The sequence below is a fragment of the uncultured Amnibacterium sp. genome, assembly GCF_964250715.1.
Lineage (GTDB): Bacteria > Actinomycetota > Actinomycetes > Actinomycetales > Microbacteriaceae > Amnibacterium.
On sequence record NZ_CAXUGX010000006.1, the window covers coordinates 113,795 to 169,557 of the forward strand.

Consider the following 55,763-nt stretch of genomic DNA (forward strand, 5'->3'; position numbering starts at 1 on the left):
GCGTTCGTCATGGCGAACAACACGAGGCAGCCGGTGTACGTGCAGCAGCGGGAGGTGCTTACCGCGCTGGCGGAGGGGTTGCTGGCCCACCCCCAGCACTTCGACACCCCCTTCGCCGCCGACTGGCGGGACGCCGCCGACGACGGGCAGCGCCGCCGCGTCGTCGCCGACCAGGTGGCGAGCCTGACGGACCAGTCCGCCCTCGCCTGGCACGCCCGCCTGATCGGCTGAATCCCTCCTCCTCCTCCTCCTCCTCCTCCTCCTCGGCCGACTCCCTGCTCGGCTGATCGCCCGCTCAGCGTGTGAGCACTTCAGCAGGACAGGGTCCCGTCAGCAGGCTGCTGGTCGACCCAGAACCTGCAGTCGAGACGTTGTCCTGCTGAAGTGCTCAGGGTTGAGGACGGAGGACGGAGGACGGAGGGCGGAGGGGCGGCGGGGGGCGGAGGCGGAAGGCCGGGCGGAGGCGGTGGGTTCGCCCAGCCGGCCTCCGTACGCTCGACCCATGGCGTCAGCCCGCCGCATCCCCTCGGCCGAGCAGCTGCTGCAGGAGGGCGTCCTCGTGCTCGGCGGTCTGCGTGCCCTGCTGCTCGAACTGGCAGACCCCGCCGTCGGTCACGGCGTCGCGGAGCACAGCGGCTTCGCCGCGAACCCGCTCGGGCGCCTGCACGGCACGCTCACCTACGTCTATCTCCTGCAGGCGGACGAGCCGCGCGTCCTGGCCGCGGTCGCGGACCGGATCGTCCGCCTGCACGCCGGCGTGCGCAGCGCACCCGGTGACACGCCCGCCTACGATGCGCGGCACGCAGACCTGCAGCTGTGGGTCGCGGCGACCATCCACGACACCGCCATCCGCATGGCCGAGCTGGTCTGGGGCCCGCTGCCCACCGCGCTGAAGGATGAGCTACTCGCCCTCGACATCCGCCTCGGCACCTCGCTCGGCATGCCCGCGGAGGCGTGGCCGGCGGACACCGCCGCGTTCGACGCCTACTTCGCGCAGCACGCGGCGACCCTGCGGTTCGACGACACGACCTGGGCGGTCGTTCGCCAGCTGTTCTCGCCCACCGCCGCGCCGCTGTGGGTCCGTGCCGCGATGCCGGTGCTGATCCGCATCACGGCGCCCCTGCTGCCCGCGGGCCTCGGCGCCCAGCTCGGCCTGGCCGGCCGAGGCCGCATCCTGCTGGGCGCCGTCCGGGCCCTCGCTCCGGTCTACCGCGCAGTGCCCCGCCGGGTGCGCACCCTGCCGCGGCGGCGGTACCTCGCCGCGGCCCGGCGGCAGGCGGACCGTCACCCGGCGCGGGTCGGCGCGGTCGGTACCGAAAACTAGACTCCGCGTGTGGCCGGCCGCATCCGCAACGAGGACATCGAGGCGGTGCGCAGCCGCATCAACATCGCCGATGTGATCGGCGAGCAGGTGACCCTGAAGCGTGCCGGGGTCGACTCGCTGAAGGGCCTCTGCCCCTTTCATGAGGAGCGCAGCCCCAGCTTCCACGTGCGCCCCCAGGGCGGGTACTTCCACTGCTTCGGCTGCGGCGAGGGCGGCGACGCCATCGCGTTCCTCATGAAGTTCGAGCACGTCACCTTCGCCGAGGCGGTCGAACGGCTCGCGCAGCGCATCGGCTTCCAGCTCACCTACGAGGACGGCGGACCGGCGCGCGACACCGCCAACCGTGTCCGGCTGATCGAGGCAAATCGCGTCGCCGCCGAGTTCTTCGCTGCGAACCTCGACTCTGCCGGCGCTGCCCCCGGCCGGGAGTTCCTGACCGGTCGCGGCTTCGACGCGCAGGCGGCCAGCCGGTTCGGCCTGGGCTGGGCGCCCAAGAGCTGGGACGAGTTGACCCGGCACCTGCGCGGCAAGGGCTTCGACGACGCGGAGTTGCAGGCCGCAGGACTCGTGTCCGCCGGCGACCGCGGCGTGTACGACCGCTTTCGTGGCCGTCTCGTCTGGCCGGTCCGCGACCTGTCCGGCGCCGTCCTGGGCTTCGGCGCCCGGCGGCTGCTCGAGGACGACCAGGGTCCCAAGTACCTGAACACGCCCGAGACGGCGATCTACCACAAGGCGCAGCTGCTCTACGGGCTCGACCTGGCCAAACGCGACGTGGCCCGCGGGCACCGCGTCGTCGTCGTCGAGGGCTACACCGACGTGATGGCCTGCCACCTGGCCGGCGTCACCACGGCGGTCGCGACCTGTGGCACCGCCTTCGGGGTGGAGCACATCCGGGTGCTGCGCCGCGTGCTCGGCGACGACAACGCCGTCCCCGGCGAGGTCATCTTCACCTTCGATCCGGATGCGGCCGGGCAGCAGGCGGCGGTCCGCGCGTTCGCGGAGGAGCGTCGATTCAGCGCCCAGACGTACATCGCCGTCGGCGCGGACGGCCTGGACCCGAGCGACCTGCGCTCGCAGCACGGCGACGCCGCCGTGCGGGCCATGGTCCAGTCGCGCAAGCCGATGTTCGAGTTCATGCTGCGGCGGGTGCTCGAGCAGCACGACCTCGACGCGGTGGAGGGCCGGGTCGCGGCGCTCCGCGCGGGTGCCCCGATCATCGCCGACATCCGGGATCCGCAGATGAAGACCGCTTACACGCGCGAACTCGCCAAGTGGCTCGCCGCCGACGTCCGCGAGGTGGAACTCGCGGTCACCGCCGCCCGACGCGACGGTGCGCGACGCGACAGCGCTGGTGCTGATGGTGCCCGTAGCGATGGTGCCCGTAGCGTCGGTGCCCGTGGCGATGGTGCCCGTCACTCCGGTACGCCCGACGACCGTGCCCGAGACCGGGTCCGCGACGACCGTCCCGGTGACGCCGGTGACCGCTTCGCCGCGGGTTCGGAGACCGGCCGCGGCGACGCCCAGCAGCGCGACGGCGCTCCCGACCGGCCGCCCGAGACCCGCCGGGGGCCGCGGCCGACTCTGCGATCGCTGCCCCAGGATCCGGCCGCCCGCCTGGAGACCGAGGCGCTGATGGTGATCCTGCAGTTCCCCAACCTGGTCGGCGACGAGCTGATCGCGCGCGCGACCGACAGCGGATTCTCCAACGCCTCCCTGGCCGCGATCCGCGACGCCGTCGCCGTGCAGGCCGGCCGTACCGGCGGCCCCGGATGGCTGGAGCGGGTGGCCGGCGAACTGCCGGGGCAGATCGCTCCGCTCGTCGAGGAGCTCGCCGTCGCCCCCCTGCCCGCGCGGGCGGCGGACGACACGGAACTGACCGCCTACGTGCAATCGGTGGTCCGGTCGCTCGTCGTCCGCGACGTGCTCCGCCTCAAGGTCGAGGTCCTGCAACAGCTGCGTCGTTCCGAATCGGTGGCCGACCCGGAGCGACGCCGGGCACTGAATGTCCGCCTCGTCCAATTGGAGAGCGACCGCAGAATGCTGCTCGGGGTATGAGCGCCGGTCGGGCCGGCAGCCTGGCCCTCGCGCCGCGGTCTGCCCGACCGTAGGATCGACCTCCGGGCGAGGGGGCTGACGATGGCGCTGCACGACGACGCGATCCTCGCCGACGACGTCTCCGTCGACTACCCCGGCAGCGGCGGCCGATACCGCGCGGTGCACGGCATCTCGCTGCGGGTGCGCACCGGCGAGCTGATCGGCGTGGTCGGCGAGACCGGCTCCGGCAAGTCGACCTTCGCGCGGGCGATCGCCGGCCGTACCGCTCGCGGCTCGGGCGAGGGACCGTCGATCTGCGGTGGGTCGCTGTCGGTCTTCGGCGTGCCGGTGCGCCGCATGCGGGAGCACGCCCGACGCCGCCTGACCGCGGAGGTCGGCTACCTGCCGCAGAACGCGCGCCGCACGCTGAACCCCGATATGACCGTCGCCGAGAACGCCTCGGCGCCGCTGTTCGAACGTGATCGGCGCTACGACCGGCGCCTCGCCGGCCAGCACGTAGCCGAGCTGATCGACGCCGTGCAGCTGCCGCTCGGCGTGATGGCGAAATACCCGCACGAGCTGTCCAGCGGGCAGCGACAGCGGGTGGCGATCGCCCGATCGCTGATCCTGGGCCCGCGGCTGTGGGTCGCGGATGAGCCGATCGCGAGCGTCGACGTGATGGTCCGCGGCCCGGTGCTCGACACGCTGCTGGAGTTGCAGAGCGACCGGGAGTTCACCGCGGTCATCGTCAGCCACGACGCCGCGGTCATGTCGCGCGTCACCGATCGGGTCGTGGTGCTGCACCGCGGCGTACTCGTCGGCCTGGGGCCGGTGCAGCAGGTGCTCGACTCCCCGTCCCACCCCTACGTCCGGGGTCTGGCCGCCGACTACAGCCTGCGGACCAACCCGATCCCGGTGCAGCGCCAGGCCGCCGCCGGCTGAGCGGATTCTCGGCAGCCGGACCAAGCGCACGCGACGATCAGCGCGCCTGCCCGGCCCGCAGACCCGGTCCGCTTACCGTTCGGATCATGCGATCCACCCGCCGCAGCACCCTCCGGTCCGCCCTCCTGCCTGCTCTCCTCCCCGTCGTGCTGCTCTCCAGCACCCTGCTGCTGACCGGCTGCGGAGGATCCTCGACGACGCACACGGCGGCGCAGGAGCAGAAGGTCATGGCAGAGCTCACCAAGATCGACGCGGGCTTCGGCGGCAAGGACTCGCTGAAGGACGTCAAGGCGATCTGCACCGAGATGCAGAAGAACACCGCCGACGCGACCGTGCAGGCCGACGTGAAGTCGCGCTTCTCCAAGCACTCGATCGCCACCCTGACGAGCGCCCAGACGAAGCAGATCACGTCGACGATCAAGACCGCCTACTGCAGCTGAGGCGCCCGGCGGCGCTATCGATTGGACCTCCGAGCGGACCATGAGCTCGACGCATACCTTGCGCTGCTATGCATGACAGCGCGAGGATGCATCCGTGGATAAGGACCTCGTGGCGGCGATGGCGTCGCCGCTTGTGCTCGCGATCCTCGCGGAGGGCGACAGTTACGGCTACGCGATTCTGAAGCGGGTGCGCGAGCTCTCGGACGACGAGATCGAGTGGAGCGACGGCATGCTCTACCCGCTGCTGCACCGTCTCGAGCGGCTCGACCAGGTGCACGCGGCCTGGGTCGCGTCACCGGAGGGCCGACGGCGGCGCTACTACGGCATCACGGACCGCGGCCGTTCCGAGCTCGTCCATCAGCGGCGGCAGTGGGCCACTGCCACTCGCACGCTCGGTAGCCTGTGGAGCCTTCCGGCGACGGGCGCCGCAGGCGCATGAACACGGTCCCGATGCTCGAGGCCGACATCGCCCGATGGCGCGCCGCCCTCGCGCGCAGCCGTGCGATCGTGCCTTCCGACGCGGACGAGCTGGAGAGCCACCTGCGCGAGCAGGTCACTGATCTGCGCGCCGTTGGACTCGATGATCAGGAGGCGTTCCTCGTCGCGGTTGGACGTCTCGGCCGAATGCACGCGATCACCGCCGAGTTCGCGCGTGAGCACGGCGACCGCATCTGGAAGCAGCTCGCCCCGATCGTCGACGACGCCGCGGGTCGTCGACGGCCGCTGCTGCTCATGCTGGGATTCGCCGTGCTCTCCGCACTGTTGATTCAGGCCGTGCGGCTGCTCGCGGGTGGGACCGAGCCGGCACCCTGGTACTACCGCAATCTCGGGCTGGTGCTGCTCCTACCGCTCGCGGTCTGGTTCGTCCTCATTCGCGCCGTGCCGCCGCGGCGGACCGTCGCGCTCGCGGCGGTCGTCGCGATGCTCGCGGTCGCGGTTTCGACGTTCCCGTTTCGTGCCGATTCTGCGACCGGTGCGCTTGCCGCTGCGGGCCTCGCCGTCGTGATCTGGTTCGTCGTCGGGGTCACGTACCTCGGAGGCGATGCCCGTCCGCTCGCGCGGCGCATGGAGTTCGTCCGCTTCTCGGGGGAGTGGGCGATCTACTTCATCCTGCTCGCGCTCGGCGGCGGGGTGCTGCTGGCGCTCGGCGGCCTGGTGCTCGCGCCGATCGTGCCGGAGGCGCCGGAGGCGCTGTCGATCTGGGTGATCCCATCCGGCGCGGCAGGCGGAGTAGTGGTCGCCGCATGGCTCGTCGAGGCGAAGAAGAGCGTCGTTGAGAACCTCGCCCCCGTGCTCACCGCAATCTTCACGCCCCTGTTCGCCCTGCTGCTGCTCGCGGCGGTGGTGCTCTACGCCGTCGCCGGCATCGGCCGGGACTTCGACCGGGACCTGCTCACGGTGTTCGACACCCTGCTGCTCGTCGTGCTCGGTCTCGTGCTTTACGGCTTGTCGGCTCGCGATCCGATGCGCCGTGCCGGGCTCTCGGATGCGCTGCGCGCGGGAGCGGTCGTGGCGGCGCTCCTACTCGACGTGCTCGTGCTCGCGTCGATGCTCGCGCGCGTCGCGCAGTTCGGGTTCACCGCGAACCGCACCGCGGCGCTCGGGCTGAACCTTCTGCTCGTAGTCGACCTCGCCGGCACGGCGGTGCTCTCCGCACGGCTGCTCGCCGGGCGCACCGACGCGGCGCGGCTCGAGCGGTGGCAGACGGCCTACCTCCCGGCGTTCGGCGTATGGGCGGTGCTCGTCGTGCTCGTGCTGCCGCCCGTGTTCGGCTTCGCCTGATCCGGCGAAGCGCGCCTCCGCCCGAGCAGCCGCGAGCGCCCGCGCGTCAGAACGACGGAAGCGGCGGTTACCGTTGACCCAGGCAGCCTTCGAAGAAGATCCGCGGCGAGCCGGCTGAGTGTTGCGGACCCGCTGCTTGCTGCGCACGTTCTCCGGGTCGAGGGTGAACTCGCTGCAGCAGGAGGTGTGGCTCCCCGACTTGGACTCGAACCAAGAACCTGCCGGTTAACAGCCGGCTGCTCTGCCAATTGAGCTATCGAGGATTACTCGCCGCGGTTCGGCTTCCGCGGCGAGTGGAAAGTGTAGCGCGGGCCCCCCACGTCGTCCGAGCCTGTATCGATCGGGTGTCGGTGGTGTGGTGTTGGGTGGTGTCGTGTTCGAGAGTTGGCTCGCTGCGATGGAGTCGGGGGGACCCGATGAGTGGTTCGATCCGGATGTCGATGACGAGTTCCTGCAGTCCCTCCCGCTGGAGGCGTGGGATCCGCCGGACCCGGACGACGATCTGCTGGATCCGCCGATCGAGCTCGGGACCGCGGCGGCGACGGATGAGGCCCTGATCCGGCTGCGGAAGACGACGCGGTGGAGTCATGTGTCGGAGGCTCGCCGGTTCGAGGCGCTGCTGCTGTCGATGGATGCCATCCACGCGGAACACGACGCGGTCGGTGACCCCGTCCTGACCGCGTCGGTCCTCACGCGTGGGTTCACGGTCGAGGCCGGTGCTTGTCTGCTGGTGGATCCGCGGACGGTGGAGAACCTGCTGCAGAACGCCCGTCATGCTCGAGGAACGCTGCCACTCACCTGGGCCGCCTTCCGCGGAGGGGACTGCGGGTGGCGGTCGGTGGAGACCGTGTTCCGGGAGTCAGTCGGCCTCGACCCGACGCACCTGGCCGAGTTCGATCAGCACGCCGCCGGACTGGTCGGGTCGTCGACGACGGGCCGCCTGGCCCGGGAACTGCCCCGGTTGCGGGAGCGCCTGCAGGCCGACACTGCGGTGGAGCGGGCGCGCTGTTCGGCGCGGGCCCGGCACGTGGCGGTGACACCACTGCGGGATGGGCAGGCGATGCTCTCCATCGTCGGACCCTCCCCGGCGATCGCATCCATCTACGACGGCCTCACCCAGACCGCGGTCGCCGCGCACGGGGACCCGGACGAGGACCGGCACCTGGGGGCGCTGCGTCATGACGTCGCCGTGGACCTGCTCCTGGGTGGCTTGCAGACCGACCCGCGACCGGGTGAGGACCTGCGGGTTCCGCAACGGAAGGCGGTGACGGCGACCTGTCTGATCGTCCTCCCCGCCCTGTCGGTGCTCGGGAAGTCGGCTGAGCCGGCCGAGGTCGCCGGGTACGGGCCGATCGATATCGAGACCGCGATGCGGCACGCGGGCGACGCCGGGTACTGGACACGCGTGTTCACCGACCCCGCCACCGGTGGGCTCACCGGAATGGATGCGCACGCCGAACGGATCCCGACCGCGTGGCGGCGCTGGTTGACCCTCCGGGACGGGACCTGCCGGGCGCCCGGCTGCAGCCACTCCGCCGGGACTTGCGACGTGGACTACACCATCCGACGTGAGCACGGCGGACCCACCATGCTGGACAACCTCTCCTGCCTCTGCCGAACCCACCATCAGATCAAGGACGACGGCTGCTGGGACCTCACACTCCACCCCGACGGCACCCAAGAATGGCGATCCATCTGGGGCACCGTCCGCACCACGAAACCGCAGGTCCTCGTCGGCAGGCGGCCACCGAACGCTACCGAGCCGAGTGGTGACCCGCCGATACCACCGATACCGGCAGTTCGAGGGCCTCGCGCGGCGGCGTTCTAGACTTCGGCGCATGGGTGCACAGGGCGGCCCGGGCGCCACGACCGTCCTCACCGCCGCCGTGATCGGCCTGGCCGTGCTCACCGCGCTCTTCCTCGTGCTGTGGCTGGTCGCGCAGCGGCACTATCGGCGGCTGCGGCGCGATCGGGCGGCGTCCGACTCCACGGTCGCACAGTTGGAACTGTCGGTCGCCGAGCAGAGCGGGCGGCTGCGGATCATCCGCGAGCTGCACGACGTCGCGGTGCACCAGGTCTCCACGATGATCGCCCAGGCCGACGGGGCGCGCTACGCCGCCGTGAACGATCCCGGTGCCGCCGCCCGCGCGGCCGGCGCGATCGCCGACTCCGGCCGCAGCACCCTGGCCGACATGCGGCGCGTGATGACCCTGGTGCGTGAGAGCGAGGCGGACGTCGCTCCGCAGCCGCGTCTCAAGTCCACCCGCGACCTGTTCCGAGTGATGCGCGACGCGGGCCTGCGCATCGCGTTCCAGGAGACCGGCGAGCCCTACGCGTTGAACGCGGCGGCCGAGCTCGGCGTCTACCGCATCCTGCAGGAGGCGCTCAGCAACTCACTCAAGTACGGCGGAGACGGTACGGAGGTGCGCGTCACCTTCACCTGGACGGCCCAGGGTCTGGCGCTGCGGGTGGACGACAACGGGTTCCGGAACGCGGTGCAGCGCCGTGGGCTGTCCGAGCAGCAGACCGCCGCCGAACTCGCCTACGGCGTCGACGACGATCTGCACGCGCTCACCCAAGAGATCACCGGACCGGGCATCGCCGAGATGCGGGCCCGGACCGAGGTGTTCGGAGGCACACTGACCGCCACCGAGGTGCCGGGCGTCGGCTTCACCATCGCGGCGACCTTCCCCACGCTGCGGTTCCACAACGGGGTGCACGGCGTCGACCTCGGCGTTCGGGCGTAGCGGCTGACTGCCGGCGGCCTGACGCCCAGCACTCGAGCACCCTGTCACGCCTCCACGTCGTCGACGCCCGGCGTCCAGCTGAGCCCGGCCTTGCCCCACTTGCGGGCGACGATCGCCTTGCGGGCGCGGCGCTCCTGCACCAGGTCGAGCCGGTCGACGTAGAGGCGGCCGTCCAGGTGGTCGTACTCGTGCTGCAGGATGCGGGCGAACCATCCCTGCGCATCCACCTGCACGGGCCGCTGATCCAGATCGACCGCGCGGAGCATCGCCCGCTCCGCCCGGCGCAGCGGGAAGCGTTCCCCGGGCACGGATAAGCACCCCTCCGACTCCGCGTCCTCGTCCAGCTCGTCGGTCGTCGACGGGCTGAGCCACAGCTCGGGATTGATCGCCACGCCGCGCTGCGGTCCGCCCGGGTCGTGTGCGTACCCGTAGACGAAGAGGCGCAGCGGTACCCCGACCTGCGGCGCCGCAAGACCCACGCCGGGCGCCGCGTCCATCGTCTCGAACAGGTCGGTGACGAGGGTGCGCAGGGCGTCGTCGAACTCCGTCACCGGCCGCGCTGCGGAGTGCAGCACGGGGTCGCCCGTGATGCGGATGGGCAGCACCGTCATGCGCGCAGGCGGCCTTTCGTCGGGGTCGCTCGCCGGATCGACACGGTCGGGGCGGCGCGTACCAGCGTACCGACGGGGCAGGGCGCAGCGCTGAGATAGAGTGCGCCGGTGCTGACCGCGATCACGCTGTTCGCGCTGCACACGCCGAAGCTGAATCCGGCGCAGGCGATCGGCATCCCCATCGCACTGGTCGGCGCCGTCTTCCTGAGTCTCGGTGCGCAGTACCAGCACCGCGGCGTCACCAAGGTCGAGGAGCGCTCCGAGTACAGCAGCGGGCTGACCATCAGTCAGCTGCTCGCCCTGCTGAGGCGGCCGTCCTGGCTGATCGGAACGGCGCTCATCGGAGCCGCGATCGTGCTGCAACTGATCAGCGTCAGCATCGCTCCGTTGATCGTCGTGCAGCCCCTGGGTGCGATCGGGCTCGTCATCACCGCCGTGAACAACGCGCGGATCACCAAGAGCCGCCTGAACCCCAAGTCGATCCGCGCCATCCTCCTGTGCGTCTTCGGTGTCGGCCTGTTCGTCACGATCGCCGCGCTGACGGCGACCGACCCCGAGATCACCGACCAGAACCTGATCGTGATCCTGATCCTGCTCGCGGTCGTCGTGCTCGTCTTCGCGGCGCTGTTCGTGCGGTTCCGCAAGCGGATGCTGCCGGTCGCCTTCATCATCGGCGCCGGAGTGCAGTACGGCTTCGTCGCGACGTTGGCGCTCGTGATCATCCGCCGCATCGAGCAGGCCCAGTACGACTGGCTGACCGTCTTCTGCACCGCCGGCCTGCTGATCGCCGGCGCGGGCGGCGCGTACTTCGTGCAGACCGCCTACTCGGTCGGGCCACCCGACCTGGTGATGGCCGGATTGACCGTGGTCGACCCGATCGTCGCCGTCGGCATCGGCATCATCGTGCTGGGGGAGGCGGCGCAAGCACCGATCTGGGCGCCGTTCGCCTTCGTGGGATGCGGCGTGATCGCCGTGTTCGGCGTGTTCCAGATGGCGCGACACCATCCGCAGGCACAGCAACATGCAGGCGCGCCGCACCCCGGTGCGCTCCAGGGGCCGTAGGAGCGATGCGCTACCGTCGAGATCGATCGCGGTCGGGCATCCTTCCCGCCGCGGGTCCGACACCCGCGAAGGGGTAGCTGCGATCAGCGACACGTTGTCCACTGGGCCTGCTGCTGACCGGGTCCCTGCGCGCCTCACGGTGCTGATGGGTGGAGACACCTTCCCGCCCGACGTGAACGGCGCCGCCTCCTTCTCCGTCCGGCTGGCTGCGGGCCTGGCCGGTCGCGGCCACGACGTGCACATCGTCGCCCAGACCCACGACGGGCCGCCGGGTGCGTTCCGCGAGCAGCACCTGGGCCAGACCCTCACGGTGCATCGCCTCGCGAGCTTCAAGTGGCCGTTGCACGACTGGCTGCGGGCCGTCTACCCGTGGGCGATCACCCCGAACTCCGACCGCATCGCGCGGCAGGTGCGGCCGGATGTCGTGCACATGCAGTCGCACATGGTCATCGGCCGCGGCCTGTCGACCGTCGCGAAGCGACGGGGCATCCGGCTCATCGCGACGAACCACTTCATGCCCGAGAACCTGATCGAGCACACGCCGCTGCCCAAGTTCATCTGGCCGCTGGCCACCCGATTGGCCTGGCTGGACGCGGCCAGGCTCTACCGGCGGGCCGCCGCGCTGACCACGCCGACGCGTCGCGCCGCGGACTACCTGAAGTCGCGCACGGGCCTGACCGACGTGCGCGCCATCTCGTGCGGCATCCGGATGAGCGACTACCGGCCCGACTTCGAGGTCAAGTCCGACCGGCGCATCGTGTTCTGCGGTCGCGTGACCGGCGAGAAGATGCTGCCCGATCTGCTCGAGGCGGTGGCGCTGCTGCCGACGGAGTTGGACGCGCAGCTCGACATCGTGGGCGACGGCGACCAGCGAGCTACCCTGGAGCGGCTGGCTCGCACGCTCGGCATCCAGGACCGGGTGCACTTTCCGGGCCGGATCAGCGACGAGCAGTTGCGCGATCTGTTGACCCGCGCGACCGTGTTCGCGATGCCCTCCACCGCCGAACTGCAGTCGATCGCGACGATGGAGGGGATGGCCTCCGGGCTCCCGGTTGTCGCCGCTGACGCGATGGCGTTGCCGCACCTGGTGAAGGACGGCGAGAACGGCTACCTGTTCCCGCCCCGCGATGTCGCCGCGCTCGCGGACCGGCTGGAGCGGGTGCTGCGCCTGCCCCACGACGACCTCGTGGTGATGCAGCGGGCGTCGCTGCGCCTGCTGGAGCCCCACGACATCGACACGACCATCACCGTCTTCGAGCAGCTGTACCGGGGCGAGCCGGTCGAAGATCCCGACACGGACGTGCCGCCCCTCAGCAGCAAGCTGCGGGAGCAGTTCCGGTCCCTGGCCAGGCGCGCCAAGAGCGCGATCAGCGACTGACCGGGCGGCCTCGCGGCGGCGCGGTCGCGATCGTGCTGGCTGCTGCGGTGATGCTCGGAGGGTGTGCCGCGGTTCCTTCCCAGTCGTCGGACCCGGCGCGTCCCGCGGCGTCGGCACGGCCCTCCGCCTCTGCCTCTACGTCCGTGCCCGCCTCCGCCTCCGCCTCCGCCTCCGCTCCGGCGCCGACCCCGGTCGATCGGGCGCAGGTCGCGGCGACGGCGCTGGTCGATGCGATGTCGACTCGCCAGGTCGCCGGGCAGCTGGTGATGACTGCGGCGACGGTCGCGCAGTTCCGCAGCCTGCGTCCTCTTGTTGTCCGTTACCACCTGGGTGGCGTGATGGTGCGGGGGCGCAGCGATGCCGGCACGAAGGCGGTCGGGTCCGCGGTCGCGGCGGTGCAGGCCGCGGCACCCGCGCACCTGCCACTGCTGGTCGCGACCGACCAGGAGGGCGGGGAGGTGCAGGTGCTGCGCGGGCCCGGGTTTCCGGCGATCCCGAGCGCCGTGGCCCAGTCGACTCGCTCGCCGGCCCGGTTACGGCACGACGCCCATCGGTGGGGTGCCGCATTGCGGAAGGCAGGGGTCACGGTCGATCTCGCTCCGGTCGCCGATGTGCCGTGCGCCGCCCATGCCGCGCACAATCCGCCCGTCGGCGACCTCCATCGCAACTACGGCCGATCCATCGACGGGGCGGCCCGCTCCGTCGCCGCGGTGGTGCGCGGGCTCGGCGATGCCGGAGTAGCGACGAGCGTCAAGCACTTCCCGGGCCTCGGCTGCGTCGGCGCGAACACCGACACGACAACCCGGGTCGTCGACACCACGACGACCGCCCGCTCCACGTCGCTCCGCCCGTTCCGATCGGGCATGGCCGCCGGGTCCCGCATGGTGATGGTGTCGAGCGCCGTCTACGAACGGCTCGATCCCGGCCGACCGGCGCTGTTCTCGCACCGGATCGTCACGGGGTTGCTCCGGCAGCGGCTCGGCTTCACCGGGGTCGTGATCTCCGACGATGTGGGGGGCGCCGCCGCGGTGCGGACGGTGCCGGTGGGGCAGCGGGCCACCCGGTTCGTCGCAGCGGGTGGTGATCTGCTGCTCGACATCGTACCCGCCGACGTGCCGACGATCGTGGCTGCACTGACGAAGAAAGCGAACTCCGATCAGGGATTCGCCCGGCTGGAGCGTGCCGCGGCGATCCGGGTGGTCGCCGAGCGCCTCCGACTGGCGAATCACCTGCGCTGATTCCTGGCTGTCGCCGGGACGGATCGGGGGAGCGGGCCGACCGTGCTCTGGACGACACGCCCCGCAAACCTCCCCGTTTGATGCGCTTGTCGGGTTACCCCTACTGTTCCCAGGTCCGCGGGGCGGTCCGGGACAGGAAGCCGGCGCCGCATCACCCTCCCGCGGGCTCATGCCCGGTGCTGCTCCACCCTCCGCTGCCCACCTGCAGACACCGTCGACTTTGACCCCAAACAGTCATGGGCGGGCAGCGGTGCACTGATTTCCGGGGACGGAACGAGCGCCGGGGTGGGCCCCGGAGCATGCGCGATGAGAACAATCCTGAGATCCCGTGTCACGGGCGCAATCACGATCATCGGCTTGGCGGCTGCGGGAGTCGGCCTCACGGCTACCCCGGCGAACGCCGCGTCGGTGTCGACGTGGGAGCGCGTCGCCAAGTGCGAGAGCGGCGGCCGCTGGCACATCAACACCCACAACGGCTACTACGGCGGCCTGCAGTTCAGTGCGAGGACCTGGCACGCGTACGGCGGATCGGGCCTCGCCTCCAACGCGAGCAAGTCCAAGCAGATCCGCATCGCGGAGAAGGTGCTGAAGCATCAGGGCTGGGGCGCGTGGCCGGTCTGCTCGGTCCGGGCGCACGCCCGCGGCTAGTCGAGCTCGGCGTCGAGCACGTTCCATCCGCGTCGGTGTCGGTGCTGCACCTGTCCGACTGAGTCCGGGTGCGCGGCCGTCCGGAGTTCCTGTCTCCGGCCGGCCCGCGCCCGTCTCTCCCGGGCATCCCCGTACCTCGCGCGGTACTCCTGGCGAGTTCGGCTCCGCCCCTCAGTGTTCGAGGAAGGCCGCGATCCGCGCGCCCCATCTACGGATGTCGTCGGGCGTCGTCGCCACCTCCAGCCGCGCGTTCGGCAGCAGTTCGGCCAGGCGCTCCGCGGTGCTGACCGGGTGACCCGGATCCTCCGCCCACGGCAGCAGCAGTACTTCGTGCTTCAGCGCCGCGACCTCGTCCTCGCCCGGCACATCGGTGCCGGCCGCACCCCGGAACACCGTGGGCAGCAGATCCTCGGCCGCGTCGGCGTCCGGCCCGCGCGGCCAACCGCCGGCTTCCAGGATCGGGTGCTGCGGCAGGGCCACCATGGCGCGGATCCACGCCTCCATACCCCGTTCCTCGATGAACGCGGCGCTCTGCTCGTAGAGGGCGGCCTGGGCAGCGCGCGTGCCCCACGCCGTCGGCGGGATGACCAGCACCAGCCGGCGGAACCGCTCGGGATGCAGCACAGCGGCCCATAGCAGCGTGCCGGCCCCCATCGAGACGCCGAGCCCATCGACGGGCTGATCCGGACTGACGGCGTCGACGACCGCGAGCAGGTCCGCCGCAAGCTCGGGCCAATGCCAGTCCTCGGGCTGCGCTCGCCCGGTGGAGGCGCCGTGCCCGCGCGCATCGAAGCGCGCCACGGTGCGCCCAGAGGCGATCACGGGTGACCAGTCGAAGATGCCGGATGCGTCTTCGTTCGCGCGGCTGGAGGTCAGGCCGTGCGCGGCAACGAGTATCGGCCGCAGCACGCCGGGCCCGGTGACGTCGTAGGAGAGGATCGCGCCGGGACGGTGGAGGGTGAGATCGGTCACGCCGAAATGCTACGGACCGCGGCCGTGCCCCGCTCCGGAGCCTCGTGGTCCCGCGGATAGGGTGACTGCGGGGCGGTAGCTCAGCCGGTTAGAGCAGCGGACTCATAATCCGTCGGTCACGGGTTCAAGTCCCGTCCGCCCTACAGATCGCGGACTTCGCTTCCGTCTATTTCTTTCTTCGAATTGTACGAATTCGTCATGCTCGAGGTGCGGTGAGCGGCCTACTCAAGACCGCGTACCTCGATCGGGGGGCTCGTGGAGGGTGCGCGGACCTGTCACGGTGACGAATCCCGAATCGCGTCGAGGTTCGACGAGCGCACCCACGCCCGTCCTCGACGCCGCTCCTTACTTAAGGACAGCTGAAAATGATCTCAAGGAAGTTCACGTCCGTGGTCGCCGCCCTTGGACTCGTCGGCGCGCTCGGCGGCGGCATCGGTGCGCCTGCTGACGCCGCGGTCAAGCAGGTCGTTGCTGTCCGCGCGGTATCCGTCCCCGCCACCGCGGATTCGGCATATGTGTCCGCGAAGACCCTGCTCTCGAAGCTTGCGGTCCGAGCCGAGAACCACTATCACGACTACACAGACGCTAGCCGTGCCCACTTCTCCTACGACAACGATTACGACGCAGACGGCGACGGCTGCTACACGCGTCGCGAGGTCCTGAAGCGCGATGCGATCCACATCGCCCGGATCTCTTCGTCCTGCGCGATCTACGGCGGCAGGTGGAGATCGCTCTACGACAACAGGTACACCGACGACCGCGGCACGCTCGAGATCGACCACCTCGTCCCTCTGGCCGAGGCGTGGTACTCCGGCGCCGACGCCTGGTCGCACAGAAGGCAGATCGCATTCGGCAACGACATCGACTACAAGTGGGACCTTCAGGCAGTGACGTCGAGCCTGAACCGGCTGAAGCTTGCTGGTGACCCCGCCGAGTGGCTACCGCCGACGAACAAGTGCATCTATGTCAAGGCGTGGATCGGGGTGAAATACCGCTGGAACCTTCCGGTCGACCCTGCTGAGAAGGCGGCACTCGTCCGCCAGCTCGCGAAGTGCAGCTCCCTGCAAGTGCTGAAGCCCGGCAAGCCGAACATAACGAAGCTCGTCGGCCATGGCGAGGTTGAGCCGATCAAGTAGCCGAGCGCGACTGCTCATAGGCCCGCGGGAACTGATACCACCTGGCAAGTGGATCAGGGCGACGTTGTCGGCAGGTCGTTGTCGCTGCCCGCAGCTACGGTCGCGGTCGATCGGTGGCGATGACCGCTCATGGGTGACGGAGTTGGCGGCCGAGTACATAGCCGAAGAGCAGATGCGCGGTCACCATGGTGCCGACTCGTCCCGGACGGTCGCGGTGTGCGGGCGGCAGCACGCCGACGGCGGGCACCCAGCCCTCGTGCCCGATGGCCCAGACGAGCAGGCCGTATGCCAGGCCGAGCACAGGCGCATGCGACCGCCGCCAGACCAGTTGCGCGAACACCGCTCCGGTCACTGCTCCGTAGGCGGCGTGCGTCACTGCCGCCACTGCGTTCGCCGTGTCGTCCGGCAACCCCGGCGCCAAGCGATCGATGATCATGCGCGGAGGCTGCCCCCTCATGACGCCGATTCGTTCAAGACAGATGAGGTACGCCGTCATGACGGATGTCGCCGTCACTCCCGCCATTCCTCCGCGCAGCGCTCGACGCAGCGATATCACGGTGTGTTCCTCGTGCTGGGTGCGTTCCTCCCTGTTCGATGCATCGACCTCGACGCGGAGTGTGGAAGAGGAGGCTCCGGTGCGCATCGCACCGGAGCCTCCTCGTGTCGGGCGCTCGTCAGGCTTCGACCGCGTGCTGCGGTGCGCCGGCGCTCACCTGCACCTTGCGCGGCTTCGCCCGCTCGCTGACGGGGATCGTGACCGTGAGGACACCGTTCTCGTACGTCGCGGCGATCCGTTCGGTGTCGATGCCCTGCCCGAGGCTGAGCTGACGGAGGAAGCTGCCTCCGCGCCGCTCCTGCGCGAGCCACTTCACGCCCTCCGCTCCGCGCATCGTGCGCTCGGCTCGGAGGGTGAGCAGCTGGCCGTCGACGTCGATGTCGACCGAGCCCGGATCGATGCCGGGCAGGTCGGCGCTGAGCACGTAGGTGTCGCCGTCGCGGTACAGGTCCATCGGCATCAACTGCGGACCCTGCCGGCTGTCGAGAAGCGCGGACGCGACGCGGTCCAGCTCACGGAACGGGTCGAAGTTCATAGCCATGGTGTCGTCCTTCCTCGAGTGTTGGAGTTGAGTCGATATCGCTCAACGCGCAGAAAGTTAGCACTCCAGACGGTCGAGTGCCAGCTGTCGATCTCAAGATTTGCTGAGAGATCGGGCGGCCCGAGAGCGACCTCACGAGGCGCGTCCGTGCGCGCCGGCGGTCGGCTCGGCGGCGCGCACGAACTCGCCCTGCGTGTCCGCACGGAGCGTCGAGCAGGGTCTAGGGCAAGGGCTGCGTGGTTCCCACGGCGATGACCCGCACGACCGCCTCGCCCGCCTCGTCGGATTCGGCGAGGTCGACGGTGGCGCTGATACCCCAGTCGTGGTCGCCCGCCGGGTCGTCGAAGATCTGGCGGACCCGCCACTCCGTCGGCGACTCGGTGACCAGCAGCATCGCCGGGCCGCGGGCGTCCGGGCCGGTGCCGAGACGATCGTGCTCGGCCCAGTACGGGTCCATCGCCTCGGCCCACGCGTCGGCGTCGAAGCCGGCCGACCCGTCCAGCTCGCCGAGTGCCGCCCAGTTCTCCAGCGCGGCGAACTGCACCCGCCGGAACAGCTCGTTGCGCACCATTATTCGGAAGGCTCGGACGTTCGCCGTCAGCCGGCGCGGGGCGGGAGGCGCGATCGCTCCGCCCGGATCAAGCACGGTCGCGTCGTGCAGTGCCGGGTTCTGCAGCTCCTCCCACTCGTCGACGAGGGAGGAGTCGACCTGGCGCACCAGCTCGCCGAGCCACTCGATGAGATCCTGCAGTTCCTCGTTCTTGATCTCGTCCGGGATGGTCTGCCGGGCGGCGCGGAAGGCGTCGGACAGGTAGCGCAGCACCAGCCCCTCCGACCGCGAGAGCTTGTAGAGCGCGCAGTACTCGCCGAAGGTCATCGCGCGCTCGACCATGTCGCGCACGACCGACTTGGGGGAGAGCGCGAAGTCACGGACCCACGGCTGGGAGGCGGCGTAGGTCTCGAACGCGGCGTCGAGCAGCTCCTTCAGAGGCTGCGGATGGGTGACCTGCTCGAGCAGTTCCATCCGCTCCTCGTACTCGATCCCCTCCGCCTTCATCGCTGCGATGGCCTCGCCGCGGGCTCGGAACTGCTGCTGGGACAGGATCGGCCGGGGGTCGTCCAGCGTCGACTCCAGGACCGAGATCACGTCGAGTGCGAAGGTGGGGGAGTCGGGATCGAGGAGCTCGAACGCCGCCAGCGCGAAGGGGGAGAGCGGCTGGTTGAGCGCGAAGTTCGGCTGCAGGTCGATGGTGAGCCGGATCACGACGCTCCCGTCCGGGTGTAACTCGGACTGCTCGACGACGCCGGCGGCGCGCAGGGTGCGGTAGATGCCGAGCGCGCGGCGGGCGAGCTGCAGCTGCCGCCGCCACGGCTCGTGGTTGTCGAACACCAGGGCGTGGACGTGTCCGTAGACGTCGCCGCCGCGGGCGATCACGTTCAGCAGCATCGCGCTCGTGACCTGCATGTGCGAGGTCAGCGTCTCGGGTTCGGCGGCGACGAGCTTCCTGAAGCTCGCCTCGCCCCACGATACGAACCCGGCGGGCGCCTTCTTGGACACCCACTTGCGCCGCTTCTTCGGATCGTCGCCCATCTTCGCGAGCGCCTTGCGGTTCTCGGACTCGTGCTCCGGCGCCTGCACGACCACGGTCCCAGCGGTGTCGTAGCCGGCGCGGCCTGCGCGCCCCGCGACCTGGTGGAACTCCCGCGCCGTCAGGTGCCGCATCCGGGTGCCGTCGTACTTTGTCAGCGCGCTCAGCAGCACGGTGCGGATCGGCACGTTGATGCCGACGCCCAGGGTGTCGGTGCCGCAGATCACCCGAAGCAGGCCCTGCTGGGCGAGCTGCTCGACCAGGCGCCGGTACTTCGGCAGCATGCCGGCGTGGTGCACGCCGATGCCGAGTCGCAGCAGCCGGCTGAGCGTGCGGCCGAACGCCGTTGTGAAGCGGAAGCCGCCGATCGACTCCGCGATCCGGTCCCGCTGCTCCCGCGTGGCGACCTGCGCGCTCGCCAGCGCCTGCGCCCGCTCCAGGGCGGCGAGCTGCGAGAAGTGGACGATGTAGATCGGCGCCTGGTCCGAGTGCAGCAGCACGTCGATGGAGTCGTGGATCGGCTCCAGCTCGTACGCGTAGTGCAGTGGCACCGGGCGTTCGACCCCGGTGACGCGTGCGGTCTCGCGGCCCGTCCGTCGGGTGAGGTCCGTGGCGAGCGCCGTGACGTCGCCGAGCGTCGCCGACATCAGCACGAACTGCGTGTGCGGCAGGGTCAGGAGGGGGACCTGCCAGGCCCAGCCCCGATCGGGATCCGCGTAGAAGTGGAACTCGTCCATCACGACCTGGTCCACCGGGGTCTCCGGTCCGTGGCGCAGTGCCAGGTTCGCCAGGATCTCCGCGGTGCAGCAGATGATCGGCGCGTCGGCGTTCACGGAGGAGTCGCCGGTCACCATCCCGACGTTGGCTGCACCGAAGACGTCCACCAGCGCGAAGAACTTCTCGCTGACCAGCGCTTTGATCGGGGCCGTGTACCAGCTGCGCCGGCCCTGCGACAGCGCGGCGGCGTGCGCGCCGACCGCGACCAGCGACTTCCCGGTGCCCGTGGGGGTGGACAGGATCAGGTTCGCGCCCGAGACGATTTCGATCATCGCCTCCTCCTGCGCCGGATACAGCGGAAGGCCGCGACCCTCGGCCCATCCGGCGAAGGCGGCGTAGGCCGCGTCCTCGTCGATGATTCCGTCGCCGAGCGGCGGCGGCATGAGGTCGAGCAGCGAAGGATCTACCCCGGCATCCTCGCAGCCCGGACCCGCTCACCCGCCGGGGATACGGCTGAGGAGCGCCGGGATCTGTGTGTCCAGGTGCGGGAGATCTGATCAGGTGCGTGCCTCGACCGATGTCCCGTGAATGGACACGCAGGAACAGCGGCGCGGAGGGTCGGCCTAGGCTCCGGGCATGGCTCGCAGTCGTAATCCGCTGGGCGACCTGCGGGACACCGTCGATCGCCTGCGCGATCAGGTCCGGCTGCCGGCGGGAATGGAGGGTGTGGGGGACCTGGTGGGCGACCTCTTCGGCGGTCGCCCGGGCCCGGCTCGGCCGCTCCCGACGATCCAGGCGGAGCTCGACGGGCTGGTCGGACTACAGTCGGTGAAGGAGCAGGTGCAGGCGCTCGTCGCCTTCCTGCAGGTGCAGGCGCGCCGCAAGGCGCACGGCCTGCCCGAGGTGGCGACGAGCCAGCACCTGGTGTTCCTCGGCAACCCGGGCACGGGCAAGACCACCGTCGCGCGTCTGCTGGCCGAGATGTATCGGGCGGTCGGGCTGCTGCAGAAGGGCCACCTGGTGGAGGTCGATCGAGCCGGCCTGGTCGGCCAGTACGTCGGCGCGACCGCGATCAAGACCGACCGGGTGATCCGGCGGGCGCTCGACGGCGTCCTGTTCATCGACGAGGCGTACTCGTTGGCGCCGGAGGGGGAGGGCCGGCTCGACTTCGGGCCCGAGGCGATCGAGGTGCTGCTGAAGCGCATGGAGGATCACCGGCACCGATTGGTCGTCATCGTGGCCGGCTATCCACGGCTGATGGAGTCGTTCCTGCTCTCCAACCCCGGCCTGCGCTCCCGGTTCGCGCGCGAGATCACCTTTCCCGACTACTCCACCGGCGAGCTCGAAGCGATCTTCGCGAACGTCGTCGCTCAGCACGAGTACACGCTCGGCCCCGGCGCCGATGAGGTGCTTCGTCGCATCCTGGCCGGCGTCCGGCGGAACGAGGCGTCCGGCAATGCGCGCTTCGTGCGCACACTGTTCGAGCAGGCGCTCGGGCGTCAGGCGCTGCGGCTGACCGGCGACGAGCACCCGGATGTGGATGCGCTCGATCGTGCCGACGTGATGGCGCTCACCGCGGACGACATCGCCGAGGCCGCGCGTGCGCTCGGCGAGGAGGCGGCGCCGGAGCAGTCGCGGTGGCGCCGCTGGCTCGGCTGACGCTCGGGTCCGCGGCTCGTTCGGCTCTGGGCTCGTTAGGGTTTGGGCCGTGTATTACTACGCGTTCCTGGCCGAGTTGCACCGGCGGCTGGCGCCGCGGGCGTATCTGGAGATCGGCATCCGGGACGGCGGCAGCTTGGCGCAGGCCCACTGCCGATCGGTGGCGATCGACCCGGCGTACGTCATCACCGCCGAACTCGATGCCGATGTGGCCCTGTTCCGCACCACGAGCGACGAGTACTTCTCGCGGCCCGACCCGCTGGCTCCGACCGGCGGCACGCCGTTCGACCTGACCTTCATCGACGGGCTGCACCTGTTCGAGTTCGCGTTCCGCGACTTCATCTACGCCGAGCGGTACAGCTCGACTCGCGGCGTCATCGTCTTCGACGACGTCCTGCCGCGCAGCGTCGACGAGGCGGCGCGGCAGCGGCACACCGACGCGTGGACCGGCGACGTCTACGGGATGCTGGAGGTGTTGGCGCGCTACCGGCCCGACCTGGCCGTGCTGCAGGTCGGTACCCGGCCGACCGGGCTGCTGCTCGTCACGGCCCTCGATCCGGCGAACACGACGCTGTCCGACCACTTCGATGAGATCCTGGCCGAGTTCCGCAGGCCCGATCCGCAGCCCGTGCCGCCGCTGCTGCTCGACCGGCTGACCGTGCTGCCGCCCCATCGACTGCTGGAGAGCGACCTGCTGGAGGTGCTCGCGCGGGCCGCGGACTCCCCGGATGCGGGAGTGGATCTGCGCGGGCTGATCACGGAGAGCGTCACGCGGACCCTGGGCGCGGACTTCGCACCCGCCACAGTGAGCGGCTGATCAGCGGCGGATGAGCCGCCGGTAGGCCTGGCGCAGGACCGGCACGTCCGCGAGGCGATGCACCAGAGGGTCGACCGCGCCGGGCAGGCGGTGTCGCAGCCGCTGCACCAGGGGGGTAGCGCCGGTGGCCGGGGTCGCCGGCGACGTCGGCTTCGGCGCGGGTTGCGGCGCCGGTACGGTCTCGAAGGCCATCCCGCCGGTGCCGTCGACCCGCAGGCGCAGCCCGGTCGCGACCGGCTTGCCGCCCCCGGCGACGACCCTGACCGTGCTGGTTCCGGCGAGCGAACTGGCGTGCGCCTCCAGCCGGGCGCGGCCGTCCCGACAGACCAGTCGTCCGGGCAGCGCGAACCGGTCGAGCAGCAGTCGAGCGTCGAGTACCGCGTCGCCGTGCACGTGCAGACCGGGGTAGTCGAGCGTGACCAGGGTGCCGTGTACCGACTCGGCGATCGACGTCCGCGATGTCGGTACCGGACCGATCACGCTGCTCAGCGTCGCGCCGGCGTCCAGGTGCAGGACCCGGTTCACGGTACGGACCACGTACGGCCGGCCGGCGACCACAGCCGAGCGGGCCGGGCCGGACGTCAGCGGCAGGGTCACCTCGCGGCCCGGCCAGGCGAGCCGGAGCGCGAGGTCCCAGGGACCGTCCTCGAGCGGATGGCCGCCCTCGGCGGTCTGCGGATCGAGGACCGCGGAAGCGATGAGCGTCGTCCCACTGCGCTCGTCCGGCCCGATCGTCGCGGGCAGCGCGATCTCGGCCAGGCCCTGAGCGGCGACCAGCCACGCGCGAAGCGCGGGTTCGGGTTCGGGTTCGGGCTGGGGCAGTCGCACTGCGACGGTCAGCTGCAGCATCCCCTCGTCCCACCGGTACGCGGGCGACTCCAGCGACACGTCGTCGCCTGGCGCGCTCGGGTCCTCGTCCTGCATCGCGCAGGCGTAGCGGCCGACGGCGCTGACGGTCTGGGCGTCGCCGGTCAGAGCGGGCAGGGCGGCGCCTACCTCAGCGTCCGAGCGGCCGACGAGCAGCGACCGCCGAACCAGCGCGAGGCAGCCCGTCAGGTCGACTCCGACGCCTCCTCCGGCGACGTCGAGTCCGGACAGGTCGAACAGGTCGAACAGGTCGGCGTCGTCGGGCAGCACCGCGCTGCCGGAGTCGGTACCCGTGACGACCCGCCCGAGCACCAGGTCCGCGTCCGTGTACCGGGCCCGGTCGAGCAGCAGTTCGAGCGCGCGGGGAGCAAGCCGCTGCTGCTGGCCGACGACGAGCACGTACTCCGCCGTCGCCCGCTGCAGCGCCAGGCCGAGCCGGTCGGCCTCGGTGGTGCTGCCCGTCGCCTGCGCATCGGTAGTGAGCACGACGACGTTCGGTCGGCGCCCGGCCAACTGCTCCAGTCGGACCGTGCTGCCGTCGCTGGAGGCGTCGACCACGACGAGGTCGAACTCGGCGGCGGGCAGGGTCTGCGCATCGATCGACCGGACGAGGTCGGGCAGGCCGGAGCCGGGGTTCAGCGTGGCGACGAGGACGCTGACGGCAGCCATGGTGGCTCGCACGTTAGTGCATACGCGAGCGCGTCGCCCTGGATCGAGCCCGTACGAAGGGTGGTACTCCGCGTCGGTGACCGGCTCGGGTAAACGGGTCGCGGTGGCGGGGTCGGTTCGTCGCGCGCCCGGTGTGCGCCCGCCGGCCGCCACCATGTCGCGAACAATTCAGGCGACCTCGAGATCCACCCCCGCTCAGCGGCGCGTCGCTCCTTCATTCCTCGAAATCTCCTGAATTCCTCGCAGCGCGCCCTCGCTGCTGTTCGTCACCGAGTCGGCGCAGATCAACCGGTTGCCGCCGGTCCGTGAGTCGAAGGGCTTCCAGCGCATCCACCTGCAGCGCGTCGTCAGCCATCTGGCTGACACCCGCGCTCGAAACCACGTCGCGCTGGCGGAGGCGCGCGCGGCGACCCGAGCGGAGGATCCGTCCGAGGGAATTTCACCGAGGAACTCAGCTGAGACACGACGGACGTGGCTCACGACACATGGAGGATTCATGCCCGACACCCGCTATCCCGCTCCGCCGTTCGACGTCGAGCTGGCCGCCGTGCTCACGGTGCTCGCCGACCAGGTGCCGTCGACCCTGCCGAGGGAAGCCCTGGGCTTCATCCGCGCCATCGAGCACCCGACGCCGCCCATCGAGCAGCTGCTGAGCGGTCGCGCCATCACGCACGAGGAGCGCGTGGTGCCCGGTCCCGCGGGCGAGCCCGACATCACCCTCTCGATCTTCACCCGCATCGATCACACCCCGGGCGGACCCGGCATCTACAACATCCACGGCGGGGGCATGGTGCAGGGCGACCGCTTCGTCGGGGTCGAGCAGGTGCTCGACTGGGTGGAGGAGTTCGACGCCGTCGGCGTGAGCGTCGAGTACCGGCTCGCCCCCGAGAACCCCGACCCGGCGCCGGTGTCCGACTGCTACGCGGGACTCGTCTATTTCGCCGAGCATGCCGACGAACTCGGGTTCGACGCCGACCGCATCCTGATCATCGGGGGGAGCGCGGGCGGCGGGCTGGCTGCGGGGACCACGCTCATGGCCCGTGATAAGGGCGGACCGAAGCTGTTCGCGCAGGTGATCGCATGCGGCATGCTCGACGACCGCAACGAGACGATCTCCAGCCACCAGATCGACGGCATCGGTGTGTGGGACCGCACGAGCAACGACACCGGATGGTTCGCGCTGCTGGGCGATCGCCTGCAGACCGACGACGTCTCCATCTACGCGGCGCCGGGGCGGGCGACCGACCTGTCCGGCCTCCCGCAGACCTACATGGACGCCGGGTCGGCGGAGGTGTTCCGCGACGAGGTCGTCGCGTACGCGTCCAAGATCTGGGCGGCCGGCGGCATCTGCGAGTTGCACATCTGGCCCGGCGGCTTCCACGGCTTCGACGGGATGGCACCGCACGCCACCATCTCCCGCACCTCGGTCGAGATGCGCCACAACTGGGTGCGTCGGGTGTTCGGCGGCTGACGACACCACCTGCACGTCTGCTGCCCCGCTACCGCTGGCCTCACCGTCGCCAGGCTTAGGGTGGGGCAGCAGACCACGTGCACTTCTTCGGAGTCCAATGCAGGAACTCGTCGGCAAGCTCGAGGTGCTCGACCCCGGCGCGAGCAACAGCCTCAAGGTCATCGAGTACTTCGACGTGTTGGTCGACGGGCATGCGACCCCGCAGACCCTGCTGCGCGGGGCGGCGTTCCTCAGCGGTGTCACGGCGGGGGTCGAGTCGCCACGCGTGACCTTCGCGGTCGATGAGCGCGGTCGCCTGCTGGCCGGAGCGAGACCCGACACCTGGTCGACGCGGGCACTGCAGGGCGGGGGCGTCGTGTGGATCCAGCGGGCGGGCGCCAGACACGCCAACGACGACATGATCCTCGAGCGCCTCGCGATCGGTCTCGGCATCGCGCTCGAGCGGGCCGCTCCGCCCACCGAATCGCGCCTCGCCGTCGACACCGTCATCGATCGGTCTGAATCCGTCGACAGCCGCCGCGAGGCGGCGCTGCGACTGAGGCTCGATCCGGCGGCGCGCTACTCCGTGATCGCGGAACCGGCGCGGGTGTCGGCGCGCGCAGGGCACCAGACGACCGTTGTCACCTCCGTCGGGGCGGTCCGGGCCATCGTGCGCCTCGCCGCGGACCCGGTGCGGGAGCCCCGCGCGGGCGTGGGGCTGCCGGCGGCGAGCGACGCGCTCGACCGATCGTGGACATCCGCACTCACCGCCTTGCGGCTCACGAGCGACTCCGAGCCGATCGTGCGCGCGGCCGACCTGGGAGCGTTCCTGCTGGTGGCGGAGGTCGCCGACTCCGGCGGCGCGCCGAGCGACGACGTGACGGCGCTCGCCGCCCTGCTCACGCATTCCGAGCAGTCGCTGACCCAGCTGGAGTCCCTCGTCGCCGCGGACAGCCTGCGCGCCGCCGCTGCCGCGATCGGTATTCACCACTCGACATTGCAGGTGCAGGCCACGAGGTTCTCGACGGCGCTCGGGTTCGATGTGCGCTCGCCCCAGGGGCGGCTGCGCCTTGCGCTGGCGCTGAAACTGCATCGCCTCGCGACCACCCGCTTCACCTGAGGCCCGGCGGACCGTCTGCCCGGGTTCGGGTCATCTGCCCGTGCGCGCCCCTGGGCGCATGACGCGAATCCGGGCTCGTCGGCAGACGGAGGCGAGAAGGGCGGTGAGTGCGCGCGGCTACCCTCGGGAATCGTGCAGGTCACCGTTCGAGTCCTCGTCATGGGGCTGCTCGGCGCGTGCATGTTCCTGGTCGCCGGCTTGGTCCTCGCGGCGAACGCGAACCTCGCCACGGGGCTGCGCGTCCTCTGGCTGGTTCTGGCCGTCCTCGGCGGTGGCGCGATCGTGTTCTACGTGCGACGGCTGCTCGCGATGCGTCGCCGGTAGTCGGCGACGCTGATGGACGCCCGCGACTCGCCCAGATGGCTACCGTGATCGGATGAACCCCGCCCGGCCACCCAGGTCGCTGATCGCGCTCATCCTGGGCGGCGTGGCGGTCGTCTTCGTCTTCGTCGTCGCGCAGTTGGCGACCACCGACGGCCTGGCGCAGACGATCTTCGTGACGCTGAGCGCGGTCGGCGGGCTGCTTGTACTCGTCGGCGTCGTGCTGCTCGTGCGCTTCTACCAGCGGCAGGGACCGCCCGAGGACTGACGCGGCGACTGACCCGGGGACTGCACCGAGGAGGCCGCCGGACCTTCAGCGGTGGACGAGCAGCGCGATGCCGACGATCACGGCGCACATCACGAACACCGAGCCGATGACCACGACCGGGTTGGCCTGGTCCGCGCCGCGCGCCCGCGCCGATCGCAGGCGTCGCGCCCGGATCGTCATCACCACGATCGCGGCGACGATGATCAGGACGATCAGCGTGCCGATGGCGACGCTCCGCTCACTCGATCCTCTGCCCGGCCCCGGCATCGCTGGAAGACCGGAACGGGAGGCACACCGGGAGCGTACGCGGCACGACGCGGCTGCGCGGCGCCGCCCGAGCGTGTTCGCCGCTCGGGGGTCCAGCCGACGCACGCCATGATGGGGCGATGGAACGGCGCCACACCGAGGACGCCGCCGCCCAGGTGGCGGAGTCGGTCGACGAGGCCGTGTTCCGGCAGGTGCTCGCGCGGTTCGCGTCCGGGATCGTCGTCGTGACCGGCGCGACGGACGACGGACCGGCCGGATTGACCTGTCAATCGTTCTCCTCGCTGTCGCTGACGCCTGCGCTCGTCATGCTGAGCACGGCGCGCACCTCGTCCACCTGGCCGCGCATCCAGGCCACCGGCCGGTTCGGCGTGACCGTGCTCGCCGACGGACAGCAGGCGATCAGCGACCGGTTCGCCGTCAGTGGCGGCGACAAGTTCGCCGGCGTCGACTGGCGACCGGGCAGGCTCGGCAACCCGCTGCTGGCCGGCGCGCTGGCACACCTGGAATGCGACGTGCACGCCGTGCACGAGGGCGGCGACCACCTGATCGTCGTCGGCCGGGTGCGGGCGTTGGAGGCGGGGGGCCTGGACGAGGACCGCTCGCCGCTCGTCTACTACCGAAGCAGCTATCGCGCGCTTGCCGACTGAGCGCGGCGAGTGAGCGCGGCGACTGAGCGCGGCGACCGAGCGCGCGGCGGCGACCCTGGTGCCTGTCCGGCTCCTGAATAGGCTCGCGGGATGACGCGGCAGCTGCTCCTCGGCGGGTTCGAGGAGTTCACCCCGAGCTTCATCAGCAACGCCTGGCCCCACGCGCTGAGCGACCCCGCGGGGTTCGCCGGCCTGACCGGGTGGACCGAGCTCGCACGGGAGCTGGAGGCGGGCGGGTTCGACTTCCTGTTCTTCGCCGACGCCATCGGCTACCCGATGGTCGAGGACGACATCCCCGAGACGGTCGTCCGCGAGGCCGTGCAGTTCCCCGTGCACGACCCCATTCCGCTGATCGCCGCACTGGCCGCACGCGTGCCGCGGCTGGGATTCGCCGTCACCGCCTCCACCACCGCCGACGCGCCGTTCCTGCTCGCTCGGCGCTTCGCCACCCTGGACGCGCTGACCGACGGCCGGGTGGGCTGGAACGTCGTCACCTCCGACCTGCAGACCGCGCTCGTCCGCCTGCTCGGGCAGCGCAGCGTCACTCCGCACGACGAGCGCTACGACCGGGCCGACGAGTTCGTCGACCTGGCGCTGCAGCTGTGGGAGGGCGGCTGGAGCGACGGCGCCATCGTCGCGGACAAGGCGGCGCGGATCTTCACCGATCCCGCGGCCGTGCACCGCATCCGACATTCAGGCCGCTACTTCGACTTCGATGGGCTCTTCCCGGTCGCCCCGTCGCCGCAGCGTTCGCCCGTGCTGTTCCAGGCCGGCACCTCGCCCCGCGGCCGCCGGTTCGCCGGCCGCATCGCCGAGGTCGTCTTCATCCAGGAGCGCGACTCCGCTCGCGCGGCGGCGATCGTCGCCGACCTGCGCGATCTGGCCCAGGCGGCCGGCCGGCCGCGCGACGCCGTCCGCATCGTCAACTCCATCTCGGTAGTCGTCGGGCGCACGGAGCAGCAGGCGCGGGAGCTGCGCGCGTCGCTCGAAGCCGCGCCCAGCCGCGACGCGATGGCCGCGCTGTTCCTCGGCTGGAGCGGCGTGAACCTGTTGGGACTCGATCCCGCGACGCCGATGTCGTCGCTTTCGACCGAGGTGGGGCAGACCACCCTGGCCAGCGCGCAGCACGCCGGAGCGACGGTCGGCGAGGCGCTCGACTCCCTGACCGCGGCGCTCGGCGGCCCCAAGATCACGGGGACCGCCGACCAGGCGGCCGACGGCATCGAGCGGCTGGCCGCCGACACCGACGTGGACGGATTCCTGATCGAGCACACCTTCGGCGGCCTGGCCACCTACCGGGCGGTGCTGGACGAGGTCATCCCCCGGCTGCGCGACCGCGGCCTGGTCCCCGCCGTCCCGCGCGGCGGCACCCTGCGCGAGCGCCTGACCGGCGGCGGCGCCCGGCTGCCGGCGCGCCATCCGGGAGCGGCGTTCCGCGTCTGAGCGCTGCCGGTATCCGCGGTGCCGGCTCAGCAGAACGGTGCCGGTCAGTACCAGTAGGGGTTGTGCGAGGTCTCGAAGCCGAGTGCGCCGCACGGGGAGCCGTAGCGGTCGCGGATGTAGCCGAGGCCCCATTCGATCTGCGTGGCGGAGCTGGTGGTCCAGTCGCCGCCGGCGGAGGCCATCTTGCTGCCCGGCAGCGACTGGGGGATGCCGTAGGCGCCGGAGGCGGCGTTGTAGGCGTTCCACCGCCAGCCCGACTCGATGTTCCACAGGGTGACCAGGCACGAGAACTGCGAACCGCTCCAGCCGTAGGCGGCGAGGCGCGAGGCGGCGTAGGACTGCGCCCCGGCCGGCGACAGCGAGCCGGGCCCGCCCGCGATCCCGCCGAGCGACCCGCCGGCTCCGGTGCCGTCACCCGCGGCCGCCGCAGCGGCTTTCGCGCGCTGCGCGGCGGCGTACTCCGACTTCGTCGTCTGGTAGGTGGCGTTCAGCGTCTTCAACTGGGCCTGCAGCCGCACCGTCCGCGCCTTGTTGTCGGCGACGGCCTGATTCGCCGCCGCCTCGGCCGACTTGGCGGCGGCGGCCAGGCGCGCGGCGCGCGTCGCCAGCGTGTCCCGCACGCCGGTGGCGACCTTCGCCTGCGCCGCGAGCGCCGTCGCCAGCCGCTGGTCGGCGATCGCGCCGGCCATCAGGGCGCTGGAGGAGCCGCTGATCTCACTCAGGGAGCCGAGCCGGTCGAGCAGCGATTCGCTCTCGCTGCCCGAGAACCACAGGGACAGGGTCGGGTCACCCGATCGATACAGCTGCGTCGCGACCGCGCCCGCCTGGCGCCGCGCCGACGTCGCCCGCTTGCCGGCGGCGGCCCCCTGGCTGCGCAGGGAGTCGAGAGTCTCGGTCGCCTGCTGCAGCGCGGCCTGCGCCTTCTCCGACGCGGCGGCGGCCTGGATCGCCTTCTCGCCGAGCACCGCCGCTCGCGCCTCCAGTTCGTCGAGCAGGCTGCGGATGTGCGCGACCTCGTCGGCTTTCGTCTTGGCGTTCTTCTTCGCCTTCTGCACGTCGGACCAGGACGGATCGTCGGCCCGGGCGCTGGCCGGTGCCGTCACCAGGGCGGCCGCGAGCAGAGCGAGCACGAGCGCGGCCGCACAGCACGCCCAGGACGCACTCCGAATCAGCACCGATCGCCCCCACCGCATCGGCACAGGTTAACCGCGCCTGGCGGGCGGTCTGTTCCGTGCGGCTGCGACTCGCCGTCGAGGGCCGACTCCGCAACGGGTCCGCAGCGGGTGCGCAGCACGTTCCAGCGTCCGCCTGCCCGGCGCGCCGACTGGCCGGCGGCCGGATCTCCTCAGACGCCCGCTGACGGCCTTGCTCGATGCCCGCGGCTCACCAGGCGGACCACCAGCCAGGCGACGAGTCCGACCACGGGGAACACGATCAAAACGAGGATCCACGCCAACTGCTCGATGGTGGTCATGGTCCGGTCCCGCGCGGTGACGACGATCGCCACGATGACGACGATCGTCAGCGCCAGGGGGACGATCAGGATCAGGAGGTGCGCGGGCGACAGTGCGGTGATCACGATCGCACGCTAACGCGTCCGAGTGGCGGCGGGAACGGGCGGCCCTCGGGGTTCGCGTGTCGTCAGGCGGCGGCGCTACCGTGCGGGCAGAAAGAGTGCGAGTACGAAGGAGGAGCGGTCATGCTGGTTGCGTTCTCGGTTTCACCCAGCGGCGACGGCCGCACGGACGGTTCGGTGCACGATGCGGTCGCGGCGGCGATCCGCGTCGTCCGCGAGTCGGGCTTGCCGAATCAGACCGACTCGATGTTCACGACCCTGGAGGGGGAGTGGGACGAGGTAATGGCGGTCGTCAAGCAGGCGACCGAGGCCGTCGGCGACTACGGCTCGCGGGTCTCGCTGGTCCTGAAGGCCGACATCCGCCCCGGGCACACCGGCGAACTCACCGGCAAGCTGAAGCGCCTGGAGACCGCGCTGGCGGACGAGCCCGCCGACCCGCGTCTCGACCCCAGCCCCTCCTGAGCTCCCGCTCGCGTCCCTGACCGGCGAGGAATTCAGGCGATCCCGAGGACTGGGGCCGGATCCGGGCAGATTCTGCCTTCATTTCGCGATTCTGCCTGAATTCCTGGCAACTCAGGCCGCCAGCGAGAGCGCCTCCGAGACGTCCTCGAGCGACTTGCGCTCCGCGTTCTGGGCGAAGATCAGCGCGACGACCCCGCCCACGATCATCGCCCCGGCGCCGATGTAGTAGCCGACGGCCAGCGGACCAACCGGCGGATGCGCGGAGGTGCCGATGAGCGCACCGAAGAAGATGGGGGCGAGCGCACCCGCGACCTGCGCGATCGAGAAGAAGTACGAGATCGCCTGACCCCGCAGTTCCAGCGGGAAGGTCTCGCTGACCGTCAGGTAGGCGGATGAGGCGCCCGCGGATGCGAAGAAGAAGGCGAGCGACCAGATGAGCATCTGCGTGATCGCGTTCAGCAGGCCCGCCTGGAACAGGGCCGCCGAGACCGCCAAGATCACGCCGGATCCGGCGTAGGTCAGGAAGATCATGCGGCGTCGACCGAGTGTGTCGAACAGGTGCCCCAGCACGAGCGGACCGGCCAGGTTGCCGACGGCGAAGGCGAGGAACAGCACCTGCGTGTTGCTGACGCTCACCCCGAAGAAGACCTCGAGCACCTTGGCGTAGCTGAAGAAGATCGCGTTGTAGAGGAACGCCTGGGTCACCATCATCACGAACGCGACCAGCGTGCGGTCCGGATATTTGCGGAAGAAGATCCGCGCGATGACGAGGAAGGAGATGCTCGACGTCGGCGTGACCCGGATCGCCTTCGACTGCGGCACGTCGTCCAGCTCGCCGTGCTCGGCCCGCACCTCGGCCTCGATCCGGTCGATGTTCGCCTCCGCCTCTTCAGCGTGACCGTGGGTCAGCTGCCAGCGCGGGCTCTCGGGGATGTGGCGACGCAGGTAGATGATGACGAGCCCGAGCACGGGGCCGACCAGGAAGCCGATGCGCCAGCCCAGGTTCACCCCGACCAGGTCGGGCCGCAGCAGGAAGATGTTCGCGACAGCGCCGAGCGCGGCGCCCCCCCAGTACGTGCCGTTGATGATGATGTCGACCCGGCCGCGGTAGTGGGAGGGGATGATCTCGTCGATCGCCGAGTTGATCGCCGTGTACTCGCCGCCGATGCCGAGACCGGCGACGAAGCGGAAGACCAGCAGGAACCAGTACGCGGGCGCCAGCCCGCCGATGCCGCTGCCGATCAGGTAGATGAGCAGCGTGATGATGAAGAACCGCTTGCGGCCGAGCCGGTCGGCGAGCCGGCCGAACACGAGGGCGCCGACCACCTGTCCCGCCAGGTACACGCTGGCGACCGCGCCGGTCTGGAACGGGTTCAGGTGGAACTCCTGCGAGAACCCGCCCGCGCTCGCCAGCTCGATCTCGAGCCCGTCGAGCACCCACGAGACGCCCAGGCCGACGACGACGGACCAGTGGAACCGGGTCCACGGCAGCCGGTCCAGCCGTGCGGGGATCAGGCTGGTGACGGGCTCCCTGCCCACTCCCGTGGCGGCCGTCGTCATCGTTCGGTCTCCCTCCGCGTCGGCGACGACGCCGAGCGCACGAGCACAGTAGGAGCGGTTCCGGGGAGCACGCTGACCGGTGGGTGCTGCTCGCCTGGGCGGGGTTCAGGCGGCGACGCGGGCGGTGAGGCTGATCGGCAGGTGGTCGGAGGCGCCCTGCGGCAGCACGTCGAGGTCGGAGATGGTGCAGCCGGTGGACGTGACGAAGTCGAAGTAGCCGCGGAAGATCTTGTAGCGCACGTAGGTGGGCGTCGTCGTGCGGGTGAGCTGGTAGCCGCTGGTCTGCAGTCGCCGGGTCAGTCCGCGGGCGAACAGCGGGTAGTTGAAGTCGCCCACCATCACCGACGGCACGCCGGCCGCGAGCGCCTGCATGCCCTCGTGGGCGGAGGTGATCTGCTTGCGGCGCAGCGAGTTCGTCGCGGTCAGCGGCGCGGCGTGGAAGTCGCCGACCAGCACCTCGTCGCCGGTGACGGTGTCCGTCAGGTGCGCGGCCAGCAGCCGTTCGTGGGCCGGCGCCATCAGTCGATCGTGCAGCGACTTGCGCAGCGCGAACAGGCGCGTCTCGTGCACCGTGAATCGGCTGTCCCGCAGGTACATCGCCAGGCCCAGCCGGTTCGCCTTGGTGGAGCGCAGCAGTTTCAGGTGCCCGATCCACGTCGGAATCGCGTTGCTGTCCACCTCCTGCAGGCACAGCACGTCGGCATCGTGCCGCGCGACGATCGCCGACAATTCGCCACTGGCGGTGTGCTCCCGCAGGTTGTAGCTGATGATCTTCAGCGCAGTCGCCCTTCCCGCCGCGGCGCAGGGGCGCCGCCCACAACGCTACGCGGTCGCGATGACCACCCGAGCGGAAGCGGGAGCCGGACTCGGTGCAGGAACGGGAGCGGAGCGGAGACCACGCGTCAGGCGAGCACGTCGCGTGTGGTGAAGCGGCCGTAGGCCAGGGCGCCGAAGACGACCACGTAGCCCAGCTGCAGGAGCGCGTTCTGGCCGAAGCCGTCGAGCAGGATCGGCTGCCGCAGCAGGTCGATCAGCCCCAGCCAGTGGTCGGTGAACAGGAACGGGTGCAGCCAGGCGATCTGTGGCAGCGCGTCCAGCACCTGGCTGGTGACCGCCAGCACCACCGTCGCGGCCATTGCGCCGACCGGCACGTCGGTGAGCGTGGAGATGAACAGGCCGATGGCCGTCAAGCCCAGCATCGACACGGCCACGTACGCGCCGATCAGCAGCAGCCGGGCGATCCCCTCGCCGATCGATATCTGGTCGCCCGAGAGCAGGGTGACATCACCGATCGGGAACAGGATCGCGCCGATGATCGTCCCGGCGATGACGACGGCGAGCGGCGCGGCGATCGCGAACACGGCGGCGCCGACGAACTTGACGATCAGCAGCCGCACCCGCCCGGCGGGGACGACCAGCAGGTAGCGCAGGGTGCCCTGGCTGGCCTCGCCGGCGATCGTGTCGCCGGCGACCACGCCGATGGTCAGCGGCAGGAACAGGGGGATGGAGAGGACGAGTGCGGCGACGCCGACGAACAGGCCGTTGCCGGTGATCGCGCCGACGAACGACGGGCCGCCACCCGGTCCGCGGCCGTTGCCGGAGGAGAGGCGCACGGCGACCGCGATCAGGATCGGGACCGCGGCCAGCGCCAGCAGCATCGCCCAGGTGCGTCGGCGGGAGAAGAGCACGCTCAACTCGGTCGCGATCAGGCCGAGGCCGAGGCCGCGCCGTGCGGGTGACGGCGCAACCGCCGGATCAGGATTCGACATCGAAGCCCTCCCCGGTCAGTGCCACGAAGCGGTCCTCCAGGCTGGTCTCCAGCAGTTGGAAGCCCCGCACCCGCACGCCGGCGTCGACCAGGTCGGCGACCAGCTGCTCCGGCACGGCCGACGCCGCAAGGACCGCCGACACCAGCGCGTCGCCGGCGTCGTGCCCGGCGGCCATCGGGATGGGGCTCAGCCCGGCCCGTTCCAGCACCTCACGGGCCGCCTCCGGATCGGGCGTCACCACCTGCACCACCGGCCGCCCGCGCTGCCGCAGCTCGTCGAGCGTCCCCTGGGCAACCAGCCGGCCACTCCGCATCACCGCCGCGTGCGTGCACAGTTGCTCGATCTCGGCCAGCAGGTGACTGGAGACGAAGACGGTCGTGCCGCCGTCGGCGAGCGCCCGCACCAGGGTGCGCACCTCGCGGGTGCCCTGGGGGTCCAGGCCGTTCGTCGGCTCGTCCAGGATCAGCAGATCGCGCGGCCGCAGCAGCGCGTTCGCGATGCCCAGCCGCTGCTTCATGCCGAGCGAGTAGGCCTTCACCTTCTTGCCCGCGGCGGCCGTCAGGCCGACCCGTTCCAGGGCGGCCTCGATGCGCACCCGTGTGGCACCGCCTCCGGTACGACGGTCCGCGGAGTCGAGCCGGCGCAGATTCGCGGTCCCGGAGAGGTAGGGCGCGAAGCCCGGCCCCTCCACCAGCGCGCCGACGCGGGGCAGTACGGAGGCGGCTGCGGCGGGCATCGTCTCGCCGAACAGCCGCACGTCGCCTTCGGTGGGGTTGATCAGCCCGAGCAGCATGCGGATGGTGGTCGTCTTGCCCGACCCGTTCGGGCCGAGGAACCCGAACACACTGCCGGCCGGCACGGCCAGATCCAGCGACTCCACTGCCGCCCGCTTGCCGAACCGCTTGGTCAGGCCGCGCGTCTCGACGGCGAGGGCCCCGTCGCCACGCGGACGACGGGGCCCTCGATCCGGATCGCTCATCGAAGGGAGCTGCTCATTCGCCGGTGCTCATTCAGTGCTGCTCACTCGGCGGCGTCGGCCTGCAGGGTGCTGAGCGGCACCGCGCCGGCCAGCACGCGGCCGTCGGTCGTGATCAGCACGTTCACCAACGATGTGCTGATCGCACGACCGCCCGCGACGGCGGTCGTGGCCTGCGAGTACAGCGGCGACGAGGTGACGGAGGCGGGCACCCGACCCTTCGGGACGGTGACCACGGACGCCCAGCCGGTACCCGTGACGGTCGGCTTGGCAGCGATTGCAAGCGGCTTGTACGAGCCGCGCTCCACCCGCTTCAGGTCGTGCTTCGGCACCGTGCTGGTGTGCACGGTCGCGCCGTTCGGCGCGGTGAAGAGGAAGGTGCTCGCGGGCGGCGTCGCGTAGCTGATGGCGGTGTAGCCGATGCTGACGGCAGGCGACGTGGTGCCCCGCGGCACCACCTGCACGCGCAGCGGCAGACCGGTCTCCGCATCGACGGCGATCTCGACCGAACCGACCGTGGTGGCGGCCGTCTTGGGGACGATCTTCAGCACGTACGCGTCGCGGCCGGCGACGCTCGCGTTGGTGTCGGTCGTGACCGTGCTCGACGGCGCCAGCTTGGCGAGCAGCTGCGTCGCGGCCTGGTCGGGCGTGACCGTCCCAGCCGCTCCATCGCCCGGCGCGTCGCGGTGAGCGGGCAGCTTGCTCGGGTCGATCGTGACGTGATCCGCCTCGTCCTTGGCGGAGTCGTAGGACCAGATGCTGGTGCCGTGCTGCACCACGTCGCGCTCACCGCTGCTGTCGAGCACCTGCACCCGGCGGTCGGAGCGGCCTGCCGCGAATACCCGGAAGGTGTGCGACCCGGTCAGCAGGTTCAGGGCCGCCGCAGTCGACGAGTCGCTGTCGGCGCCGGTGGTCGGCAGGGCGGGCAGCCCCAGGTCGGAGGTCTGGCTGACCGTGCCGGACAGGGCCTTGACGGATGTGCTCGTGGCGATCAGGTCGAGCACCTGCTGCGGCGTCTTGGCGGGCAGGCTCGGCGCGGCACCGGCGGACAGCGGCATCGCGACCACGACACCGAGCACGACGACGGGCGCGGCGATCGCGGGTACCCAGCGACCGAGTCGGCGTGATGGGGCAGAACGGTGGGACATGGTGGATCGACCTCGTTTCTTCCGCTCAGGCTACGTCCGCCCCGCGGGTCCCCTGCCCCCGCGGGGCAAGTCTTGGCGCTCTCCGAGGTATCGAGAGGGTGCCCTGGCTGTGTCGGGGCGGCGTTCTAGGCTGATGCGGTTCGGCCGATCCGACTCGGTCGACGTGCCCGGATCGCATCGCCGATCGCATCGTCCGCTTCCCGCTCGGAGAAATTCAATGGCTCACATCCACTCATCCATCACCGGGGCGTTCGGCGGCACTCCGCTCGTCCGCTTGAACCGGGTCACCGACGGCGCCGCTGCGACCGTGGTGGCCAAGCTCGAGTTCTACAACCCCTCCTCCTCGGTCAAGGACCGCCTGGGCATCGCGATCGTCGACGCGGCGGAGCGGGCCGGAGCGCTGCAGCCCGGCGGCACCATCGTCGAGGGCACGAGCGGCAACACCGGAATCGCGCTGGCCATGGTCGGCGCGGCTCGCGGCTACCACGTCGTGCTGACGATGCCGGAGTCGATGAGCCTGGAGCGACGCAAGGTGCTGCGCGCGTACGGGGCCGAGCTGGTGCTGACGCCGCCGTCGGAGGGCATGAAGGGCGCCGTGTCGCGCGCCGCGCAGATCGCCGAGGAGCGTCCGGGCGCGGTGCTGGCCCGCCAGTTCGAGAACGAGGCGAATCCGGCCATCCACTACGCGACCACGGGTCCGGAGATCTGGGACGACACCGACGGCGCCGTCGACCTGTTCGTCGCGGGCGTCGGCACCGGCGGCACGATCACGGGCGCCGGGCGCTACCTGAAGGAGCAGAAGCCCGACCTCCGCATCGTCGCGGTCGAGCCCAAGGAATCGCCCATCCTGAACGGCGGCCAGCCCGGCCCGCACAAGATCCAGGGCATCGGCGCCAACTTCGTGCCCGACGTGCTGGACCGCGGGATCTACGACGAGGTGATCGACGTCGACATCGCCGAGTCGGTCGCGATGGCGCGGCGGCTCTCCGCGGAGGAGGGCATCCTTGCGGGCATCTCGTCCGGCTCCACCGTGCACGCCGCCGTGCAGCTGGCGAAGCGCCCCGAGAACGCGGGCAAGACCATCGTCGTGGTCGTCGCCAGCTACGGCGAGCGCTACCTGTCCACGGTGCTGTACGAGGACCTCGATTCGTGACGTGAGCATTCGCGACGATGTCGACGCCGCGCGGCGGCGGGACCCGTCGGCGCGCTCGGCGCTGGAGACCGCCCTCACCTATCCGGGGCTGCACGCGGTGTGGTCGTACCGGATCGCGCACCGCCTGTGGCACGGCGGTCACCGGTTCGCCGCCCGGGTGCTGTCGCAGTCCACCCGCTGGTGGACCGGCGTCGAGATCCACCCCGCGGCGCGCATCGGCCGCCGGTTGTTCATCGACCACGGCATGGGCGTCGTCATCGGCCAGACCGCGGTGATCGGCGACGACGTGACCATGTATCACGGCGTCACCCTGGGCGGCACCACCTGGCGGCCGATCAAGCGTCACCCGACGGTCGGCGACCGGGTGCTGATCGGCGCGAACGCGACCCTGCTGGGCGCGATCACGGTGGGCTCGGACAGCGTCGTCGCCGCCGGAGCCGTCGTGGTCGCCAGCGCACCCGCCGGATCGCTGCTGACCGGGGTCCCCGCCACTGCCCGGCCGCGCAATCCCGGGGACGCCTCCGTCCACAACTGGGTCATCTGAGGCGCCGAGTCACTGAGGCGGGCCTTCTGACGCGCACCCGACCCCGTCCTGTCAGCAGGACCAGGTTGCAACCGCAGGTCGCTGGTCGATCGGCGACCTGTTGTCGGAACCCTGACCTGCTGTCGCTATCGCGTGAGCACCCGTTTTGACGGGTGAGCCTCGGGGCGGTTCGCTGTGACCATGCCCCTCGTCGTCGGCGTCGACTCGTCGACCCAGTCGACCAAGGTCGTCCTGCACGACTTGGCTTCCGGCGCGGTCGTCGCAGCGGGCAGCGCGCCGCATCCGCCGATCTCGCCTCCGGTCAGCGAGCAGGATCCCGCCGCCTGGTGGACGGCCTTCACGGTCGCGTTGGACCGCGCGATCGCGGCGGTCGCCGTCTCTCGGCGCGACATCGCCGCGATCAGCGTCGCCGCGCAGTGCCACGGCCTGGTGGCGCTCGACGGGGACGGCGCGGTCATCCGTCCCGCGAAGCTGTGGAACGACACCACGTCGTCCGCGCAGATGCGGCACCTGCTGGCCGCCGTACCGGCCGCATCATGGGTGCGTCGGACGGGGTCGGTGCCGACCGCGGCCTTCACGGTGTCGAAGCTGTTGGCGCTCAAGCAGACCGAGCCGCACCACTTCGCGCGGCTCGCCACCGTGCTGCTGCCGCACGACTGGCTCACCTTCCGGCTGACCGGGGAGCGGATCACCGACCGGTCCGACGCGAGCGGCACGGGCTATTTCGACGCGTCGACCGACACGTACGATCTGGACCTGCTGCGGCTCGTCGATGCGCAGACCGACTGGGCTCCGATGCTGCCGCGAGTGCTCGGCCCGGAGGAGCCCACCGGCCGGCTGTCCGCCGCCGCGGCGCGCGAGCTGGGCCTTCGCCCCGACGTGGTCGTCGGTGCCGGAGCCGGCGATCAGCACGCCGGTGCGCTCGCGCTCGGCGTGCATCCGGGGGACCTCGCGTACGTGTTCGGGACGTCGGGGGTGGTCCTCACCGTCAGCCGCGAGCCCGTCTTCGATCCGAGCGGCATCGTCGACGGCGTCGCCGACGCGGCCGGCGGGTACTTGCCGCTCGTGTCGACCCTGAACGCGGCTCGCGTGACCGACAGCGTCGCCCGCCTGCTCGCCGTCGACCACGACGCGCTGGCCGCCCTCGCCCTCGCGGCGCCCGCGGAGGGCACGCCCGCCTTCGCGGCCTACCTCGACGGTGAACGCAAGCCGAACCTGCCCGCGGCCACCGGCACCATCAGCGGTCTGACGGCGGCGACGAGCCGCGAGCAGCTGGCCAGGGCGGCGTTCGAGGGCGTGATCTTCGGACTCGTCCGCGGCAGGCACGCATTGGCGGCGGTCGGCGCGCCCACCGACGGCCGAACGATCATCGCGGGTGGTGGCGCGCGGTCCGCCGCGTACCGGCAGTTGCTGGCTGACGCGACCGGATCCGTCGTGCATCTCGCGCTCGCCGACGAGGCGGTCGCCGGTGGGGCGGCTATCCAGGCCGCGGCATGCCTGACCGGCCGGCCGATCGCGGAGGTGCGGGATGCCTGGGTACCCCCGCCGACGCCGCTCGTTGAACCCCGCCCCGGCTCCTTCGTATCGGGTGCGTACGAGCGGTACCTCGCCACCGCCGAGTGGCGCGGCGGGGACCGGTGATCGACGCCCGCCCGCCCGCGATGGCCCGTGACGCCGGTGCCACGCTCCCCGCCGGCGTCAACGGCGGCGTGAACCTCGCCACCTTCCCGCGAATTGCGGAGGCGGGGATCTCTTACGCCGTCGCCGGGCGCAGCCCGTGGTCGTGGTCCGCGCTGACGAGTCGCCCGAGGGCGAGGTCCGCGCCGCCCTGCAGCAGGGCATGCAACGCCTGGAGGTACGGCTCGCGGAACCGCGGGTCGTCGACCAGATCGCCGAACAGGTCGCGGCGCTCGATGAACGCCGACGCGTGCTGCCGCTGGCCGAGCGCCGTCGCCGTGAGCTCGTCGGAGAGCCGGTCGACCACCTCCACGACCCGCCCCGCGTCGTCCGTGCCTTCGCAGTAGCGCGCCCAGGCCGCGCACACGGCGGCTGCGATGCGCACGCTGCGGCCCGCAGCCAGGTTGTCGCGGACGACCGGCAGCAGCCACTTCGGCAGCCGGTCGCTGCCGAAGGCCCGGATGCGGGCCAGCGTGTCGCCGATGGCGGGATTCGCGAACCGTTCGATGACGGTCTCCGCGTACCGGCCGAGATCGACTCCGGGGATCGGGGTCAGCGTGGGCAGCGCCTCATCGAAGAGGTAGCTGCGGGCGAGCGCGCGGATGCGCGGATCGGCGAGTGCCTCGTCGGCGGTGCGCAGTCCGAGCAGCGTCCCGAAATAGCAGATGACCTGGTGGGTGCAGTTCGCGCAGCGCAGCTTCATCGCCTCGTAGGGGGCGACGTCGTCGACCAGGTCGACACCCGCCAGCTCCAACGGCGGCCGCCCGGCGGGGAAGCGGTCTTCGACCACCCACTGGAAGAACGGCTCGGCGACGACCGGCCAGGCGTCGTCGATCCCGAACCGGGTGCGCACGTCGGCGCGGTCCGCATCGCTCGTCACGGGCGTCACCCGATCGACCATCGTGTTCGGGAAGGCGACGGAGCGGTCCACCCAGTCGCCCAGCGCCGGATCGACGAGTCGTGCGAACGCGGTGAAGCTCTTCCGGGCGACGTGCCCGTTGCCCTGGATGTTGTCGCAGGACAGCACGGTGAACGGAGGGATGCCGCGCGCGCGGCGCAGCGCGAGTGCCGCGATCACGTACCCGAACACGGTCACCGGCTCCTCCGGAGCCGTGAGATCGTGCTGTACACCCGGCTCGTCCGCCACAAATTCGCCGTGCACCGGATCGATGCCGTATCCGCCCTCGGTGATGGTCAACGACACGATCCTCGTGTCGGGATGCGCCAGCCGCTCGATCACCGCGGCCGGCTCGTCGGGGGCGAAGAAGAAATCGACGATGCTGCCGATGATCCGGCCTTCTCGGCGCCCGTCGGCGTGCTTCAGGACCAGGGTGTAGAGGCCGTCCTGCTGCATCAGCACGTCGGCGATGCGCCGGTCCTGGGGCAGGATGCCGACGCCGCAGATCGCGAAGTCCCGCGCGTGCCCCATCGACAGCAGGCGATCGACGACCGCGGCCTGGTGTGCGCGGTGGAAGCTGCCGACCCCGATGTGCACGATGCCCGTGACGAGGTCCGACAAGGAGTATTCCGGTACCGGAATACCGGAAGTCGCTCCGATCGCGGCCAGCGAGTCCGCCCGCAGGGCCAGTGCCGCCTGCTGTTCGTGCGTGCTCACCGCTCGCTCTCCCGATCCGCCGGATATCCGCTCCACGTCGCGCCGCTCGACATCGCTCCACTCACCGCATGTTGGTGTGGCGCCGGTGCATCGACTCGTCCGAGATCGCCTGCCGCCGCTGCACGGCCAGCATCGCCGCGTCCAGCACGAGCAGCGCGCCCTGCTCGAACGCCGACCCGCCGAACTGCGCGCTGCCGATGTCGGGGATCACGACGGCGGTGCGCGCCAGGGCCGCCAACGGACTGTCCCGGGCGCCCGTGACGGCGACGACGCTCGCGCCCTCGACCCGCGCCTTCTCGGCGAACCACACCGACACGGGAGTGGTTCCGGAATCGGAGACGACCAGGACGCCGTCGCCCGCCTGCACGGACGGCGACGTCGCTTCGCCCAGCAGGTGTGTGGTCGCGCCGAGATGCATGCACCTGGTCGCCGCCATCGCCGCGACCGCTCCGGACCGCCCCTGTCCCGTGAAGAACCACCGTCGGTGCTCGCCGAGGGCTGCGATCAGTGCTGCGAAGTCCGCCGCATCCACCGCCGCGAGCAGTCGCTGCACCTCCGCCTCGACCAGCCGCAGCGGACCGTCCTCAGGGGCATCGGGGTCAGGAGTGCCGGGGTCAGGGGTCGTGTCGTCGGTCACGGCGCTCCTCCCGGTCGTCATCCCCGCGTGCGCCGACTCAACCGGCAAGCGGCTTAGACGTCAAGAAGCCGCGTAGCTGGGCGGGGCCTCGCCGCCTGCCCCGGCCGCCTGCATCCCGAAGAATTCAGGCCGTTTCGAGCAACCGGCGCCTGCGGGCCTCAGATCGCCTGACTACCTCGATCTCTCCTGAATTCCTCGTCGCGCATCAGCGATTCCTCGCGGTACTCAGCGCGGCTGGATGCTGAGGTGCGGGGTCGCGTGCCTCCAGGAGAGAGCCAGGTGCAGTGCCCCGCGGTGGGCCAGCAGCAGGCCGATGGCGGTGGCGGCGACCGCGGGGACCAGGCCGGACACGAGCATCGCTGCCTGGGCGCCGGCCAGGTCGACGATCCCGCCCATCAGCGGGCCGCCGAGCGCCTGGCCGCCCAGCAGTACGAGCACGTAGAGCGCCATCACCCGGCCGCGGATCGCGGTGTTCGACGACAGCTGGATCAGCGGGTTGCCGGCCATGAAGAAGAACTGGTTCGCGATTCCGCAGGCGATCAAGGCGGCGCCGAACATCGCCTCCGACGGCATGAACGAGGCCGTCACCTGCAGCAGCGCCCAGACGCCGCCGCAGATGATCACGGTCCGCAGGCGCAGCGTGCGCCGCCTGGTCGACAGCACCGCGCCCGCCAGCGCGCCGACCGCGAAGAGCGAGTTCAGCAGGCCGTAGCCGGCGGCGCCGATGTGGAACACGTCGCTCGCATACGCGGTCAGCAGCACCGGCATGGTCAGCGTGAACACCGACAGGAACGACACCATGATCACCGGCCACAGGATGGTGGGCTTGACCGCCGCGTAGTGCAGCCCCTCGCGCAGCTGCCCGGAACTGCGCGGAGTCGGGGTGTGCGGATAAAGCTCGGCGACACGAAGCCGGGTGAGGGCGACGACGGTCACCACGCACGCGACGGCGTTGATCGCGAACGACCAGCCGCCGCCGACCGCGACGATCAGCAGGCCGCTGACCGCCGGGCCGAGGAGCATGCCCAACTGGAAGGCGGAGGAGTTCAGGGTGATCGCGTTGCGCAGATGCGCCGGACCCACCAGTTCGTTCGCGAACACCTGGCGCGCGGGGTTGTCGACGACCGTGGTCATGCCGATCACGAGCGCGGCGACCCACACCTGCCACACCACGACGGTGCCGGTCAGGCTGAGGACGGCCAGCACCAGGCTGACGACGCCGACCGCGCCCTGCGTGCCCATCAGCAGCTGCCGCTTGGGGTAGCGGTCCACGATCACGCCGCCGAACAGGCCGAGGAACAGCATCGGCGCGAACTGCACGAACACGGTCACGCCGACGAGCGCCGCGCTGCCGGTCAGCTGCAGCACCAGCCAGTCCTGCGCGATGCGCTGCATCCAGGTGGCGGTCATCGCCAGCACGTTCGCGCCCCAGAAGATGCGGAAGTTGCGCACGGTCAGGGCCGAGAAGCTGCTGCGCCAGGGGAGCGGGCCGGAGATCTGGGTTGGGATCGCCTGGGTCGCTGCAGTCATCGCATTCCACAGTACGCGCGATGCACCATTAGTCTGACGAATGCGACCTATATCTTGAATTCGATTGCTGCATGACGGGGCCTCGATATGTACGATCCGGTGCTCTTGCGCACGTTCCTGGCGGTCGCCGGCGCGGCCGGATTCACCTCCGCCGGTGCGCAGCTGGGGCTGAGCCAGCCGACGGTCAGCCAGCACATCCGACGGCTGGAGGAGTCGGTCGGCAGGCCGCTGCTGGTGCGCGACACCCGCGACGTGCGGCTGACCGATGCGGGGGAGGCCATGGCCGGCTTCGCCCGCTCGATCCTGGCCGCGCACGCCACGGCGGAGCGGTACTTCGACACCGCCGCCACCAAGGGCCGGCTGCGCTTCGGCGCCGCCGACGACTTGGCGATCACGCAGCTGCCGCGCATCCTGCGCCACTTCCGGCAGCTGAACCCGCAGGTGAACCTGGAGCTGACCGTGGGGCAGTCGCCGGTGCTGTCGCGCCGCCTGGCCGCCGGCGGCCTGGACCTGGTGTTCATCAAGCAGTCGCCGGGGGAAGTGGGGGAGGGCCGGCTGGTGCTGCGGGACACCTTCGTCTGGGTCGGCCAGGAGTCGACACCGGTGGCACCAGACGAGCCGGTGCCACTTGTCACCTATCGCAGTCCCAGCCTCAGCCGCAGCATGGCGCTCGCCGCCCTCGACGCGCACGGCCGGCGCTGGCGCATCGCCTGCACGGTCCGGGACGTGAGCGCCCTGATCGCGGCCGTGCGCGCCGGGCTGGGCGTCGCGGTGTTCCCGCACTCACTGATCCCGTCCGACCTCACCAAGGTGTCGGTGCGGTTCGCGCTGCCCGACCTGGACGCGGTCGACTTCCGCCTGCTGGCCAATCCCGCGGCTCCGGTCGAGGCGGTGCAGGCGCTCAGCGCGGCGATCAGCGCCAAGACCTTCGGCCCGGCAGGCGCTCCCGCCTCCTGACCCTGGTGCGCGAGGAGTTGGACGGCCGCGCGCTACCGCGTCGCGGTCAGGGAGGTGGTCGCGGTCGGCAGGTGCCGCTCCGGGGTGCCCGTGTACTCCGACAGCGGGCGGATGAGGGCGTTGTGCTCGCGCTGCTCGATGATGTGCGCGGTCCAGCCGACCACGCGGCTGGCGACGAACAGCGGCGTGAACGTCCAGGTGTCGAAGCCGAGCAGGCCGTAGGCGGGCCCACTCGGGTAGTCGAGGTTCGGCAGGATGCCGAGCCGCTCGCGCACGCCGGTCTCGAGCCGCTCGTAGAGCTCAGCCAGCCCGTGCGCCTCGCGCTCGGCGATCAGCCAGTCGAGGGCCGCCTTCATGGTCGGAACCCGGCTGTCGCCGTGCTTGTAGACGCGGTGCCCGAACCCCATGATCGTGCGCTTCTGCGCCAGCGCGGCATCGAGCCACTCGTCCACGGCGTCGGGGTAAGCGATCTCGTCCAGGACGCCCATCACGGCCTCGTTCGCGCCGCCGTGCAGCGGGCCCTTCAGCGCGCCGATCGCCGCGACGACGGCGGAGTGCAGGTCCGCGAGGGTGGAGGTGACGACCCGCGCGGTGAATGTGGACGCGTTGAACGAGTGCTCGGCGTACAGCACCATCGAGATGCGGAACACCTCGGCCTCGATGTCGCCGGGCAGCTCGCCGAAGGTCATCCACAGGAAGTTGCGCGCGTAGTCCAGGTCGTCCCGCGGCGGCACCGGCTGCTGACCCCGTCGGCGCCGCTGGTCGTACGCCACGATGGCGGGCAGCACCGCGAACAGGGTCACGGCCTTCGCCAGCTGCGCCTCTCGCGAGGCGTCGTCGACGCGGTCATCCGCCGCGCCGAGCACGCTCACGGCCGTGCGCACCACGTCCATCGGATGCGCGCTGGTCGGCAGCGCGTCGATCACGGTGCGGACGCGCGGGGGCAGGGCGCGCTGCGTGCGCTCGTCGGCCTCGAACGCGGTCAGCTCGTCCGGCGTGGGCAGTTCGCCGTACCACAGCAGCCAGGCGACCTGCTCGAAGGAGCACGACGCGGCCAGCTCCTGCACCGGATATCCGCGGTACAGCAGGGAATTGGTCTCGGGACTGACTTTGGAGATGGCGGTCGTGTCCACCACGATCCCCGCCAGGCCGCGGGCGATGTCCGGCATCCGCGGTCCTAGCCGTCGGAGCGCGCGGCGCGGGTCGCGCGGTCGTTTGCGCGTTGCAGGGCCTGCACCAGGTCGTCCTTGGTCATCCTGGATCGGCCCGGGATCTGCAGCCGCTTCGCGAGTTCCAGCAGGTGCGCCTTGGAGGCGTTCGCGTCCACGCCGCCGGCGGTCGCATCCGGGTGGTCCGGTCCCCGCTCAGCCGCTCCCGCATCCGACGGGCCCTTCCCCTCCTTCGGCTCCCAGTGGTCGCCGACCTTCTCGTACTGGTGCTTGAGCGCCGAGAACGCGGTGCGATGGGCGCGCTCCCCGTCGCCGTACGTGCCGATCGCCGACTCCAAGGTGTCGCCGTACACGTCCTGGGCGTGCTCCTCCGACCGCTCGATCGTCGAGGGCAGGTCACGCGTGCGCTTCGCCATCGAAGGCTCCCTTCAGTTCGCGTCCTTCAGCTGGTCTGCGAGGTCGGCCCGACGTGATCGCGCCAGGAGTGCTGCGGCTCCCAGCCGAGCAGGCGGCGGGCCTTGTCGATCGACAGCAGCGTCTCACGACCGGACAGCTGCTTGGTGAGCCGCGCGTCGGGGAAGACCTCCGCGACGAGGTCGGCGCTCTCGCGCTCCATCACGGTGTCGGCGTTCGCGATGATGAACCGCTCGAAGCCGGGCAGGCGCTTCTGCAGCGCCGCGGCAACGGCGGCGGCGCCGTCGCGGGCGTCGATGTAGCCCCACAGGTTCCACTTGCGGGCGCGGGCGTCGCCCTGATGGGACGGGAAGGCGGCGTAGTCCTCGGGGTCCATCACGTTGGAGAACCGCAGCGCGGTGATGCTGAGCGACGGGTCCCATCGGGTCAGCTGGATCTCCAGCGTCTCCTCCAGGTGCTTGACCAGGGAGTAGGTGCTCTCCGGGCTGGTCACGTCCTCGTCGACGGGGATGTAGGGCGGCGGCACGTCGAACGGCAGCCCCAGCAGGGTCTCGCTGGAGGCGGTGACGATTCTGCTGATGCCGGCCCGACGGGCCGCCTGCAGGACGTGGTAGGTCGAGAGCATGTTGTTCTGGAAGGTCGCGACATCGGGGACGAGCCCGGGCGCGGGGATGGCCGCGAGGTGCACGATCGCCTCCGGCGGCGACACGCGCTCGTCCAGCCCCATCAGGGCGTCGAGTACCTGGCCGTAGTCGGTCAGGTCGACCGGCAGCGAGCCGGGCGCACGGACGGCGGCGCGGTCGAAGACCTGCACCTCGTGCCCGATGTCCCTCAGGTGGCTGACGACGGCGCGGCCGAGTTTGCCGCTGCCTCCGGTGACGACGACGTGCATGGCGTCCTTCGATTGGTCCAGAGATTCTGATCGGGAGTGCTTTTCAATGGTGCCGTGCCACGGCTGCACGGGACCCGTGCTTGGGAGGATGGACGGCATGGCGTCCTCCCTCTTCACCGGCTACACGGCCGACGAGGTGCGTGCCGCGGAGCGACCGCTGCTGGACGCCGGCGTGCCGCTGATGCAGCGTGCCGCGGCGGCACTCGCGGACGAACTGCGCTCGGTGCTGACGCTGCGGGGTGCGGGCGCGCGCCGAATCGTGGCCCTCGTCGGACCCGGCGACAACGGCGGCGACGCCCTCTTCGCGGTCGCGGCCCTGGCGCGTCAGGGCTGCCCCGTTGTCCTGGTACCGCTCGGCGGCCGCACCCATGAGGCGGGGCTCGCCGCGGCAATGGCGGCCGGAGCGGACCTCATGGACGCCTTCGTGGTGACGCCGGAGCGCGTCGCCTCGCTCGCCGCGGAGGCCGACGTGGTGGTGGACGGCATCCTCGGCACCGGGGCCGACGTCACGGCCGGCCTGCGGTCGCCGGCTCGGGAGGTGGTGGCGGCGATCCTGCCGGTCGTCGCGCCGCAGGCGTTCACCGGCCCCGTCGTCGTCGCGGTCGATCTGCCGAGCGGAATCCCGCCTGACGGCGGCCGGCCGATCGACGGTCCGGTCCTCCCCGCGGCGGTGACGGTCACATTCGGTGCCGTGAAGGCGGGGCTACTCGATCCCTCCGGCGCTCACCTGGTCGGCCGTATCCGCCTGGTCGACCTCGGCCTGCAGCTGCCGCCGCGGTCGATCGCCGATAGAACGGTCCGCGGGGACGACGGGAGCGGAACATCGGCGGGCGTTCAGGCGGGACTGGAACCGTGAGCGATGCGCGCCTGCCGCGAGTACGTCGAACCGGCCGCGCAGCCGACTACCCGAACGAACGGTGAAAGAGGAGCGGATGCCCCGCACACGGTCACGCACACCGGCGAAGGTCCTGATCCTGGGCGGTGGTTACGTGGGCCTCTACGTCGCGTGGGGCTTGGAGCGGCATCAGCCGCAGACGCCGATGGAGATCACCGTTGTGGAGCCCCGCGCCTACATGACGTACCAGCCGCTGCTGCCCGAGGTCGCCGGAGGGCACGTCGACCCGCGCAACGTGACCGTCGATCTGCGGCAGGCGCTGAAGTACAGCACCGTCCTCCGCGGCTCGGTCACCGGCCTGGACACCGCTGCCAAGCGCGCAACCGTCTCCCTCGTCTCGGGCGAGGAGCAGGAGCTGGCCTACGACCACGTGGTCGTCGCGATGGGCGCCGTCACGCGCACGTTCCCGACACCCGGCCTCGCCGACTCCGGCATCGGGTTCAAGACGGTCGAGGAGGCGGTCTGGACGCGCAACCGCGTGCTCGTCAACGTGGCCGCCGCAGCCGCGACGGACGATCCCGCGGAGCGGGCCAGGCTGCTCACCTTCGTCTTCGTCGGCGGCGGGTACACGGGCGTCGAGGCGCTCGCCGAGCTGTCGGACCTGTCCAAGAAGGCGATCGCCGTCTATCCCGAGTTGCGCGGCGAGCGGCCGCACTGGGTGCTCGTCGAGGCGCTTGACCGGGTGGCACCGGAGGTCGGCCCCGAGTTGTCGCAGTGGAGCCTCACCGAGTTCCGCGACCGCGGCATCGACGTGCGGCTGAAGACCACCCTGAACTCCTGCGAGGACCAGGTGGCGGTGCTGAGCGACGGCGACGAGATCCCCTTCGGCATGCTGGTGTGGACAGCCGGGGTGCAGCCGAACCCCGTGCTCGACGCCTTCGACGTGCCGCGCGGCCCGAAGAGCCACATCGTCGCCAACAGCAGGCTGCAGGTGGCCCGCGAGGACGGCTCGTGGATCGAGGGCGTCTGGGCCGCCGGCGACATCGCCCAGGTCCCGGATCAGATGAGCCCCAAGCAGCCCGCGTACTACCCGCCGAACGCGCAGAACGCCGTGCGGCAAGCCGGTCTGCTGGCGGAGAGCATCCCGAAGTCGATCCGCGGCCGCAAGGTGCGGGAGTACCGCCACATCAACCTCGGCACCGTCGCTTCGTACGGCCTGCTGCACGGCGCCGCGAACATCCGCGGCATCCAGCTGAAGGACACGCTCGCCTGGCTGGCGCACCGCGGCTACCACGTCGCGGTCATGCCGACCTTCGACCGCAAGGTGCGCATCCTTGCCGGCTGGGTCGCCGACGCGATCGGCCGCATCGACCTGACGCCGACCGACGACACCGAGGACCCGCGCCGTGACTTCGCCGAGGCGGCCAACGCGGCCGCCGATGCCGCCGCGAAGAAGGCCGCGTAGGGTCGCGGGCAGGCCGGTCGAGGCGAACGCACCCGACCAGAAGACAGGCTGAGAAGACGGCCGAGAAGGAGTCACACCATGGTGAAGAACGCCGACGAATCGCATCCGTCGCAGGCCGAGGGTGAAGACCCGTCGGCCGACACGCCCATCGAAGTGCTGGCGTCTGCGGGTCAGCCGTCCCAGGCCGAGGGCGAGGACCCTCGCGACGAGGTGCACGAGGTGCTGGAGCCGTAAGGCGCCTGCTTCATAAGCGGCCGAGTCCTCGGGGTGGGCGGGCTCAGTAGCCGCGTAGCCGGGTGATGTCGCGACGGTCCTTCTTCGTCGGCCGTCCGGCGGCAAGGTCTCGCAGCACCCGGTCCGGCGTCTCGACCCGAGGCGGCGGCGGGGGCGTGCGCTCCGTGAAGGCGAGCGCTGCGTCGGCGGCACCGCCACGGTGGTCCGGCAGGGCGTCCACGTCCAGGATCCGCTCGTGGGCGAGCGTCGCGCGCACCTCGTCACCCACCCGCACGACGTGCGCCGGCTTCACGCTGGCTCCGTTCACCTTCACATGACCCGCCCGGCATGCAGCGCTGGCCTGCGAGCGGGTGCGGTAGACGCGCACGTGGAACAGCCACACGTCCACCCGTGCCGCGTCGGTCATCGATGCCGGTTCGTCAGGGTGCTCGACCGTTCGCTCGGCACAGCCGCCTCAGCCCAGCAGGTGCGCGGCGATGAAGCGCACCATCGCGGCCAGCAGTCGCTTGCGGCTGTCGGCGCGGCGGTACTCGTGCCCCTCGCCGGCCAACTCCAGGTACTCCACCGGCCGTTCCAGCCGCTGCAGCGCCGACACCAGCTGCTCGGCCTCGCCGAGCGGCACATTCGTGTCCAGCGCGCCGTGGACCACGAGCAGCGGTGCGTCGATGCGGTCGGCTCGGCCGAGGGGCGAGATGTCCTCCAGCAACGCCCGGTCGCGCTCGGGATGCCCGTATTTCGAGACTGCGGCGGCGGCGATCCACGGTTCGGTGTCGCGGTAGAAGGTGGTCAGGTCGCTCATGCCGCAGATATCGATGCCGGCGCGGAACACGCCGGGGGAGAAGGCCAGCGAAGCGAGCGTCAGGTACCCGCCGTAGGACCGACCGCCGACGCCGACGCGGTCCGGGTCGGCGATCCCTTCTTCGACTAGGTGGGCCGCGGCGGCGCGCACGTCGCCGAACGCGTCGTGGCGGCCGGCGATGTCGTCGGCGGACACGAACTCGCGGCCGAAGCCGCTCGAGCCGCGGATGTTGGGGGCGAACACCACCACTCCGGCGGCCGCGAGCGCCTGGTGCTGCGGGTTGAAGGTGGGACGCTCCTGCGCCTCGGGCCCGCCGTGCAAGCTGATGAACGCGGGTGCCGGCAGCGCCAGGGGAGCGCCCTCGGCGTCGACCGGACGGTAGAGCCACCCGGTCAGCGGCAGCGAGTCCTCGCCGGCGAACGACACGAGCGTCGGGACCACGAGCGGGCGCGATCCCGGATGGGGTCCCGCCGTCACGCGGTTCCAGACGTGTGTCGCGGTGTCCAGGTGCCACAGCTCGCGGGGCCGCTCCGGGCCCTCGACGCCGAGGATGACGCTGCCGCCGTCCCGGCTGAGCACGGGGTTGGAGGCAACCAGCCCGGGCATTCCGGTGATCACCACGCGCTCATGCGAGGCCGTGTCGAAGAGCTCCAATTCACTGCAGCCCGCGACGTTCCAGACGAGCAGCAGCAGGCGCCCGGCGTCGTCGGCGTCGACCGCCTCCAGTTCAGCGTCGTCGCGGGTGGCCAGCGTGCGCGCCTCGCCGCGGTGCCCGTTGGGGCCGAACGGCAGGCCGATCAACTGGCGTCGCTGCAGGCCGACGTCGGAGGCGAGGTACACGTAGAGGGGTCCCGACTCGCCCTCGGGGGCGGGCCGCACGAGCGCGGTGTCGGTCGACCCCGTGCCGTGGGGCAGCAGCGGGGTCGCCACGTCTTCGAGCCGGTCGACCGCGACGCAGAACTGCTGCCCGCGCTCCCCGTCGACCAGGATCAGGAAGCGCTCCTCCAGCGAGATGTCGCGCACATGGATCAGTTCGCCCTCCGCCAGGGGATCCAGACGCCCGGTGGCGGGATCGGCAAGGTAGCTGCGGCTCGGTTTGCCGGCGGCCGGCGACGGATAGGTGACGACGACCCGGTGCCCGCTGCGCGTCCACGGCCCGAGCTCGGCGTGGTCGTCCGCGGTCCCGGCGATGCGGCGGGCCTCGCTGCCGTCGGGTCTCACCACCCACACCTGGGTGCGCACGCCGCCGTCCGTCGCGACGACGCACGCCAGCCATCGGCTGTCGGCCGCCCACGAGACGGCGACGACCGGATCGGCGGAGAGCGGGATACGCCGGGCGGGCGGCGCCTCCCGGCCCAGCACGACATCCTGCAGCCACACCTCCGGCACCCCGGAGCGGTCGCTGACGAACGCGACCCGCTTCGCGTCGGGGGTCATCGTGGGCCCCCAGCTGCCCCACGCGTCGATCAGCGCAGTCCCGAGCCGGACCGCTGCGTCGGCCCGGGTGTCCAGGCCCACGGCGGCGGCGATCGCGGCCGCAGCGGGCGGTAGGGGCTCGGCGGACATCCTCACCAGTCTGCCGGTTCGCCACGCCCGCGCGGTACCTGTGGCCTTCACGCGGTGGGTGCACCTCCCGCGTGAAGGTGCACCCACCGCGCGAAGCGGATCGACGTGGATCAAGCGGTGCGAATGCCGGGCTCAGCCGATGTGGTGCTGCTGCAGCCACATCTCCAGCAGAGCGAGCTGCCAGAGGGCGTTGCTGCCGAGCGTGGTGCGCTCCTCGTTCGGCGCCGCGAGCAGCCGGTCGACCGTGGCGCGGGGGAAGAGGTTGCGGCGGACCGCCGCGGGATCGGTGAGCGCGTCGCGCACCCGCTGCAGGTACGGGCCCTCCAGCTGCCGGATGGCCGGCACCGGGAAGTAGCCCTTGGTCCGGTCGATGACCGCGTCGGGCACGATGCCCCGGCTGGCCCGCTTCAGCACGCCCTTGCCGCCGTCGGCCAGCTTCAGCTCCGGCGGGATGCGGCCGGCCAGCTCGACGAATTCGTGGTCGAGGAACGGCACCCGCGCCTCCAGGCCCCATGCCATCGTCATGTTGTCGACCCGCTTCACCGGGTCGTCCACCAGCATCACGGTCGTGTCGTTGCGCAGCGCCGCGTCGACCGCGGTGGCGGCGCCGGGCGCGGCGAAGCCGTTGCGGATGAAGGCGCTCGGGGCGTCCTCGCCGAGCAGCCACTCGGGGTTCAGCAGACGGGACATCGCCGGCCAGCGCCGGTCGAAGAACACGCTCGCGTACGCCTCGGCCGCCTGATCGCGGGGGACACCCGCAAGCGGCGGGTACCAGTCGTAGCCACCCAGCACCTCGTCGGCGCCCTGCCCGGACTGCACGACCTTGACGGACCGCGCCACGTCCTGGCTCAGCAGGTAGAACGCCACGCAGTCGTGGCTGACCATCGGCTCGCTCATCGCGGCGATCGCGCCGTCGATGCCGGGCAGCAGCCGGTCGGAGTCGATGCGGATGCGGTGGTGGTCGGTGCCGAACTCGCGAGCGACGATCGAGGAGTACTCGAATTCGTCGCCGGACTCGCCGCCGGCGGAGTCGAAGCCGATGCTGAAGGTCGCGAGGTCCGTCTGGCCCGCCTCGGCCAGCAGTGCGACGACGAGCGAGGAGTCGATGCCGCCGGACAGCAGCACGCCGACCGGCACATCGGCCACCATGCGGCGCTGCACGGCGGTGCGCAGGGAATCCAGCAGCGCCTCCTGCCACTCCTCGGGGGTGCGCTCCGCCAGCGCCGGGTCGCGCTCGAACGGCGGCCGCCAGTAGACGTGCTCGCGGCTGGAGCCGTCCGGCTGGATCACGCGCACGGTCGCCGGCGGCAGCTTGCGGACGCCGCTCAGGATCGTGCGTGGCGCCGGGACGACGGAGTGGAAGGTCATGTACTCCGCGAGCGCCGTGCGGTCGATGGAGGTGTCGACCCCGCCGCCGTCGAGCAGCGCCTGCACCGTGGAGGCGAAGCGGATACGGCCGGGCCGCTCGTCCAGGTACAGCGGCTTGATGCCGAGCCGGTCGCGGGCCAGCACCAACTCGCCGGTGCGGTGGTCGTGGATGGCGATCGCGAACATGCCGAAGAAGTGGTCGACGAACTGGATGCCCCACTCGGCATACGCCTTCTCGACGACCTCGGTGTCGGAGGTGGAGAAGAAGCGGTGCCCGGCGGCGCGCAACTCGTCGCGCAGCTGCTCGTAGTTGTAGATGCAGCCGTTGAAGACGACGGACAGCTGCTCGGGGGCGTCGACCATCGGCTGCGCGCCCGCGGCCGACAGGTCGATGATGGACAGCCTCCGGTGACCGAGGGCGACCGGCCCGCGCGCCCAGATGCCGCCGCCGTCAGGACCGCGGTGCACCATGCAGGCGGACATCCGCTCCACGGCGGCGACATCGGCGCCGCCCCCGTCCGTGCGGAACTCGCCCGCCAGTCCGCACACCGCTACCACCTCCCCGTCCGGTCGCGGCCGGCGCGTTCGCCGAGCACGATCCAGGTGTCCTTCGCGCCGCCGCCCCGTGAGGAGTTGACGACCAGGCTGTCCTTCGGCGCCACCCGCGTCAGCGCCAGGTCGGCCAGCGCGTAGTCGCGCCGCTTCGGCCCCGTCGCGTACACGAACGCCCGCAGGTCGATGTGCCGGGGCTGCAGCAGGCCGTCCTCCAGCGACGGCAACGAGGAGAGGGAGACGACCTCCTGCGCGACCCACGCCTCCGGCTCCGCGGCGATCTCGCTGCGCCGGGCGGCGACCTCCGCAGCACTCGCTGCCGGGCCGACCAGCACGCCTCGGCCGCCGGAGCCGTCGACCGGCTTGGTGACGAGCTCGCCGACGCGCTCGAGCACCGCGCGGCGCTCCGTCTCGTCGGCTGCACGGTAGGTCGGCACGCTCTCCAGCAGCGGCCGCTCGTCCAGGTAGTAGCCGATCAACTCGGGCATCGCCCGGTACATCGCCTTATCGTCCGCGACGCCGTTGCCGGGCGCATTCACGAGCAGTACGCCGCTCGCGACGGCGACCTCGAACACCTCCGCGCCGATCGCGCGCCCGTCGGAGTCGGTCAGGTCGGTCAGCTCGCCGTTCAGCCGCAGGTACAGCGCGCCGATCGGCTCCCGGGTGTCGCGCTTGATGACCCTGCCGCCGTCGACGTCCAGCTCGTGCGCCTGCACGAGCAGCAGGCCGGCGCCGTCGGCCAGGCGGCGGTGCTCGAACCAGGCGGAACTGTCCGGCCCGCTGGAGAGCAATGCGCCGCGGGTGCCCGGCTTCGCGCGCCCGATCACGGTGGAGCGCAGCCGCTCGTACGCGGTGGCTGGATCGGCGACTCCGGCGGGCCTCGGCAGGTCGGGCATCACGGCGTCCATCAGCGAGCGCATCGCGATCGCGTAGGCGGCGCCGGAGGGGTCGCGGGCGTTGTCCTCCAGCACCCGCCAGCCGCCGTACTCGTTGCGCACCAGGTCGAAGCCGAGGATCGGCGCCCGCAGCGTCCGCGCCGGCAGCCGGGTCGCCTCGTCCCGCCAGCCGGGCGTCTCCAGCACGACGGAGTCCGTCAGCACGCCGTCGGCGATGATGCGGCGCTCGCCGTACACGTCCTGCAGGAACGCCTCGATCGCCCTGGCCCGCTGGACGAGGCCCGCCTCCAACTCCGTCCACTCGTACTGATGGATCAGCCGGGGGACCAGATCGACCGAGAACGGTCGCCTGACGCCGTCGACGCCGAAGTCCAGGTGCTGCGAGGCGGTCCAGGCGTCGCGGGCCGCTTCCCGCTGCTCGATGCCGGCGGGGCCCAGCCCGCGGACGAACTCGACCACGTCTCGGTAGGCCGGCCGCGGCACCGCGTTCGCTCCCACCGCCTCGTCGCCGGCCCGCACGCGGTAGCGGCGCAGGGCCGGCACCGCGGTGGGCGTGCCGCCGGACGGGCCGTGCGTCTCCTCCACCACGAGGCGCATCACGTCGGACAGGTCGCCGCGCTCGACGAACGCAGCGCGCTGCCGGTCGGCGGAGTTGCCCCGGGCCAGGGCGACCTCGCTCAGCTCGGCCACCTCGTCGTAGTCGCCGAGCTCCTCCAGCACCGGG

Annotated in this window: 54 protein-coding genes and 2 tRNA genes (2 of these 56 running past the window's edge); 31 read left to right on the forward strand and 25 right to left on the reverse strand. The window is 71.3% G+C overall.

Annotated features, from left to right (window positions below; all coding sequences use genetic code 11):
* The 7 genes from ACFE7H_RS07955 to ACFE7H_RS07985 form a co-directional block, all read left to right on the forward strand.
* Positions 1-231: the 3' end of a deoxyguanosinetriphosphate triphosphohydrolase gene (locus tag ACFE7H_RS07955; protein ID WP_375400691.1), read on the forward strand. 1,011 nt of this gene lie to the left of the window's left edge; only the last 231 of its 1,242 coding nucleotides appear in the window; its start codon lies beyond the left edge, outside the window; its stop codon occupies positions 229-231.
* A gap of 271 nt (positions 232-502) precedes the next feature.
* The gene (locus tag ACFE7H_RS07960) at positions 503-1,324 is read left to right on the forward strand and encodes an oxygenase MpaB family protein (RefSeq protein ID WP_375400692.1); all 822 of its coding nucleotides are present in this window, start codon (positions 503-505) and stop codon (positions 1,322-1,324) included.
* Between the two features lie 9 nt (positions 1,325-1,333).
* Positions 1,334-3,379 carry a DNA primase gene (dnaG, locus tag ACFE7H_RS07965; RefSeq protein WP_375400693.1) on the forward strand — a complete coding sequence of 682 codons (2,046 nt, stop codon included), beginning with the start codon at positions 1,334-1,336 and terminating at the stop codon, positions 3,377-3,379.
* Between the two features lie 81 nt (positions 3,380-3,460).
* A complete protein-coding gene (locus tag ACFE7H_RS07970) occupies positions 3,461-4,300 on the forward strand; it encodes an ATP-binding cassette domain-containing protein (RefSeq protein ID WP_375400694.1) in 840 nt (279 codons plus the stop codon).
* Between the two features lie 86 nt (positions 4,301-4,386).
* Positions 4,387-4,740 carry a hypothetical protein gene (locus tag ACFE7H_RS07975; protein WP_375400695.1) on the forward strand — a complete coding sequence of 118 codons (354 nt, stop codon included), beginning with the start codon at positions 4,387-4,389 and terminating at the stop codon, positions 4,738-4,740.
* Positions 4,741-4,834: 94 nt separating this feature from the next.
* Positions 4,835-5,179 (forward strand): PadR family transcriptional regulator, encoded by a 345-nt coding sequence (locus ACFE7H_RS07980; protein WP_375400696.1) that lies wholly within the window; start codon positions 4,835-4,837, stop codon positions 5,177-5,179.
* Entirely contained in the window at positions 5,176-6,522 is a 1,347-nt protein-coding gene (locus ACFE7H_RS07985; RefSeq protein WP_375400697.1) for a permease prefix domain 1-containing protein, read from the forward strand. Before ACFE7H_RS07980 ends, ACFE7H_RS07985 begins: the two co-directional genes overlap by 4 nt.
* 187 nt (positions 6,523-6,709) lie before the next feature.
* Here ACFE7H_RS07985 and ACFE7H_RS07990 read toward each other — a convergent pair.
* A tRNA-Asn gene (locus ACFE7H_RS07990) sits at positions 6,710-6,785 on the reverse strand.
* Between the two features lie 110 nt (positions 6,786-6,895).
* Here ACFE7H_RS07990 and ACFE7H_RS07995 point away from each other — a divergent pair.
* The gene (locus ACFE7H_RS07995) at positions 6,896-8,350 is read left to right on the forward strand and encodes a hypothetical protein (protein ID WP_375400698.1); all 1,455 of its coding nucleotides are present in this window, start codon (positions 6,896-6,898) and stop codon (positions 8,348-8,350) included.
* A 10-nt stretch (positions 8,351-8,360) separates the two neighbouring features.
* Complete coding sequence (locus tag ACFE7H_RS08000; protein ID WP_375400699.1) at positions 8,361-9,269, forward strand: sensor histidine kinase; 909 nt, start codon at positions 8,361-8,363, stop codon at positions 9,267-9,269.
* 44 nt (positions 9,270-9,313) lie between these two features.
* Here the strand turns inward: ACFE7H_RS08000 and def are convergent, their stop codons facing one another.
* Positions 9,314-9,880 carry a peptide deformylase gene (gene def / locus ACFE7H_RS08005; protein WP_375400700.1) on the reverse strand — a complete coding sequence of 189 codons (567 nt, stop codon included), beginning with the start codon at positions 9,878-9,880 and terminating at the stop codon, positions 9,314-9,316.
* Positions 9,881-9,988: 108 nt separating this feature from the next.
* Between def and ACFE7H_RS08010 the strand changes: the two genes are divergently transcribed.
* The 4 genes from ACFE7H_RS08010 to ACFE7H_RS08025 all read left to right on the forward strand — a co-directional run bounded on the left by ACFE7H_RS08010 (position 9,989) and on the right by ACFE7H_RS08025 (position 14,206).
* Positions 9,989-10,942 (forward strand): DMT family transporter, encoded by a 954-nt coding sequence (locus tag ACFE7H_RS08010; protein WP_375400701.1) that lies wholly within the window; start codon positions 9,989-9,991, stop codon positions 10,940-10,942.
* A 145-nt stretch (positions 10,943-11,087) separates the two neighbouring features.
* Complete coding sequence (locus tag ACFE7H_RS08015; protein WP_375400702.1) at positions 11,088-12,320, forward strand: glycosyltransferase; 1,233 nt, start codon at positions 11,088-11,090, stop codon at positions 12,318-12,320.
* A gap of 143 nt (positions 12,321-12,463) precedes the next feature.
* Positions 12,464-13,558, forward strand: coding sequence for a glycoside hydrolase family 3 N-terminal domain-containing protein (locus ACFE7H_RS08020; protein ID WP_375400703.1), 1,095 nt, complete (start codon positions 12,464-12,466; stop codon positions 13,556-13,558).
* 306 nt (positions 13,559-13,864) lie between these two features.
* Complete coding sequence (locus ACFE7H_RS08025) at positions 13,865-14,206, forward strand: transglycosylase family protein (RefSeq protein WP_375400704.1); 342 nt, start codon at positions 13,865-13,867, stop codon at positions 14,204-14,206.
* A gap of 171 nt (positions 14,207-14,377) precedes the next feature.
* Here ACFE7H_RS08025 and ACFE7H_RS08030 read toward each other — a convergent pair whose 3' ends face one another.
* Positions 14,378-15,178, reverse strand: coding sequence for an alpha/beta fold hydrolase (locus tag ACFE7H_RS08030; protein WP_375400705.1), 801 nt, complete (start codon positions 15,176-15,178; stop codon positions 14,378-14,380).
* Between the two features lie 69 nt (positions 15,179-15,247).
* Between ACFE7H_RS08030 and ACFE7H_RS08035 the strand changes: the two genes are divergently transcribed.
* A tRNA-Ile gene (locus tag ACFE7H_RS08035) sits at positions 15,248-15,321 on the forward strand.
* A 222-nt stretch (positions 15,322-15,543) separates the two neighbouring features.
* Complete coding sequence (locus ACFE7H_RS08040; RefSeq protein ID WP_375400706.1) at positions 15,544-16,314, forward strand: HNH endonuclease family protein; 771 nt, start codon at positions 15,544-15,546, stop codon at positions 16,312-16,314.
* A gap of 127 nt (positions 16,315-16,441) precedes the next feature.
* Here the strand turns inward: ACFE7H_RS08040 and ACFE7H_RS08045 are convergent, their stop codons facing one another.
* From ACFE7H_RS08045 to ACFE7H_RS08055, 3 genes are all read right to left on the reverse strand, one after another.
* Complete coding sequence (locus ACFE7H_RS08045; RefSeq protein ID WP_375400707.1) at positions 16,442-16,750, reverse strand: hypothetical protein; 309 nt, start codon at positions 16,748-16,750, stop codon at positions 16,442-16,444.
* A gap of 238 nt (positions 16,751-16,988) precedes the next feature.
* Entirely contained in the window at positions 16,989-17,411 is a 423-nt protein-coding gene (locus ACFE7H_RS08050; RefSeq protein ID WP_375400708.1) for an Hsp20/alpha crystallin family protein, read from the reverse strand.
* Positions 17,412-17,631: 220 nt separating this feature from the next.
* The gene (locus ACFE7H_RS08055; protein WP_375400709.1) at positions 17,632-20,160 is read right to left on the reverse strand and encodes a DEAD/DEAH box helicase; all 2,529 of its coding nucleotides are present in this window, start codon (positions 20,158-20,160) and stop codon (positions 17,632-17,634) included.
* A gap of 193 nt (positions 20,161-20,353) precedes the next feature.
* On the opposite strand from ACFE7H_RS08055, the gene ACFE7H_RS08060 reads away from it, so the two are divergent.
* Positions 20,354-21,376, forward strand: a complete 1,023-nt coding sequence (locus ACFE7H_RS08060; protein WP_375400710.1) for an AAA family ATPase — start codon at positions 20,354-20,356, stop codon at positions 21,374-21,376.
* A 49-nt stretch (positions 21,377-21,425) separates the two neighbouring features.
* Positions 21,426-22,193: a class I SAM-dependent methyltransferase gene (locus ACFE7H_RS08065; RefSeq protein ID WP_375400711.1), complete on the forward strand. Its 768-nt coding sequence runs from the start codon at positions 21,426-21,428 to the stop codon at positions 22,191-22,193.
* On the opposite strand, the gene ACFE7H_RS08070 is transcribed toward ACFE7H_RS08065, so the two are convergent.
* Positions 22,194-23,729: a glycosyltransferase family 2 protein gene (locus ACFE7H_RS08070; RefSeq protein WP_375400712.1), complete on the reverse strand. Its 1,536-nt coding sequence runs from the start codon at positions 23,727-23,729 to the stop codon at positions 22,194-22,196.
* A gap of 496 nt (positions 23,730-24,225) precedes the next feature.
* Here ACFE7H_RS08070 and ACFE7H_RS08075 point away from each other — a divergent pair, with 496 nt between their 5' ends.
* The 4 genes from ACFE7H_RS08075 (at position 24,226) to ACFE7H_RS08090 (ending at position 26,888) form a co-directional block, all read left to right on the forward strand.
* A complete protein-coding gene (locus ACFE7H_RS08075) occupies positions 24,226-25,200 on the forward strand; it encodes an alpha/beta hydrolase (protein WP_375400713.1) in 975 nt (324 codons plus the stop codon).
* A 97-nt stretch (positions 25,201-25,297) separates the two neighbouring features.
* Positions 25,298-26,299, forward strand: coding sequence for a helix-turn-helix domain-containing protein (locus ACFE7H_RS08080; RefSeq protein WP_375400714.1), 1,002 nt, complete (start codon positions 25,298-25,300; stop codon positions 26,297-26,299).
* A gap of 132 nt (positions 26,300-26,431) precedes the next feature.
* Entirely contained in the window at positions 26,432-26,623 is a 192-nt protein-coding gene (locus tag ACFE7H_RS08085; protein WP_375400715.1) for a hypothetical protein, read from the forward strand.
* A 52-nt stretch (positions 26,624-26,675) separates the two neighbouring features.
* Entirely contained in the window at positions 26,676-26,888 is a 213-nt protein-coding gene (locus ACFE7H_RS08090) for a hypothetical protein (RefSeq protein WP_375400716.1), read from the forward strand.
* A 45-nt stretch (positions 26,889-26,933) separates the two neighbouring features.
* Here the strand turns inward: ACFE7H_RS08090 and ACFE7H_RS08095 are convergent, their stop codons facing one another.
* Positions 26,934-27,155 carry a hypothetical protein gene (locus ACFE7H_RS08095; protein ID WP_375400717.1) on the reverse strand — a complete coding sequence of 74 codons (222 nt, stop codon included), beginning with the start codon at positions 27,153-27,155 and terminating at the stop codon, positions 26,934-26,936.
* Positions 27,156-27,274: 119 nt separating this feature from the next.
* On the opposite strand from ACFE7H_RS08095, the gene ACFE7H_RS08100 reads away from it, so the two are divergent.
* The gene (locus tag ACFE7H_RS08100; RefSeq protein WP_375400718.1) at positions 27,275-27,802 is read left to right on the forward strand and encodes a flavin reductase family protein; all 528 of its coding nucleotides are present in this window, start codon (positions 27,275-27,277) and stop codon (positions 27,800-27,802) included.
* Positions 27,803-27,892: 90 nt separating this feature from the next.
* Positions 27,893-29,245, forward strand: a complete 1,353-nt coding sequence (locus tag ACFE7H_RS08105; protein WP_375400719.1) for an NtaA/DmoA family FMN-dependent monooxygenase — start codon at positions 27,893-27,895, stop codon at positions 29,243-29,245.
* Between the two features lie 44 nt (positions 29,246-29,289).
* On the opposite strand, the gene ACFE7H_RS08110 is transcribed toward ACFE7H_RS08105, so the two are convergent.
* On the reverse strand, positions 29,290-30,438 hold the full coding sequence (locus ACFE7H_RS08110; RefSeq protein ID WP_375400720.1) for a hypothetical protein: 1,149 nt from the start codon (positions 30,436-30,438) through the stop codon (positions 29,290-29,292).
* Between the two features lie 152 nt (positions 30,439-30,590).
* Positions 30,591-30,824 carry a PLDc N-terminal domain-containing protein gene (locus ACFE7H_RS08115; RefSeq protein ID WP_375400721.1) on the reverse strand — a complete coding sequence of 78 codons (234 nt, stop codon included), beginning with the start codon at positions 30,822-30,824 and terminating at the stop codon, positions 30,591-30,593.
* 120 nt (positions 30,825-30,944) lie between these two features.
* Here ACFE7H_RS08115 and ACFE7H_RS08120 point away from each other — a divergent pair, with 120 nt between their 5' ends.
* The gene (locus ACFE7H_RS08120) at positions 30,945-31,283 is read left to right on the forward strand and encodes an MTH1187 family thiamine-binding protein (RefSeq protein WP_375400722.1); all 339 of its coding nucleotides are present in this window, start codon (positions 30,945-30,947) and stop codon (positions 31,281-31,283) included.
* A gap of 111 nt (positions 31,284-31,394) precedes the next feature.
* On the opposite strand, the gene ACFE7H_RS08125 is transcribed toward ACFE7H_RS08120, so the two are convergent.
* From ACFE7H_RS08125 to ACFE7H_RS08145, 5 genes are all read right to left on the reverse strand, one after another.
* Positions 31,395-32,843: an MFS transporter gene (locus ACFE7H_RS08125; RefSeq protein WP_375400723.1), complete on the reverse strand. Its 1,449-nt coding sequence runs from the start codon at positions 32,841-32,843 to the stop codon at positions 31,395-31,397.
* Positions 32,844-32,948: 105 nt separating this feature from the next.
* Complete coding sequence (locus tag ACFE7H_RS08130) at positions 32,949-33,620, reverse strand: endonuclease/exonuclease/phosphatase family protein (RefSeq protein WP_375400761.1); 672 nt, start codon at positions 33,618-33,620, stop codon at positions 32,949-32,951.
* Between the two features lie 125 nt (positions 33,621-33,745).
* Positions 33,746-34,612 (reverse strand): ABC transporter permease, encoded by an 867-nt coding sequence (locus tag ACFE7H_RS08135; RefSeq protein WP_375400724.1) that lies wholly within the window; start codon positions 34,610-34,612, stop codon positions 33,746-33,748.
* A complete protein-coding gene (locus ACFE7H_RS08140) occupies positions 34,599-35,591 on the reverse strand; it encodes an ATP-binding cassette domain-containing protein (RefSeq protein WP_375400725.1) in 993 nt (330 codons plus the stop codon). The genes ACFE7H_RS08135 and ACFE7H_RS08140 overlap by 14 nt, the downstream gene beginning before the upstream one ends.
* A 41-nt stretch (positions 35,592-35,632) precedes the next feature.
* The gene (locus ACFE7H_RS08145; RefSeq protein WP_375400726.1) at positions 35,633-36,736 is read right to left on the reverse strand and encodes an outer membrane lipoprotein carrier protein LolA; all 1,104 of its coding nucleotides are present in this window, start codon (positions 36,734-36,736) and stop codon (positions 35,633-35,635) included.
* Between the two features lie 217 nt (positions 36,737-36,953).
* On the opposite strand from ACFE7H_RS08145, the gene cysK reads away from it, so the two are divergent.
* The 3 genes from cysK (at position 36,954) to xylB (ending at position 40,074) form a co-directional block, all read left to right on the forward strand.
* Complete coding sequence (gene cysK / locus ACFE7H_RS08150; RefSeq protein ID WP_375400727.1) at positions 36,954-37,889, forward strand: cysteine synthase A; 936 nt, start codon at positions 36,954-36,956, stop codon at positions 37,887-37,889.
* 1 nt (position 37,890) lies between these two features.
* Positions 37,891-38,433, forward strand: a complete 543-nt coding sequence (gene cysE, locus ACFE7H_RS08155) for a serine O-acetyltransferase (protein ID WP_375400728.1) — start codon at positions 37,891-37,893, stop codon at positions 38,431-38,433.
* Between the two features lie 180 nt (positions 38,434-38,613).
* Positions 38,614-40,074 (forward strand): xylulokinase, encoded by a 1,461-nt coding sequence (gene xylB / locus ACFE7H_RS08160; protein WP_375400729.1) that lies wholly within the window; start codon positions 38,614-38,616, stop codon positions 40,072-40,074.
* Positions 40,075-40,186: 112 nt separating this feature from the next.
* Here the strand turns inward: xylB and ACFE7H_RS08165 are convergent, their stop codons facing one another.
* The 3 genes from ACFE7H_RS08165 to ACFE7H_RS08175 all read right to left on the reverse strand — a co-directional run bounded on the left by ACFE7H_RS08165 (position 40,187) and on the right by ACFE7H_RS08175 (position 43,892).
* A complete protein-coding gene (locus ACFE7H_RS08165; protein ID WP_375400730.1) occupies positions 40,187-41,725 on the reverse strand; it encodes a mannitol dehydrogenase family protein in 1,539 nt (512 codons plus the stop codon).
* Positions 41,726-41,786: 61 nt separating this feature from the next.
* A complete protein-coding gene (locus tag ACFE7H_RS08170; RefSeq protein WP_375400731.1) occupies positions 41,787-42,362 on the reverse strand; it encodes an SIS domain-containing protein in 576 nt (191 codons plus the stop codon).
* Between the two features lie 225 nt (positions 42,363-42,587).
* Positions 42,588-43,892 (reverse strand): MFS transporter, encoded by a 1,305-nt coding sequence (locus ACFE7H_RS08175; protein ID WP_375400732.1) that lies wholly within the window; start codon positions 43,890-43,892, stop codon positions 42,588-42,590.
* 87 nt (positions 43,893-43,979) lie between these two features.
* Here ACFE7H_RS08175 and ACFE7H_RS08180 point away from each other — a divergent pair, with 87 nt between their 5' ends.
* Positions 43,980-44,849 (forward strand): LysR substrate-binding domain-containing protein, encoded by an 870-nt coding sequence (locus tag ACFE7H_RS08180; RefSeq protein ID WP_375400733.1) that lies wholly within the window; start codon positions 43,980-43,982, stop codon positions 44,847-44,849.
* Positions 44,850-44,881: 32 nt separating this feature from the next.
* Here the strand turns inward: ACFE7H_RS08180 and ACFE7H_RS08185 are convergent, their stop codons facing one another.
* From ACFE7H_RS08185 to ACFE7H_RS08195, 3 genes are read right to left on the reverse strand one after another with little or no spacing between them, the layout of a single operon-like run.
* Positions 44,882-46,018 (reverse strand): bifunctional 2-methylcitrate synthase/citrate synthase, encoded by a 1,137-nt coding sequence (locus ACFE7H_RS08185; protein WP_375400734.1) that lies wholly within the window; start codon positions 46,016-46,018, stop codon positions 44,882-44,884.
* Between the two features lie 8 nt (positions 46,019-46,026).
* Positions 46,027-46,434, reverse strand: coding sequence for a ChaB family protein (locus ACFE7H_RS08190; RefSeq protein ID WP_375400735.1), 408 nt, complete (start codon positions 46,432-46,434; stop codon positions 46,027-46,029).
* A gap of 26 nt (positions 46,435-46,460) precedes the next feature.
* Positions 46,461-47,324 (reverse strand): NAD-dependent epimerase/dehydratase family protein, encoded by an 864-nt coding sequence (locus tag ACFE7H_RS08195; RefSeq protein ID WP_375400736.1) that lies wholly within the window; start codon positions 47,322-47,324, stop codon positions 46,461-46,463.
* Positions 47,325-47,421: 97 nt separating this feature from the next.
* Here ACFE7H_RS08195 and ACFE7H_RS08200 point away from each other — a divergent pair, with 97 nt between their 5' ends.
* The 3 genes from ACFE7H_RS08200 (at position 47,422) to ACFE7H_RS08210 (ending at position 49,858) form a co-directional block, all read left to right on the forward strand.
* Positions 47,422-48,180 (forward strand): NAD(P)H-hydrate epimerase, encoded by a 759-nt coding sequence (locus ACFE7H_RS08200; RefSeq protein WP_375400737.1) that lies wholly within the window; start codon positions 47,422-47,424, stop codon positions 48,178-48,180.
* Positions 48,181-48,256: 76 nt separating this feature from the next.
* The gene (locus ACFE7H_RS08205) at positions 48,257-49,624 is read left to right on the forward strand and encodes an NAD(P)/FAD-dependent oxidoreductase (RefSeq protein WP_375400738.1); all 1,368 of its coding nucleotides are present in this window, start codon (positions 48,257-48,259) and stop codon (positions 49,622-49,624) included.
* Between the two features lie 78 nt (positions 49,625-49,702).
* A complete protein-coding gene (locus ACFE7H_RS08210) occupies positions 49,703-49,858 on the forward strand; it encodes a hypothetical protein (protein ID WP_375400739.1) in 156 nt (51 codons plus the stop codon).
* 43 nt (positions 49,859-49,901) lie between these two features.
* Here ACFE7H_RS08210 and ACFE7H_RS08215 read toward each other — a convergent pair whose 3' ends face one another.
* From ACFE7H_RS08215 to ACFE7H_RS08230, 4 genes are all read right to left on the reverse strand, one after another.
* Complete coding sequence (locus ACFE7H_RS08215) at positions 49,902-50,264, reverse strand: RNA-binding S4 domain-containing protein (RefSeq protein ID WP_375400740.1); 363 nt, start codon at positions 50,262-50,264, stop codon at positions 49,902-49,904.
* A 48-nt stretch (positions 50,265-50,312) separates the two neighbouring features.
* Positions 50,313-52,223: a S9 family peptidase gene (locus ACFE7H_RS08220; RefSeq protein WP_375400741.1), complete on the reverse strand. Its 1,911-nt coding sequence runs from the start codon at positions 52,221-52,223 to the stop codon at positions 50,313-50,315.
* Positions 52,224-52,355: 132 nt separating this feature from the next.
* Positions 52,356-54,140, reverse strand: a complete 1,785-nt coding sequence (locus ACFE7H_RS08225; protein ID WP_375400742.1) for an N-acetylglutaminylglutamine amidotransferase — start codon at positions 54,138-54,140, stop codon at positions 52,356-52,358.
* A 2-nt stretch (positions 54,141-54,142) separates the two neighbouring features.
* On the reverse strand, positions 54,143-55,763 hold the 3' portion of the coding sequence (locus ACFE7H_RS08230) for a glutamate--cysteine ligase (RefSeq protein WP_375400743.1). The gene runs 932 nt beyond the window's last position; 1,621 of the gene's 2,553 nt are visible here — the last part of the coding sequence; the start codon falls outside the window, past its right edge — the gene reads right to left on this strand; its stop codon occupies positions 54,143-54,145.

Bases quoted from the DNA above. Each gene is read 5' to 3' on its own strand.
- ACFE7H_RS07985 (WP_375400697.1), top strand. From the start codon at position 5,176: ATGAACACGGTCCCGATGCTCGAGGCCGACATCGCCCGATGGCGCGCC.
- ACFE7H_RS08185 (WP_375400734.1), bottom strand. From the start codon at position 46,018: ATGCCGGACATCGCCCGCGGCCTGGCGGGGATCGTGGTGGACACGACC.
- ACFE7H_RS08075 (WP_375400713.1), top strand. From the start codon at position 24,226: ATGCCCGACACCCGCTATCCCGCTCCGCCGTTCGACGTCGAGCTGGCC.
- xylB (WP_375400729.1), top strand. From the start codon at position 38,614: ATGCCCCTCGTCGTCGGCGTCGACTCGTCGACCCAGTCGACCAAGGTC.
- ACFE7H_RS08120 (WP_375400722.1), top strand. From the start codon at position 30,945: ATGCTGGTTGCGTTCTCGGTTTCACCCAGCGGCGACGGCCGCACGGAC.
- ACFE7H_RS07975 (WP_375400695.1), top strand. From the start codon at position 4,387: ATGCGATCCACCCGCCGCAGCACCCTCCGGTCCGCCCTCCTGCCTGCT.
- ACFE7H_RS08135 (WP_375400724.1), bottom strand. From the start codon at position 34,612: ATGTCGAATCCTGATCCGGCGGTTGCGCCGTCACCCGCACGGCGCGGC.
- ACFE7H_RS08175 (WP_375400732.1), bottom strand. From the start codon at position 43,892: ATGACTGCAGCGACCCAGGCGATCCCAACCCAGATCTCCGGCCCGCTC.
- ACFE7H_RS08095 (WP_375400717.1), bottom strand. From the start codon at position 27,155: ATGCCGGGGCCGGGCAGAGGATCGAGTGAGCGGAGCGTCGCCATCGGC.
- ACFE7H_RS08025 (WP_375400704.1), top strand. From the start codon at position 13,865: ATGAGAACAATCCTGAGATCCCGTGTCACGGGCGCAATCACGATCATC.
- ACFE7H_RS08050 (WP_375400708.1), bottom strand. From the start codon at position 17,411: ATGGCTATGAACTTCGACCCGTTCCGTGAGCTGGACCGCGTCGCGTCC.
- ACFE7H_RS08040 (WP_375400706.1), top strand. From the start codon at position 15,544: ATGATCTCAAGGAAGTTCACGTCCGTGGTCGCCGCCCTTGGACTCGTC.
- ACFE7H_RS08200 (WP_375400737.1), top strand. From the start codon at position 47,422: ATGGCGTCCTCCCTCTTCACCGGCTACACGGCCGACGAGGTGCGTGCC.
- ACFE7H_RS08080 (WP_375400714.1), top strand. From the start codon at position 25,298: ATGCAGGAACTCGTCGGCAAGCTCGAGGTGCTCGACCCCGGCGCGAGC.
- ACFE7H_RS07970 (WP_375400694.1), top strand. From the start codon at position 3,461: ATGGCGCTGCACGACGACGCGATCCTCGCCGACGACGTCTCCGTCGAC.
- ACFE7H_RS08190 (WP_375400735.1), bottom strand. From the start codon at position 46,434: ATGGCGAAGCGCACGCGTGACCTGCCCTCGACGATCGAGCGGTCGGAG.
- ACFE7H_RS08220 (WP_375400741.1), bottom strand. From the start codon at position 52,223: ATGTCCGCCGAGCCCCTACCGCCCGCTGCGGCCGCGATCGCCGCCGCC.
- ACFE7H_RS08140 (WP_375400725.1), bottom strand. From the start codon at position 35,591: ATGAGCGATCCGGATCGAGGGCCCCGTCGTCCGCGTGGCGACGGGGCC.
- ACFE7H_RS08070 (WP_375400712.1), bottom strand. From the start codon at position 23,729: ATGGCTGCCGTCAGCGTCCTCGTCGCCACGCTGAACCCCGGCTCCGGC.
- ACFE7H_RS08100 (WP_375400718.1), top strand. From the start codon at position 27,275: ATGGAACGGCGCCACACCGAGGACGCCGCCGCCCAGGTGGCGGAGTCG.
- cysK (WP_375400727.1), top strand. From the start codon at position 36,954: ATGGCTCACATCCACTCATCCATCACCGGGGCGTTCGGCGGCACTCCG.
- ACFE7H_RS08060 (WP_375400710.1), top strand. From the start codon at position 20,354: ATGGCTCGCAGTCGTAATCCGCTGGGCGACCTGCGGGACACCGTCGAT.
- ACFE7H_RS08180 (WP_375400733.1), top strand. From the start codon at position 43,980: ATGTACGATCCGGTGCTCTTGCGCACGTTCCTGGCGGTCGCCGGCGCG.
- ACFE7H_RS08015 (WP_375400702.1), top strand. From the start codon at position 11,088: ATGGGTGGAGACACCTTCCCGCCCGACGTGAACGGCGCCGCCTCCTTC.
- ACFE7H_RS08195 (WP_375400736.1), bottom strand. From the start codon at position 47,324: ATGCACGTCGTCGTCACCGGAGGCAGCGGCAAACTCGGCCGCGCCGTC.
- ACFE7H_RS08145 (WP_375400726.1), bottom strand. From the start codon at position 36,736: ATGTCCCACCGTTCTGCCCCATCACGCCGACTCGGTCGCTGGGTACCC.
- ACFE7H_RS08205 (WP_375400738.1), top strand. From the start codon at position 48,257: ATGCCCCGCACACGGTCACGCACACCGGCGAAGGTCCTGATCCTGGGC.
- ACFE7H_RS08110 (WP_375400720.1), bottom strand. From the start codon at position 30,438: ATGCGGTGGGGGCGATCGGTGCTGATTCGGAGTGCGTCCTGGGCGTGC.
- ACFE7H_RS07960 (WP_375400692.1), top strand. From the start codon at position 503: ATGGCGTCAGCCCGCCGCATCCCCTCGGCCGAGCAGCTGCTGCAGGAG.
- def (WP_375400700.1), bottom strand. From the start codon at position 9,880: ATGACGGTGCTGCCCATCCGCATCACGGGCGACCCCGTGCTGCACTCC.
- ACFE7H_RS08105 (WP_375400719.1), top strand. From the start codon at position 27,893: ATGACGCGGCAGCTGCTCCTCGGCGGGTTCGAGGAGTTCACCCCGAGC.
- ACFE7H_RS08210 (WP_375400739.1), top strand. From the start codon at position 49,703: ATGGTGAAGAACGCCGACGAATCGCATCCGTCGCAGGCCGAGGGTGAA.
- ACFE7H_RS08000 (WP_375400699.1), top strand. From the start codon at position 8,361: ATGGGTGCACAGGGCGGCCCGGGCGCCACGACCGTCCTCACCGCCGCC.
- ACFE7H_RS08125 (WP_375400723.1), bottom strand. From the start codon at position 32,843: ATGACGACGGCCGCCACGGGAGTGGGCAGGGAGCCCGTCACCAGCCTG.
- ACFE7H_RS08055 (WP_375400709.1), bottom strand. From the start codon at position 20,160: ATGCCGCCGCCGCTCGGCGACGGAATCATCGACGAGGACGCGGCCTAC.
- ACFE7H_RS08090 (WP_375400716.1), top strand. From the start codon at position 26,676: ATGAACCCCGCCCGGCCACCCAGGTCGCTGATCGCGCTCATCCTGGGC.
- ACFE7H_RS08045 (WP_375400707.1), bottom strand. From the start codon at position 16,750: ATGATCATCGATCGCTTGGCGCCGGGGTTGCCGGACGACACGGCGAAC.
- ACFE7H_RS08215 (WP_375400740.1), bottom strand. From the start codon at position 50,264: ATGACCGACGCGGCACGGGTGGACGTGTGGCTGTTCCACGTGCGCGTC.